Origin of the sequence: Streptomyces sp. CG 926 (assembly GCF_003148825.1) — a bacterium.
Lineage (GTDB): Bacteria > Actinomycetota > Actinomycetes > Streptomycetales > Streptomycetaceae > Streptomyces.
In genome coordinates, this window is record NZ_QGGZ01000005.1 from 110097 (window position 1) to 163645 (window position 53549).

General features: G+C 70.8%; 60 protein-coding genes, 2 pseudogenes and 1 riboswitch (2 of these 63 cut by a window edge). Of the genes and pseudogenes, 24 read left to right on the forward strand and 38 right to left on the reverse strand.

The features are described 5' to 3' along the window. On the reverse strand, positions 1 to 635 hold the 5' portion of the coding sequence (locus tag BCL76_RS15180; protein WP_109780035.1) for an ROK family protein. The gene continues 298 nt to the left of window position 1, outside the view; the window shows 635 of its 933 coding nt (coding positions 1-635); its start codon is at positions 633 to 635; its stop codon lies beyond the left edge, outside the window. A gap of 176 nt (positions 636 to 811) precedes the next feature. Here BCL76_RS15180 and BCL76_RS15185 point away from each other — a divergent pair, with 176 nt between their 5' ends. Genes BCL76_RS15185 through otsB form a run of 3 tightly spaced genes read left to right on the forward strand, consistent with a single transcriptional unit; the run spans position 812 to position 3282 of the window. Then, positions 812 to 2110, forward strand: coding sequence for an extracellular solute-binding protein (locus BCL76_RS15185; RefSeq protein WP_258309701.1), 1299 nt, complete (start codon positions 812 to 814; stop codon positions 2108 to 2110). A gap of 47 nt (positions 2111 to 2157) precedes the next feature. Next, positions 2158 to 2394, forward strand: coding sequence for a DUF3263 domain-containing protein (locus BCL76_RS15190; RefSeq protein ID WP_109780037.1), 237 nt, complete (start codon positions 2158 to 2160; stop codon positions 2392 to 2394). A gap of 39 nt (positions 2395 to 2433) precedes the next feature. Continuing rightward, on the forward strand, positions 2434 to 3282 hold the full coding sequence (otsB, locus tag BCL76_RS15195) for a trehalose-phosphatase (protein WP_109780038.1): 849 nt from the start codon (positions 2434 to 2436) through the stop codon (positions 3280 to 3282). A gap of 112 nt (positions 3283 to 3394) precedes the next feature. Here the strand turns inward: otsB and BCL76_RS15200 are convergent, their stop codons facing one another. Both BCL76_RS15200 and BCL76_RS15205 read right to left on the reverse strand, forming a co-directional pair. Then, complete coding sequence (locus BCL76_RS15200; protein ID WP_109780039.1) at positions 3395 to 4828, reverse strand: alpha,alpha-trehalose-phosphate synthase (UDP-forming); 1434 nt, start codon at positions 4826 to 4828, stop codon at positions 3395 to 3397. A gap of 46 nt (positions 4829 to 4874) precedes the next feature. Further along, positions 4875 to 5825: a glucosyl-3-phosphoglycerate synthase gene (locus BCL76_RS15205; protein ID WP_109780040.1), complete on the reverse strand. Its 951-nt coding sequence runs from the start codon at positions 5823 to 5825 to the stop codon at positions 4875 to 4877. Between the two features lie 184 nt (positions 5826 to 6009). Next, positions 6010 to 6167: riboswitch (SAM riboswitch) on the forward strand. 17 nt (positions 6168 to 6184) lie between these two features. On the opposite strand from BCL76_RS15205, the gene thrC reads away from it, so the two are divergent. The 4 genes from thrC to groL all read left to right on the forward strand — a co-directional run bounded on the left by thrC (position 6185) and on the right by groL (position 10338). Continuing rightward, a complete protein-coding gene (gene thrC, locus BCL76_RS15210) occupies positions 6185 to 7474 on the forward strand; it encodes a threonine synthase (protein WP_109780041.1) in 1290 nt (429 codons plus the stop codon). Between the two features lie 48 nt (positions 7475 to 7522). Next, on the forward strand, positions 7523 to 7801 hold the full coding sequence (locus BCL76_RS15215; protein WP_033223628.1) for a MoaD/ThiS family protein: 279 nt from the start codon (positions 7523 to 7525) through the stop codon (positions 7799 to 7801). A gap of 382 nt (positions 7802 to 8183) precedes the next feature. Beyond that, positions 8184 to 8390 (forward strand): cold-shock protein, encoded by a 207-nt coding sequence (locus BCL76_RS15220; protein ID WP_030009783.1) that lies wholly within the window; start codon positions 8184 to 8186, stop codon positions 8388 to 8390. Positions 8391 to 8715: 325 nt separating this feature from the next. Further along, complete coding sequence (groL, locus tag BCL76_RS15225) at positions 8716 to 10338, forward strand: chaperonin GroEL (protein WP_030766353.1); 1623 nt, start codon at positions 8716 to 8718, stop codon at positions 10336 to 10338. A gap of 156 nt (positions 10339 to 10494) precedes the next feature. Here the strand turns inward: groL and BCL76_RS15230 are convergent, their stop codons facing one another. Continuing rightward, entirely contained in the window at positions 10495 to 10992 is a 498-nt protein-coding gene (locus BCL76_RS15230; RefSeq protein WP_258309703.1) for a Uma2 family endonuclease, read from the reverse strand. A 210-nt stretch (positions 10993 to 11202) separates the two neighbouring features. Between BCL76_RS15230 and BCL76_RS15235 the strand changes: the two genes are divergently transcribed. Further along, positions 11203 to 11811 (forward strand): phosphoribosylanthranilate isomerase, encoded by a 609-nt coding sequence (locus BCL76_RS15235; protein ID WP_109780042.1) that lies wholly within the window; start codon positions 11203 to 11205, stop codon positions 11809 to 11811. 281 nt (positions 11812 to 12092) lie between these two features. Here BCL76_RS15235 and BCL76_RS15240 read toward each other — a convergent pair whose 3' ends face one another. The 10 genes and pseudogenes from BCL76_RS15240 to BCL76_RS15285 all read right to left on the reverse strand — a co-directional run. Then, positions 12093 to 12848 carry a 4'-phosphopantetheinyl transferase family protein gene (locus BCL76_RS15240; RefSeq protein WP_146228379.1) on the reverse strand — a complete coding sequence of 252 codons (756 nt, stop codon included), beginning with the start codon at positions 12846 to 12848 and terminating at the stop codon, positions 12093 to 12095. After that, entirely contained in the window at positions 12845 to 13051 is a 207-nt protein-coding gene (locus BCL76_RS15245; RefSeq protein WP_109780044.1) for a hypothetical protein, read from the reverse strand. Before BCL76_RS15245 ends, BCL76_RS15240 begins: the two co-directional genes overlap by 4 nt. After that, the gene (locus tag BCL76_RS15250; protein ID WP_109780045.1) at positions 13048 to 13947 is read right to left on the reverse strand and encodes an alpha/beta fold hydrolase; all 900 of its coding nucleotides are present in this window, start codon (positions 13945 to 13947) and stop codon (positions 13048 to 13050) included. Before BCL76_RS15250 ends, BCL76_RS15245 begins: the two co-directional genes overlap by 4 nt. After that, entirely contained in the window at positions 13944 to 14897 is a 954-nt protein-coding gene (locus BCL76_RS15255) for an aromatase/cyclase (protein WP_109780046.1), read from the reverse strand. The genes BCL76_RS15250 and BCL76_RS15255 overlap by 4 nt, the downstream gene beginning before the upstream one ends. A 38-nt stretch (positions 14898 to 14935) precedes the next feature. Continuing rightward, positions 14936 to 15721, reverse strand: coding sequence for a 3-oxoacyl-ACP reductase FabG (gene fabG, locus BCL76_RS15260; protein WP_109780047.1), 786 nt, complete (start codon positions 15719 to 15721; stop codon positions 14936 to 14938). A 35-nt stretch (positions 15722 to 15756) separates the two neighbouring features. Further along, positions 15757 to 16023: an acyl carrier protein gene (locus tag BCL76_RS15265; protein WP_109780048.1), complete on the reverse strand. Its 267-nt coding sequence runs from the start codon at positions 16021 to 16023 to the stop codon at positions 15757 to 15759. A 42-nt stretch (positions 16024 to 16065) separates the two neighbouring features. Further along, positions 16066 to 17259: a ketosynthase chain-length factor gene (locus BCL76_RS15270; protein WP_109780049.1), complete on the reverse strand. Its 1194-nt coding sequence runs from the start codon at positions 17257 to 17259 to the stop codon at positions 16066 to 16068. Then, positions 17256 to 18527, reverse strand: coding sequence for a beta-ketoacyl-[acyl-carrier-protein] synthase family protein (locus BCL76_RS15275; protein WP_109780050.1), 1272 nt, complete (start codon positions 18525 to 18527; stop codon positions 17256 to 17258). The genes BCL76_RS15270 and BCL76_RS15275 overlap by 4 nt, the downstream gene beginning before the upstream one ends. After that, positions 18524 to 18856: a TcmI family type II polyketide cyclase gene (locus BCL76_RS15280; protein ID WP_109780310.1), complete on the reverse strand. Its 333-nt coding sequence runs from the start codon at positions 18854 to 18856 to the stop codon at positions 18524 to 18526. Before BCL76_RS15280 ends, BCL76_RS15275 begins: the two co-directional genes overlap by 4 nt. A gap of 42 nt (positions 18857 to 18898) precedes the next feature. After that, positions 18899 to 19168, reverse strand: a pseudogene (locus BCL76_RS15285) (TcmI family type II polyketide cyclase); the annotation flags it as partial. Between the two features lie 263 nt (positions 19169 to 19431). Between BCL76_RS15285 and BCL76_RS15290 the strand changes: the two are divergent. Then, positions 19432 to 19890, forward strand: a complete 459-nt coding sequence (locus BCL76_RS15290) for a nuclear transport factor 2 family protein (protein ID WP_109780051.1) — start codon at positions 19432 to 19434, stop codon at positions 19888 to 19890. Between the two features lie 63 nt (positions 19891 to 19953). Here the strand turns inward: BCL76_RS15290 and BCL76_RS15295 are convergent, their stop codons facing one another. The 6 genes from BCL76_RS15295 to BCL76_RS15320 form a co-directional block, all read right to left on the reverse strand. After that, entirely contained in the window at positions 19954 to 20148 is a 195-nt protein-coding gene (locus tag BCL76_RS15295; protein WP_109780052.1) for a ferredoxin, read from the reverse strand. Positions 20149 to 20159: 11 nt separating this feature from the next. After that, entirely contained in the window at positions 20160 to 21380 is a 1221-nt protein-coding gene (locus BCL76_RS15300; protein ID WP_181382561.1) for a cytochrome P450, read from the reverse strand. Positions 21381 to 21483: 103 nt separating this feature from the next. Beyond that, positions 21484 to 22287, reverse strand: coding sequence for a response regulator transcription factor (locus BCL76_RS15305; RefSeq protein WP_109780053.1), 804 nt, complete (start codon positions 22285 to 22287; stop codon positions 21484 to 21486). Positions 22288 to 22318: 31 nt separating this feature from the next. Beyond that, positions 22319 to 22798, reverse strand: a complete 480-nt coding sequence (locus BCL76_RS15310) for a nuclear transport factor 2 family protein (protein ID WP_258309705.1) — start codon at positions 22796 to 22798, stop codon at positions 22319 to 22321. 552 nt (positions 22799 to 23350) lie between these two features. Beyond that, complete coding sequence (locus BCL76_RS15315) at positions 23351 to 24010, reverse strand: TcmI family type II polyketide cyclase (protein ID WP_109780054.1); 660 nt, start codon at positions 24008 to 24010, stop codon at positions 23351 to 23353. Between the two features lie 31 nt (positions 24011 to 24041). Next, on the reverse strand, positions 24042 to 25556 hold the full coding sequence (locus BCL76_RS15320; protein WP_109780055.1) for a DHA2 family efflux MFS transporter permease subunit: 1515 nt from the start codon (positions 25554 to 25556) through the stop codon (positions 24042 to 24044). A gap of 331 nt (positions 25557 to 25887) precedes the next feature. Between BCL76_RS15320 and BCL76_RS15325 the strand changes: the two genes are divergently transcribed. Next, the gene (locus BCL76_RS15325) at positions 25888 to 26409 is read left to right on the forward strand and encodes a hypothetical protein (protein WP_146228380.1); all 522 of its coding nucleotides are present in this window, start codon (positions 25888 to 25890) and stop codon (positions 26407 to 26409) included. Between the two features lie 184 nt (positions 26410 to 26593). Here the strand turns inward: BCL76_RS15325 and BCL76_RS15330 are convergent, their stop codons facing one another. After that, the gene (locus BCL76_RS15330; RefSeq protein WP_109780057.1) at positions 26594 to 27193 is read right to left on the reverse strand and encodes a TetR family transcriptional regulator; all 600 of its coding nucleotides are present in this window, start codon (positions 27191 to 27193) and stop codon (positions 26594 to 26596) included. Positions 27194 to 27333: 140 nt separating this feature from the next. Between BCL76_RS15330 and BCL76_RS39770 the strand changes: the two genes are divergently transcribed. After that, the gene (locus BCL76_RS39770) at positions 27334 to 27498 is read left to right on the forward strand and encodes an SDR family oxidoreductase (RefSeq protein WP_309136843.1); all 165 of its coding nucleotides are present in this window, start codon (positions 27334 to 27336) and stop codon (positions 27496 to 27498) included. Between the two features lie 44 nt (positions 27499 to 27542). Continuing rightward, entirely contained in the window at positions 27543 to 28970 is a 1428-nt protein-coding gene (locus BCL76_RS15340) for an outer membrane protein assembly factor BamB family protein (protein WP_181382563.1), read from the forward strand. Positions 28971 to 28986: 16 nt separating this feature from the next. Here the strand turns inward: BCL76_RS15340 and BCL76_RS15345 are convergent, their stop codons facing one another. Then, entirely contained in the window at positions 28987 to 29370 is a 384-nt protein-coding gene (locus BCL76_RS15345; protein ID WP_109780059.1) for a hypothetical protein, read from the reverse strand. 87 nt (positions 29371 to 29457) lie between these two features. Then, a complete protein-coding gene (locus tag BCL76_RS15350; protein ID WP_109780060.1) occupies positions 29458 to 29835 on the reverse strand; it encodes a protease inhibitor I9 family protein in 378 nt (125 codons plus the stop codon). A 358-nt stretch (positions 29836 to 30193) separates the two neighbouring features. Here BCL76_RS15350 and BCL76_RS15355 point away from each other — a divergent pair, with 358 nt between their 5' ends. Continuing rightward, the gene (locus BCL76_RS15355) at positions 30194 to 31375 is read left to right on the forward strand and encodes a S8 family peptidase (RefSeq protein WP_109780061.1); all 1182 of its coding nucleotides are present in this window, start codon (positions 30194 to 30196) and stop codon (positions 31373 to 31375) included. A gap of 273 nt (positions 31376 to 31648) precedes the next feature. Further along, the gene (locus BCL76_RS15360) at positions 31649 to 32830 is read left to right on the forward strand and encodes a S8 family peptidase (RefSeq protein ID WP_109780062.1); all 1182 of its coding nucleotides are present in this window, start codon (positions 31649 to 31651) and stop codon (positions 32828 to 32830) included. Between the two features lie 4 nt (positions 32831 to 32834). On the opposite strand, the gene BCL76_RS15365 is transcribed toward BCL76_RS15360, so the two are convergent. Together BCL76_RS15365 and BCL76_RS15370 are read right to left on the reverse strand one after the other, a co-directional pair. Then, positions 32835 to 33059 (reverse strand): DUF397 domain-containing protein, encoded by a 225-nt coding sequence (locus BCL76_RS15365; RefSeq protein ID WP_109780063.1) that lies wholly within the window; start codon positions 33057 to 33059, stop codon positions 32835 to 32837. After that, positions 33043 to 33879 (reverse strand): helix-turn-helix domain-containing protein, encoded by an 837-nt coding sequence (locus tag BCL76_RS15370; RefSeq protein ID WP_109780064.1) that lies wholly within the window; start codon positions 33877 to 33879, stop codon positions 33043 to 33045. The genes BCL76_RS15365 and BCL76_RS15370 overlap by 17 nt, the downstream gene beginning before the upstream one ends. Before the next feature lie 115 nt (positions 33880 to 33994). On the opposite strand from BCL76_RS15370, the gene BCL76_RS15375 reads away from it, so the two are divergent. The 3 genes and pseudogenes from BCL76_RS15375 to BCL76_RS39775 all read left to right on the forward strand — a co-directional run. Continuing rightward, positions 33995 to 34216 (forward strand): hypothetical protein, encoded by a 222-nt coding sequence (locus tag BCL76_RS15375; protein ID WP_030766320.1) that lies wholly within the window; start codon positions 33995 to 33997, stop codon positions 34214 to 34216. Beyond that, entirely contained in the window at positions 34213 to 34728 is a 516-nt protein-coding gene (locus tag BCL76_RS15380) for an amidase (RefSeq protein WP_258309707.1), read from the forward strand. Before BCL76_RS15375 ends, BCL76_RS15380 begins: the two co-directional genes overlap by 4 nt. 97 nt (positions 34729 to 34825) lie before the next feature. Next, positions 34826 to 35126: pseudogene (locus BCL76_RS39775) on the forward strand (RNA-guided endonuclease TnpB family protein); the annotation flags it as partial. A 59-nt stretch (positions 35127 to 35185) separates the two neighbouring features. On the opposite strand, the gene BCL76_RS15390 reads toward BCL76_RS39775, so the two are convergent. The 7 genes from BCL76_RS15390 to BCL76_RS15425 all read right to left on the reverse strand — a co-directional run bounded on the left by BCL76_RS15390 (position 35186) and on the right by BCL76_RS15425 (position 41163). Further along, a complete protein-coding gene (locus BCL76_RS15390) occupies positions 35186 to 35773 on the reverse strand; it encodes a GNAT family N-acetyltransferase (RefSeq protein ID WP_109780065.1) in 588 nt (195 codons plus the stop codon). A 59-nt stretch (positions 35774 to 35832) separates the two neighbouring features. Continuing rightward, positions 35833 to 36279, reverse strand: coding sequence for a hypothetical protein (locus BCL76_RS15395; protein WP_109780066.1), 447 nt, complete (start codon positions 36277 to 36279; stop codon positions 35833 to 35835). 139 nt (positions 36280 to 36418) lie between these two features. Further along, entirely contained in the window at positions 36419 to 36802 is a 384-nt protein-coding gene (locus tag BCL76_RS15400) for a hypothetical protein (protein WP_109780067.1), read from the reverse strand. A gap of 51 nt (positions 36803 to 36853) precedes the next feature. Further along, the gene (locus BCL76_RS15405; RefSeq protein WP_109780068.1) at positions 36854 to 37405 is read right to left on the reverse strand and encodes a hypothetical protein; all 552 of its coding nucleotides are present in this window, start codon (positions 37403 to 37405) and stop codon (positions 36854 to 36856) included. A gap of 70 nt (positions 37406 to 37475) precedes the next feature. Next, the gene (locus BCL76_RS15410; RefSeq protein WP_109780069.1) at positions 37476 to 39050 is read right to left on the reverse strand and encodes a PTS transporter subunit EIIC; all 1575 of its coding nucleotides are present in this window, start codon (positions 39048 to 39050) and stop codon (positions 37476 to 37478) included. Positions 39051 to 39094: 44 nt separating this feature from the next. Further along, positions 39095 to 40030: an N-acetylmuramic acid 6-phosphate etherase gene (murQ, locus tag BCL76_RS15415; RefSeq protein ID WP_109780070.1), complete on the reverse strand. Its 936-nt coding sequence runs from the start codon at positions 40028 to 40030 to the stop codon at positions 39095 to 39097. Between the two features lie 290 nt (positions 40031 to 40320). After that, on the reverse strand, positions 40321 to 41163 hold the full coding sequence (locus BCL76_RS15425) for a MurR/RpiR family transcriptional regulator (RefSeq protein ID WP_258309749.1): 843 nt from the start codon (positions 41161 to 41163) through the stop codon (positions 40321 to 40323). Between the two features lie 253 nt (positions 41164 to 41416). On the opposite strand from BCL76_RS15425, the gene BCL76_RS15430 reads away from it, so the two are divergent. The 4 genes from BCL76_RS15430 (at position 41417) to BCL76_RS15445 (ending at position 44210) form a co-directional block, all read left to right on the forward strand. Beyond that, positions 41417 to 41791 (forward strand): hypothetical protein, encoded by a 375-nt coding sequence (locus BCL76_RS15430; RefSeq protein WP_030727652.1) that lies wholly within the window; start codon positions 41417 to 41419, stop codon positions 41789 to 41791. A gap of 7 nt (positions 41792 to 41798) precedes the next feature. Next, on the forward strand, positions 41799 to 42068 hold the full coding sequence (locus tag BCL76_RS15435) for a DUF4031 domain-containing protein (RefSeq protein ID WP_030766289.1): 270 nt from the start codon (positions 41799 to 41801) through the stop codon (positions 42066 to 42068). Between the two features lie 371 nt (positions 42069 to 42439). Beyond that, positions 42440 to 43357 (forward strand): helix-turn-helix domain-containing protein, encoded by a 918-nt coding sequence (locus tag BCL76_RS15440; protein WP_109780073.1) that lies wholly within the window; start codon positions 42440 to 42442, stop codon positions 43355 to 43357. Then, positions 43338 to 44210: a hypothetical protein gene (locus BCL76_RS15445; RefSeq protein ID WP_109780074.1), complete on the forward strand. Its 873-nt coding sequence runs from the start codon at positions 43338 to 43340 to the stop codon at positions 44208 to 44210. Before BCL76_RS15440 ends, BCL76_RS15445 begins: the two co-directional genes overlap by 20 nt. 24 nt (positions 44211 to 44234) lie before the next feature. Here the strand turns inward: BCL76_RS15445 and BCL76_RS15450 are convergent, their stop codons facing one another. From BCL76_RS15450 to BCL76_RS15460, 3 genes are all read right to left on the reverse strand, one after another. After that, positions 44235 to 45476, reverse strand: a complete 1242-nt coding sequence (locus tag BCL76_RS15450) for a serine hydrolase domain-containing protein (protein ID WP_109780075.1) — start codon at positions 45474 to 45476, stop codon at positions 44235 to 44237. A 150-nt stretch (positions 45477 to 45626) separates the two neighbouring features. Then, positions 45627 to 46838, reverse strand: coding sequence for a Cmx/CmrA family chloramphenicol efflux MFS transporter (locus BCL76_RS15455; protein ID WP_109780076.1), 1212 nt, complete (start codon positions 46836 to 46838; stop codon positions 45627 to 45629). A 54-nt stretch (positions 46839 to 46892) separates the two neighbouring features. After that, a complete protein-coding gene (locus BCL76_RS15460) occupies positions 46893 to 47573 on the reverse strand; it encodes an HD domain-containing protein (protein ID WP_109780077.1) in 681 nt (226 codons plus the stop codon). A 126-nt stretch (positions 47574 to 47699) separates the two neighbouring features. Between BCL76_RS15460 and BCL76_RS15465 the strand changes: the two genes are divergently transcribed. Further along, on the forward strand, positions 47700 to 48386 hold the full coding sequence (locus tag BCL76_RS15465) for a copper homeostasis protein CutC (protein ID WP_109780078.1): 687 nt from the start codon (positions 47700 to 47702) through the stop codon (positions 48384 to 48386). A gap of 212 nt (positions 48387 to 48598) precedes the next feature. Here BCL76_RS15465 and BCL76_RS15470 read toward each other — a convergent pair whose 3' ends face one another. Both BCL76_RS15470 and BCL76_RS15475 read right to left on the reverse strand, forming a co-directional pair. Next, complete coding sequence (locus BCL76_RS15470) at positions 48599 to 50752, reverse strand: HelD family protein (RefSeq protein WP_375137920.1); 2154 nt, start codon at positions 50750 to 50752, stop codon at positions 48599 to 48601. A gap of 173 nt (positions 50753 to 50925) precedes the next feature. Then, on the reverse strand, positions 50926 to 51567 hold the full coding sequence (locus tag BCL76_RS15475) for a hypothetical protein (RefSeq protein ID WP_109780079.1): 642 nt from the start codon (positions 51565 to 51567) through the stop codon (positions 50926 to 50928). Between the two features lie 217 nt (positions 51568 to 51784). Between BCL76_RS15475 and BCL76_RS15480 the strand changes: the two genes are divergently transcribed. Next, the gene (locus BCL76_RS15480) at positions 51785 to 51964 is read left to right on the forward strand and encodes a hypothetical protein (RefSeq protein ID WP_109780080.1); all 180 of its coding nucleotides are present in this window, start codon (positions 51785 to 51787) and stop codon (positions 51962 to 51964) included. Between the two features lie 47 nt (positions 51965 to 52011). Continuing rightward, positions 52012 to 52779, forward strand: a complete 768-nt coding sequence (locus BCL76_RS15485) for a glycosyltransferase 87 family protein (RefSeq protein WP_109780081.1) — start codon at positions 52012 to 52014, stop codon at positions 52777 to 52779. On the opposite strand, the gene BCL76_RS15490 is transcribed toward BCL76_RS15485, so the two are convergent. After that, positions 52737 to 53549, reverse strand: the 3' portion of a protein-coding gene (locus BCL76_RS15490) for a DNA repair helicase XPB (RefSeq protein WP_109780082.1). It continues 831 nt past the right edge of the window; 813 of the gene's 1644 nt are visible here — the last part of the coding sequence; the start codon falls outside the window, past its right edge; the stop codon is at positions 52737 to 52739. The two genes, BCL76_RS15485 and BCL76_RS15490, sit on opposite strands and share 43 nt — an antisense overlap.

Sequence of the window (53549 nt, forward strand, 5' to 3'; positions counted from 1 at the left end):
GCGCAGTCCGCGGCGTCGGCCTCCGGGTCGCCGGAGGCGGCCGCCCAGGCGCGGCTGACGGCCGCGGCCGAGGCGAGGGTCTCCAGGCAGCCGTGCTGGCCGCAGCCGCACGCGGGGCCGCCCGGGCGGACCACGATGTGCCCGATCTCGCCGGCGTAGCCGTGGGCGCCGGCCTCGATGCGGCCGGCGATGCCGATGGCTCCGGCGATGCCGGTGCCGAGCGGGACGAACAGGAAGCGGTCGGCGCCCCGGCCGGCTCCGATGCGGCCTTCGGCGAGTCCGCCGGTGCGCACGTCGTGGCCGAGGGCCACCGGGATGCCGCCGAGTCTGCTGCTGAGCAGGGCGCGCATCGGTACGTCGCGCCAGCCCAGGTTCGCCGCGTAGACGGCGATGCCGTGCTCGGCGTCGACGATGCCCGGGACGGCGACGCCGGCGGCCGAGGCGGGCCGTCCGAAGCGTTCCCGGCCGGTGTCGAGCAGCTCGGCGGCGAAGTCCTGGATCGTCTCGACGACGGCGTCGGGGCCCCGCTCGCGGCCGGTGGCCCGGCGCGCTTCGTGGAGCAGGGTGCCGTCGTCGGCGACGAGGGCGGCCTTCATCCCGGTGCCGCCCACATCGAGGGCGATGACGTGTTTCACGGATTTCACAGAGACAGTCTCGCGTGCTCGGCGGGGAAAGGTCTAGTCCAATGAGGGAGATTGTTGAGCGGCCATACAAATTCGGGACCTCGGTCGGGAGCCCGATGTGGACGAGCCGCCAAAGTGGTGTAGACCTTACGTGGATCGTACGTACAAGAAAGGGTGGATGGAGAACTGTGAAGGGCCGTTACCTGAGCCTGGCCGCTTCCGGCGCCGCGCTGTGCCTGACTGCCGTGACGCTGACGGGCTGCGGAGCCGTCGGCGGACTCACCGGAGACAACGAGGTGACCCTGCGGGTCGTGGCGGCCGACTACGGGGACAATCCGCAGAACTCCTCCGAGGCGTACTGGAAGGACCTCGCCGAGGGCTTCGAGAAGGCCAACCCGGGCACCAAGGTCGAGGTCAGCGTCTACTCCTGGTCCGAGGTCGACGCCAAGGTCGCCGAGATGGTCAAGGCCGGCAAGGCCCCCGACATAGCCCAGATCGGCGCCTACTCCGACTACGCGGCCGCCGGCAAGCTGTACTCGGCGGAAGAGCTGCTCTCCGTGAAGACCGAGGCCGACTTCCTCGGCCCGCTCGCCGACGCCGGCAAGGTCAAGCAGGTCCAGTACGGCATGCCCTTCGTCTCCAGCACCCGGCTGCTCTTCTACAACGAGAAGCTGCTCGCCGACGCCGGCGTGATCGGCAAGGACGCCAAGGGCTGGCAGCCGAAGACCTGGGCGGACCTCGAAGCCGCCGCCAAGAAGCTCAAGGCCGCGAACGTACCCACCCCCTTCGCGGTGCCGCTGGGCCGCGAGGAGGCGCAGGCCGAGACGATGATGTGGATGCTCTCGGGCGGTGGCGGCTACACGGACAACGAGGAGTCCTACGCCATCGACTCCGCCCCCAACGTCAAGGCGCTCGAATTCCTGCGGGACAAGATGGTCGGCCAGGGGCTGACCGGCCCGGTGGATCCCGGCAAGCTGGACCGCCAGGCCGCCTTCGACGGCTTCACCAAGGGCGAGGTCGGCATGCTCAACGGGCACCCGACGCTGCTCAAGCAGGCCGCGGCCAAGGGCGTGAAGTTCGGCATGGTGCCGCTGCCCACCTCCGACGGCAGCGACCAGCCCGCGATGGGCGTCGCGGACTGGGTCATGGCCTTCAAGAACGGCCACCGCCAGCAGTCCGGCAAGTTCCTGGACTTCCTGTACCAGCCGAAGAACGTGACGGCCTTCACCGAGAAATACGACCTGCTGCCCGCCACCACCAGCGGCTACCAGGCCAAGCAGGCCGCCACCGGCGGCTCGTCCGCGCAGCTGAAGCCCTTCCTCACCGCGCTGCCCAGCTCCCGGCTGTACCCGGTCGGCAAGAAGTCCTGGGCCGGCGTCAGCGAGGAGATCAAGCAGAACATCGGCAAGACCGTCCAGCCCGGCGGACAGCCCGCGAAGGTCCTGGAGCAGATCGCCACCGCCGCCCGCGCGTCCGACCCGCGCTGACCGGTGGCGGCGGGCCGACTGTCGGAGCACGGCGTTAATCTGGCGGTATGACGGACGAGGGGCAGCTGACGGCCACGGAGGCCGGGGTGCTCGCGTACGAGGGACGCACCTGGCCGGGGCCCGGAGCGAAGGAACGGGCCATACGGGAAGGGCTGGGGATGACCCCCGTCCGCTACTACCAGCTGCTCAACGCGCTCATGGACGACCCGCGGGCGCTGGCCCACGCCCCGGGCACGGTCAACCGGCTGCGCAGGATCCGCGAGGCTCAGCGAGCCCGGCGATAGCCGTAGCCGTCACCCGGCCGGCCCGTTAGGGTCGTGCGTATGGGGAGCCATCCGCACGACCTGCCGATGCCCGTCACCGCTGCCGGACGCGAGGGCCTCGAAGCCCTCCTCCGCACACCTCGCCGGTCCGTGGTCGCCCTGGACTTCGACGGCACCCTCGCCGACATCGTCCCGGACCCGGACCAGGCCCGAGCCCACCCCGGAGCCGTCCCGGCCCTGTCCGCACTCGCCCCCGAGGTCGACTCGGTGGCCGTGATCACCGGGCGACCGGCGGGCGTCGCCGTCCGCTACGGGGGCTTCGCCGGGGTCCCCGGCCTGCAGCACCTCGTCGTCCTCGGCCACTACGGGGCCGAACGCTGGGACGCCGTCAGCGGCATCGTCCACGCGCCCGCCGAGCACCCCGGGGTGGCGGCGGTCCGGGCGGAGCTGCCGGGGTTCCTGGACTCCATCGGGGCCTGGCGCGGTACCTGGATCGAGGAGAAGGGCCGCGCGCTGGCCGTGCACACCCGGCGCGCCGAGGACCCGGCGGCGGCCTTCGCGGCGCTGCGCGAGCCCCTGACCGACCTGGCCGCCCGGCACGGGCTGATGGTCGAGCCGGGGCGGGCGGTGCTGGAGCTTCGGCCGCCGGGCATGGACAAGGGCGTCGCCCTGACCGAGTTCCTGGCGGAGCGGGACGCGGAGGCGGTGCTGTACGCGGGCGACGACCTGGGTGACCTGGCGGCGTTCGCGGCGGTGGAGAAGGGCCGTACGGACGGCCTGCCGGGGCTGCTGGTGTGCAGCGGCTCCGCGGAGGTCCCCGAGCTCGCCGCGCGGGCCGACCTGGTCCTCCCCGGCCCGGGCCCGGTCGCCGCCTTCCTGGCCGCCTTGGCCGAGGCCATCCGCCGCTGACATCTTCAGCCCCTCCGGCGATTGAGGAGCGGGGTCCGGGGCGGAGCCCCGGCAGCGGCGCCGTCGCCGGGGGCGCCGCCCCCGGACCCCCGCGCCTCGAACGCCGGCGAGGCTAGATTTCAAGGGCCGACAGCTGGGCCTCGAACCAGGCGGACGGCGGGAGGGCCGTCGCGGCAGCGGAGAGGCGCTTCGTGCGTTCCGCCCGCTCACCCACCGGCATCGCCAGCGCAGCGTGCAGCGCCTGCGCCGTCGCCGTCACGTCGTACGGGTTCACCGTCAGCGCGTCCTGGCGGAGCTCCTCGTACGCCCCCGCCCCGGTGGACAGCACCAGCACGCAGCCCGCCTCCGACACCACCGGGATCTCCTTCGCCACCAGGTTCATCCCGTCCCGCACCGGGTTCACCAGCGCCACGTCCGCCAGCCGGTACGCCGCCAAGGAGCGTGCGAAGTCGTCCTTCACCGACACCAGCACCGGCTGCCACTCCTGCGTCCCGAACTCCGCGTTGATCTCCGCCGCCAGCTCCGACACCGCCGCCGTGTAGTCCCGGTACACCTTCAGGTCCTGCCGAGAGGGGTACGCCGAGGCCAGGTGCACCACCCGGCCGCGCCACTCGGGCTGGTCCGTCAGGAGCTCCCGGTAGGCCAGCAGGCCGCGCAGGATGTTCTTCGACAGTTCCGTGCGGTCCACGCGGACGATCGTCTTCAGGCCGTCGACCTCCGCCCGCAGCTCCGCCAGCTTGGCGTCCACCTCCGGCCGGTGCGCCAGCGCCCGCAGTTCGTCCCCGTCCACGCCCAGCGGGTACGCCCGGACCTGGGTGGTGCGGGTGGGCCACACCGAGTAGCGCTGGTGCTCCACCACCGAGCCCTCGCGCACCTCCGACCGCCCCCACGCGTCGTCCAGCCGCGCCGACCCCAGGAACTCGGCCGCCCAGGCCTCGGTGTGGAAGCCGAGCACGTCCGCGCCGAGCATGCCCCACAGCAAGGTCTCGCGGACCACGTCCGGCAGCATGGCGAGATAGCCCGGCGCGGCCCACGGGGTGTGCGTGAAGTGCGCGATCCGCAGGTCGGGACGGAGCACCCGCAAGAGTCCGGGCACCAGCGCCAGGTGGTAGTCCTGCACCAGCACCTGCGCGCCCTGCGCGGCCTCCTCGGCCAGGGCGTCGGCGAAAGCCTGGTTGTAGCGCTCGTACGACTCCCACCGCCGACGGAACTCGGCGTCGAAGACCGGCTCGCGCGGCACGTCGTACAGGTGGTGGTGCGTGAACCACAGCACGGAGTTGGCGATGCCGTTGTACGCGTCGTCGTACATCGTGGGATCGATGTCCAACATCCGGACCCCTGGCTCGGCCACGCCCCGGCGGACCGCCTCCCGGTCCGCGTCCGACAGCGCCGCGCAGATCCACAGGGCCCCCGGCTGCTCGGCCAGGGCGGCGGAGAGTCCGGAGACGAGACCGCCCCCGCCGCGCCGGGCGCTGAGCGCTCCGTCCTGGGCGAGGGAGTAGGAGAGGGGGCCGCGGTTCGCTGCTACGAGTACCTGGGAAGCCATGCGGCCAACCTAGCCCGGCCCGACCCCGCTCAAACCGTACGTTCCCTCACGCCACGCGCCGCAGTGCGTACTCCTCGATGCCCGCCATCGGCGGCCGTTCCTCGGTGTCCACCGGGTACGTCCGCGGTACGAAGCCCTGCGGGCCGCGCTCGAACTGCGTGAGCTCCGGCCGTACGAGGTGCCCGCGCGAGAGCCGTACCTGGGCGGTGCGGTAGATCGCCGCGGCCATCCGGCCCAGCGCCTGCCCGTCCTGGTGACGGTGGAGCCGTACGCCCACGTCCACCTGGGCCAGCGCGTCCAGCCCGACCGTGTGCAGCGCGTCGACCAGCAGGCCCAGCTCGACGCCGTACCCGACGGGGAACGGCAGCCGTTCCAGCAGGGAGCGCCGTACGGCGTACTCGCCGCCCAGCGGCTGGACGAAGCCGGCCAGCTGGGGCCAGTGGAGGTTGAGGAGGGGGCGGGCGACCAGCTCGGTGACCCGGCCGCCCTGGCCGGGGCGCTCGCCCAGCGGCCGGTCGTACATCGCCTTGACGAAGTGCACGTCGGGGTCGGTCAGCAGCGGTCCGACGATCCCCGAGACGAAGGCGGCGGAGAAGTCCCGCAGGTCGGCGTCGACGAAGCAGACGATGTCCCCGTGGGTGGCCAGCAGCGAGCGCCACAGCACCTCGCCCTTGCCGGGCAGCGCCGGGACGCGGGGCAGGATCTCGTCCCGGTGCACCACCCGGGCGCCGGCCTTCGCCGCGACCTCCGCGGTGCGGTCCGCGGAGCCCGAGTCGACCACGACCAGCTCGTCGACCAGGGGCGTCGGCAGCCCCTCGATCAGCTCACGCCGGATGACCTCGACGATCGCGCCGACCGTCGCCTCCTCGTCCAGTGCGGGCAGCACGACGCTGACCGTGGTCCCGGCCGCCCGTTTCCGGTCGAGCAACTGGTCGAGCGGTCGGTCGGCGGCGGCCCAGGAGCGGTCGGCCAGCCAGCGCTCCACCTCTTCCAGCACCCTCAGCACTCCCTGCGTGTCGGCGATATGCGCCCTTATGTGATCCATCTCGCGGTTCGGACGGCTGTCTCAACCGCCCGACCCTTCGGTTACAGTCTTGAACAACGCGAAGGACCACCGCATGCCGGGGGTCCTCGCGACAAACGCACCGGCGCGCCATAGAGCGCGTGTGCCGGTGCCATACCGCTCATCCAGAGGGGCAGAGGGACACGGCCCGTTGAAGCCCCGGCAACCCTCCAGTCGGTTCTCGCGATCGCACATCCAGCGACGTCAGCGAGGTCCCCGGCTAGGGAAGGTGCCAATTCCGTCTCATGGCGAAGTGCGCCATGGGGAAGATGAGGAGAAAGGGCCTCGCCATCATGGCTGCACAGACTGTCGCCACCTCTGCCGACCTCGGTTCCGTCGACCTCGGACCTGCCACCGGCCTTTCCTGTCGCGAGTGCGGTACCCGCTTCGAGCTCGGCCCCATCTTCGCGTGCGTCGAGTGCTTCGGACCGCTGGAAGTCGCCTACGACCTCCCGACCGGGGACCCCGAAGCCCTGCGCGCCGCGATCGAGGCCGGCCCGAACAACATCTGGCGCTACGCGCCGCTGCTGCCCGTCCCCGCGGACGTGGCGTCCAAGCCCAGCCTGAACCCCGGCTTCACCAAGCTCGTGGACGCGGCCAACCTGGCCAAGGAGCTGGGCATCACCGGCAAGCTCTACGTCAAGGACGACTCCGGCAACCCGACGCACTCCTTCAAGGACCGCGTCGTGGCCATCGCCGTCGAGGCCGCCCGCGCCTTCGGCTTCACCACCCTGTCCTGCTCCTCGACCGGCAACCTGGCCGGCGCCGTCGGCGCCGCGGCCGCCCGGGCCGGCTTCCGCTCCTGCGTGTTCATCCCGCACGACCTGGAGCAGGGCAAGGTCGTCATGGCCGGTGTGTACGGCGGCGACCTGGTCGGCATCGAGGGCAACTACGACGACGTCAACCGCTTCTGCTCCGAGCTCATCGGTGACCCGCTGGGCGAGGGCTGGGGCTTCGTCAACGTCAACCTGCGCCCGTACTACGGCGAGGGCTCCAAGACGCTCGCGTACGAGATCTGCGAGCAGCTCGGCTGGCAGCTGCCCGACCAGATCGTCATCCCGATCGCGTCCGGCTCGCAGCTGACGAAGATCGACAAGGGTCTGCAGGAGCTCATCAAGCTCGGCCTCGTCGAGGACAAGCCGTACAAGATCTTCGGCGCCCAGGCCGAGGGTTGCTCCCCGGTGTCCACCGCCTTCAAGGCCGGTCACGACGTGGTCCGCCCGCAGAAGCCGAACACCATCGCCAAGTCGCTGGCCATCGGCAACCCGGCGGACGGCCCGTACGTCCTGGACATCGCCCGGCGCACCGGCGGTTTCGTCGAGGACGTCGACGACGAGCAGGTCGTCGAGGCCATCAAGATCCTCGCGCAGACCGAGGGCATCTTCGCCGAGACCGCGGGCGGCGTGACCGTCGGCGTGACGAAGAAGCTCATCGAGAACGGGCAGCTCGACCCGACGCTGACCACCGTCGTCCTCAACACCGGTGACGGCCTCAAGACCCTGGAGGCGGTGGCCGCGGACAGCGGACAGACCGCCACCATCCGCCCGAGCCTGGACGCGTTCCGCGCCGCCGGCCTGGCCTGACCTGACCTGACCCCTTCTCCTCCGCTCTCCCGGAAAGGCAGTAGCGCCATGAGCGTCAACGTCCGCATCCCCACCATCCTGCGCACCTACACCGGCGGCGTCGCCGAGGTCCCGGCCGAGGGCGCGACCCTCGCCGAGGTCATCGAGTCCCTGGAGAAGAACCACCCGGGCATCGCCGCGCGCGTCCTGGACGACCAGGGCAAGCTGCGCCGCTTCGTGAACGTCTACGTCAACGACGACGACGTGCGTTTCGAGGGCGGGCTGCAGGCGGCGACGCCCGACGGCGCCGGCGTCTCGATCATCCCGGCCGTCGCCGGCGGTTGCTGACACGCGAAAACCGAAATTGCCCCCTCCGCTAAAAGCGGAGGGGGCAATTCTGCTTGATTGGGCACGGTAGGGTTGGGGAAGTCCCCTCCGCTGTTCTTGCCCGCCGCATATGAACGGGCCGCGTGAGGGTCGACATCGGGCCAACATGCAAGTGCGGTATGGGGCTTTGGCGAGATATGTCAGGCCCGAGTTGCCCGGGAGTATGGCAAATTTTCACTCTATTTCAATGTTTCCCGGTGTCCAGAATTCTCATCGGATTGACCTGTTGCAGACAGCATCCGCGCAGATACATTCAGCCTCGGTCGAAGCGTTCCGACGCAAGTTCTGACCCGGGATCGTGAAGTGCGTTCCTGCGCAAGGGCCAGTAATAGGGGAGTTAGGCATGGCTCAGGGCACCGTCAAGTGGTTCAACGCGGAGAAGGGCTACGGCTTCATCGCGGTCGACGGTGGTGCGGATGTGTTCGTCCACTACAGCGCCATCCAGATGGACGGGTACCGCACCCTTGAAGAGGGTCAGCGGGTCGAGTTCGAGATCTCGCAGGGCCAGAAGGGTCCGCAGGCGGACATGGTCAAGCTCGCACTCGGCTAGTCCTGGAGCGATCGACCACCGACGCACGGTCTTCATCGAAGACCTGGAACACCACGAGGGGCCCACATCCTGGACACGGGATGGGGGCCCCTCGTGCGTCGGCCCGGCAGTAGCGGGGTCTTGCCCCAAGCCGCTTGCACTCGGGGGGGTCGAGTGCTAATCATTGGCGTTAGCACTCTCCTGGTGAGAGTGCTACTGAAACGAGGACCGGGTCGGTGAGGCCCGCAGGGTCCGGTGGGAAGGAACCGCCGGGCACGCAGGCCGTCCGTCGCGGGCGCGGGCGCGGTCCGGAGCAATCCACCGCTGTCCGGGAGGACCACTTCAGATGGCCAAGATCATTGCGTTCGACGAGGAGGCCCGCCGTGGCCTCGAGCGTGGGATGAACCAGCTCGCCGACGCCGTCAAGGTCACCCTTGGCCCCAAGGGTCGCAACGTCGTCCTTGAGAAGAAGTGGGGCGCCCCCACGATCACCAACGATGGTGTCTCCATCGCCAAGGAGATCGAGCTCGAGGACCCGTACGAGAAGATCGGCGCCGAGCTGGTCAAGGAAGTCGCCAAGAAGACGGACGACGTCGCCGGCGACGGTACGACCACCGCCACCGTTCTCGCCCAGGCGCTCGTCCGCGAGGGTCTGCGCAACGTGGCCGCGGGTGCGAACCCGATGGCCCTCAAGCGCGGTATCGAGAAGGCCGTCGAGGCCGTCTCCGCCGCCCTGCTGGCGCAGGCCAAGGACGTCGAGACCAAGGAGCAGATCGCTTCGACGGCCTCCATCTCCGCCGCCGACACCCAGATCGGCGAGCTCATCGCCGAGGCCATGGACAAGGTCGGCAAGGAAGGCGTCATCACCGTCGAGGAGTCCCAGACCTTCGGTCTGGAGCTGGAGCTCACCGAGGGTATGCGCTTCGACAAGGGCTACATCTCGGCGTACTTCGCCACCGACATGGAGCGCATGGAGTCGTCCCTCGACGACCCGTACATCCTGATCGTCAACTCCAAGATCGGCTCGGTCAAGGACCTGCTGCCGCTCCTGGAGAAGGTCATGCAGTCCGGCAAGCCGCTGCTGATCATCGCCGAGGACGTCGAGGGCGAGGCGCTCTCCACCCTCGTCGTCAACAAGATCCGTGGCACCTTCAAGTCCGTCGCCGTCAAGGCCCCGGGCTTCGGTGACCGCCGCAAGGCCATGCTCGGTGACATCGCCATCCTCACGGGCGGCACGGTCATCTCCGAGGAGGTCGGCCTCAAGCTGGAGAACGCCGGTCTCGACCTGCTCGGCCGCGCCCGCAAGGTCGTCATCACCAAGGACGAGACCACCATCGTCGACGGTGCCGGTGACAGCGACCAGGTCCAGGGTCGCGTGAACCAGATCCGCGCCGAGATCGAGAACTCCGACTCGGACTACGACCGCGAGAAGCTCCAGGAGCGCCTCGCGAAGCTGGCCGGCGGCGTGGCCGTCATCAAGGCCGGTGCCGCGACCGAGGTCGAGCTCAAGGAGCGCAAGCACCGCATCGAGGACGCCGTTCGCAACGCGAAGGCGGCCGTCGAGGAGGGCATCGTCGCCGGTGGTGGCGTGGCCCTGCTGCAGGCCTCCGCGGTCTTCGAGAAGCTGGAGCTCGAGGGTGACGAGGCGACCGGCGCCAACGCCGTGAAGCTCGCGCTGGAGGCCCCGCTCAAGCAGATCGCCGTCAACGGTGGTCTCGAGGGTGGCGTCGTCGTCGAGAAGGTGCGCAACCTCCCGATCGGTCACGGCCTGAACGCCGCGACCGGCGAGTACGTCGACATGATCGCCGAGGGCATCATCGACCCGGCGAAGGTCACGCGCTCCGCGCTGCAGAACGCCGCGTCGATCGCCGCGCTGTTCCTGACGACCGAGGCCGTCATCGCCGACAAGCCCGAGAAGGCCGGTGCCCCCGCGGGCGGCGGCATGCCGGGTGGTGACATGGACTTCTGATCCACCCCTGGCTCCGGCCACCGGTAGATCGGCTGTTCTCGAACGAGGGCGGCACCCCGCGAGGGGTGCCGCCCTCGGGCGTTTCCGGGCCGCCGCCCTCAGGCGGGGCCGGCACCGCGTCGGCGCCCTGCGTCCGGGATCCGGCGCTTCGGCCGGTCAGAAGCCGGTCGTGTCGATCGTGAAGGCGAACGGCTCCGGGACCTGCAGGGGCTCGCCGAAGGAGACGGTCGTGCGGGAGCGGTACCCGTGCGGAGAGGGGTCCCAGAAGCAGGTGATTTCCGAGTCCTGCATGTCGACGACCAGGTAGACCGGTACAAGGCGTCCGTAGACCTCGAGCTTCTCGGTCCAGTCCGCGTCCTTGGTCGACAGGGAGGTGAACTCGGCGACCAGTGACAAGGCCGCCCCGTCCGCGTGGCGGCCCTCTTCGTCGAAAGAGGCCTCGTCCGCGACGAAGAGGTCGGGGCCGTAGGCGCGTTTCGCCGCCGGGAAGCTGAAGAGGAACGGCGACGTCTCCGCGATGTGCCCCTTGGGCACGTGCGCCTCGATCTGCTTGCGAAGTGCGCGCATGGGGCGCAGGTAGCGCAGCGCGGAGAACGGCGACACGACGATCTTCCCCCGGATGAGCTCGGCCTTGAAGCCGTCTGGCGTGTTCATCTCCTCGACGGTGCGCAGCAGTGTTTCGAACGTTGGCGGCGACAGAGTCTCTATGGGTGTGGCCCGCTCGGTCATGGTCGTCACCGTCGTCCTCCGGGGCGTGCTGTGCCGTGGATGTGTTCCTCGTCCCAGGCTAGCGACGGCGGGGCTGCCGTGCCCGGCCTATGGGACGTGCCACCCGTGGGTGATGCGGTTTGGTTGACTGGTGGCATGACTGATGCGGCGGGAGTGTTCATCAAGATCTGCGGGCTGAAGACCGCCCACGACGTCGACGTGGCCGTGGCCGCCGGGGCCGATGCCGTCGGGTTCGTGTTCGCGCCCGGGAGTCCGCGGACCGTCGATGCCGCCACCGCGCGGGAGCTCGCCGCGCGGGTGCCGGACCGGGTGCTGACCGTCGGGGTGTTCCGGGGGCAGCCGGTGGCGGAGGTGCGCCGGTTCGCCGAGGAGAGCGGGGTGCGCGGGGTGCAGCTGCACGGCGAGGAGGGTCCCGAGGACTTCGCGGCGCTGCGCGTCGGGGGCCGGACCCTGCTGCGGGCCACCGCGGAGCACGTGAAGCGCTGCGGTGAGTACGGCGAGGACCTGCTGCTGCTGGACGCGCCCGATCCGGGCTCCGGCAAGCCGTGGAACTGGGGCGCGGCGGACTTCACCGCGCCCGAGGGGCGGTGGCTGCTGGCCGGCGGGCTGAACCCGGGCAATGTGCGGGCGGCGCTCGCGGCCACCGGGGCGTGGGGCGTGGACGTGTCCAGCGGGGTGGAGCGGGAGCGCGGCGTGAAGTCGCCGGAGTTGATCCGCGCCTTCGTCGAGGCCGCCCGGGGGTAGTGCGCGGACGCCGGGCCGGGGCCGCGGCAGCGGCCCGCCGGTCGGCGGCGCGGAACTTCGTGGGCCCCGACGGCCCGCGCGTGCGTCCCGTCCCGTGCGGCGGACGGCGGTGGTCGGGGGTTGCCACGCATACCGCTGCTACCAGGAGGACTGCCGTCCCGCTCCCTCCGTCGTGGTGGGAAGGGTGCGGCAGATGATCGCTGCGCGAGCCGTCGGGGCGGTGTGGTCAGAGCTGCTGCTCGCTCGCCCTGACCGGTCTCATGGGGCGCCCGTGGCCGTGCTCAGTTGACACTGCGCCAGATGTGGGACTCATCCTCCTGCTCCTCCTGCTCCTCCTCCAGGCCGGCGGCGAGGACCGTCGAAGTCGCGGGCGGTACACCCGCGGAAACTCCCACCGCGCAGACGTACCCGCCGGGGAGACGACTGACGTTGAACTCACCCGCGGTGTAGGGCGTGTGCGCGGAGAAGGGAACCTCCAGCTCTCCCTGGCCGTGGAAGCCGACGCGCTTCATACCCGCGCGCATGCCCTCGCCCGTCAGCTTCATCGCGGCCTCCTTCAGCACCCACAGCGCCGCCCTGTGCTCGGCGTCGGGCCCTGCCGAGGGCAGGGCGGAGATCTCGTCAGGAGTGAGGAAGGCACGGTCAGGCAGCACGGACACGCGCGAGATCTCCTCCACGTCCACACCTACTCGCGCTCCCAGCGACGCGGCGGCCACCGCGTAGCGGCCGCTGTGCGCCATGCTCACGAACAGGCGCGGCTGCGTCTTCACGTACGGGCGCCCGTCGCGGTGACGTCCGAGCTGGAGTCCGGTCCACGGGACGCCGAGGAGCCGGCCTGCGGCCTGGAGGGCCAGCCGGCGGGCCAGCACCGAGCGCGTCCGGTCGGCGGGCCGGTGCAGGCGGGCCACCCGCTCCTGGTCGTGAGGCGAAAGGCGGCACAGCGCCGCACGGGCGGCTGCCCCGGCTCCCGGAGCCTGCAGGTCGCAGGTGAGGAAGAGGCTCCGGGGCGACTGGCCCGGGCGTGCCGTCGCGGTCATGACAGCCCCAGCCGTGCCAGGCGCCGGGCCATCGCGTCGTAGGGAATGAAGCGTGCGTCGTCGTCCGTTTCCCGCTCCGTACTTCCGGAGGCGTTCCCGATACCGGGGGCGAAGATGTTCAGTACCGCGACCAAGGGATGTTCCTCCTCCACGAGGGCGGGAGGGCGCGTGTTCACCGGGGTGGCCATGGGTTCCCCGGTCATGTACGTCGTTCCGTTCCCGGTGACCGCGGGCGCAGGCACTCCTCCGCGAAGCCGAGAGCACGCAGGTGGTAGGCGCGTGCCGCCCAGCCGAGGCTGATGTTGTGTCCTGCACCGGGCTGGTGGTCGATCAGGACGCGGGGTGCCGCGCCCAGTCGGCTCCGCAACCGGGTGAGCGCCTGGTGGTCGCGGCGCCACCATGCCTCGTGCTCGGCGAAGGTGAACCGGACCGGGACGCGTACCCGCTCCGCGAGTGCGGCGAACGCCGTCGGCCACTGGGCGGCGTCCGCCAGTTCACGTTCCGGTGCCGGGGCGACGACGCCGATGCTGGACTGGAACGTCCCCGGGGGGTACAGCCGCAAGGGGCCCCAGTTGAGCTTCCAGCTTCCGGCGCGGGTAGCGGGTGTGGTGGGGGGCACCAGGTATTCGGCGCCGCAGCCGGACAGGTCGAGGCCGATGAGGTCGGGGACCGTGCCGTCCGCCGCCATCTGCAACGCCGGCTTGCTCCCGAAGGAGTGCCCCATCAGGAAGATGCCCGCACCCGTCTCGTACTGCTCCGCCAGCCGGCGCAGCGCCGCGGCCAGGGTATGGGACTGCGCCGCGAACCCTTGACCGTACGGGAGCTGGTCGGCCGACCGGCCGTATCCGGGGCGGTCGATGGCCACCACCGTGAATCCCAGTTCCGCGCCGACCGCCAGGAGCGAGGTCTCGGGGTGCGCCGGTCCGTCGAAGTACCCGGCGCTCATCCCCGCCCCGTGCAGAGCGACGACGGTGGCCCTCGGCGGGACGTGCACCGGCTGGGCGAGCCGGGCGGACAGCATGATGCCGTCCGCGTCCAGTGTGATGTGCCGCTGGTCGATCGTCCGCCCCGGAGGCGGGGCCACGGGTGCCGTGGTCATGAACGGCCTGCCCCGGCGAGTCCTTCCGCGTACTCCTTCGCGATGCCGAGGGTCGCCTTGCTGTTGGTGCTGAGCGCGGTGCGTACGTAGGCGATCGCGTCCTGCACCGTCGCGTCCGCCCCGAGCACCTTGGCGATGTTGTCCGTGTCGACCGTGAAGGTGTGCTGCGACGACGCCGCGACGCCGTTGCCGTTCGGCGTGAAGGTCCAGTGCCCCGTGTGCAGCGTGATCAGCGCGGGCAGTGTGGTCTGCTTGTAGGCGATCCGGTGGGGGGCCAGGCCCACGCGGTGCGACTTGGTGGTGTGGGTGCTGCCGTCCTTGGACAGCGTGTCCATCTCCAGGGTCTGCAAGCCCGGGGTCGGCTCGTCCAGGCGCACGGTGACCACATGGGGCAGCCGCTCGGTCCACAGGTCCGCTTCGTAGATGAAGTCGAACACGTCCTGAGCGGCCCCCTTGATCTGCACCGTGTCCTCGAAGGAGCAGGTCAGTTCGTCAGCGGCCGGGCCCCTCGACTCGGACAGTGCCTTGAGCGAGTCGAGTTCGGAACGGGAGTTGTGGTCCACGACCCCTTCGAGCCAGGTCAGGCTGTCCTCGTCGGCCGCTCGGAAGTCGTGGCTCAGGCGCACCAGGGTCTCCCCGGAAGGGAGGGCCTCCAACTGCCAGCTTCCTCCCATCGCGGCCACGGGATGCGTGCTGACCTCCTGCCGGAAGTCGATGCGGAGCTTGTCCGGGTCCAGGATGCGGCGCGAGGTCCAGTCCTTGACGGTGTCGCCCGCCACCGCCCAGATGCGGATGCGTTCTTCGCGCTCGCCGCGCTCCACGTGGTCGACGTAGATGTTCGGCGGAAACAGCTGGGGCCAGTTCTCCGCTTGCGCCAGCAAGTGGTAGATGTCCTCGGCCGGTCCCGCGATCTTGATTTCGTGCTCGGACGTACGCAGTTCGGACGGCATGGTGCTCCTCGGGTCGGGGCGGGCGCGGTGCGATGCGGTCAGAAGTTGCCGAGGCCACCGCAGACGTTCAGGGCCTGGGACGTGATGGAGGCCGCGGTGTCGGAGGCCAGATAGCCGACGAGGCCGGCCACTTCCTCGGGGGTCGAGTAGCGGCCCAGCGGGATCTTGGCCTGGAACTTCTCCAGGATGGCGCTCTCCGGCGCACCGGAGAGGCGGGAGTAGTTCTGCCGCACGCGCTCGGCCATGGGCGTCTCGACGTAGCCGGGACAGACGGCGTTGACGGTGATACCGGTCGGCGCCAGCTCGTTGCCCAGAGCCTTGGTGAAGCCGACGACGCCGTGCTTGGAGGCGGAGTACGGAGCCCCCAGGACCACGCCCTGCTTGCCGGCGGTGGAGGCGATGTTGATGACGCGGCCCCAGCTCCTGTCGCGCAGGCCGCCCGTCGTGAGGACTTCCCGGGTCAGCCGGAACACGCTGTTGAGGTTGGTGTCGATGATGTCGTTCCACAGGTCGTCGGCGATGTCGGCGGTCACCCCACCGCCGCTGATGCCCGCGTTGTTGACGAGGATGTCGACCCTGCCGAACCGGTCGACGGCGGCTCGGACGTAGGCGCGTATCGAGTCCGTCGAGCGCACGTCGAGGACCGCACCGTCCACATCGAGCTGCTCCTCCTGGAGCTGCTTGACCGTGTTCAGCACCTTGTCCTCGGTGCGCGAACCGATGAACACCCGGTGGCCTTGCTCGGCCAGCAGCCGGGCCACGGCCAGGCCGATCCCGCTGGTGGCGCCGGTGACCAGGGCGACGCGCTGCTCCTGCTGTGTCATTTTTTCCCCTTCTCGGTCTGTGGTGGGTGAGGTGCTCAGGCGGCCGGTGCCGTGAGGTGTCCGGCGACGGCGTCGAGGAAGACGCGAGGCGTCGTGGCCTCGCCCATGACGGACTCGTCCAGCTCGATCCCGTACTCGCGCTCGATCCGGCTCGCGGTTTCGAGCAGCGCGAGCGAGTCGTAGCCGATGTCGGAGAACTCGGTGTCGAGGGAGTCGAGGTCGAGACCGCCGCCCTCGGGGGCGCCGGAGCCTTCGAGGAGAATCCGCTTGAGGTCGTCGAGGGTGAAGGTGGCCTGAGACATGAGGGTCCTGCCTTTCGGGGGAATGGAACGGGATGCGGGGGCTCAGGAACGGACGAGCATCGCCGAGTTGAAGCCGCCGTGGCCGCGTGCGATGACGAGCGCCGTACGTACCTCGGCCGTGCGCGGCTGCGAGACGACCAGGTCGAGGCCGTACCGGTCGGCGGGCTCCGTGTGGGTGGTCGCGGGGATCAGGCCCGCCTCCATCGAGAGGAAGGCGGTGGCGAGGTCAAGGGCGGCCGCGCCCGCGTACAGGCGGCCCGTCATCGTCTTGGGGGCGGTGACCGGGACGCCCCGCTCGCCGAACACCTCGACCAGGGCCTGTGCCTCGATCCGGTCGAGCTCGGGCTCGGCGGCGCCGTCCGCGAAGACCACGTCCACGTCCGAGGGCACCATGCCGGCGTCGGCGAGGGCCAGTTCCACGGCCTTGCGCAGGCCCGGCTCGCGTCCGTCGAACGTGGCGGCGTATCCGGCGATCTCGCCGTACACCTTGGCTCCGCGGGCGCGGGCGGATTCCGCGGATTCCAGAATGAGCAGGGCGCCGCCCTCGCCGGGCACATGGCCGGCAGCCCGGTCGTCGAAGGGGAGGTAGGCGCGCGTGGGTTCCTGCTCGGTGCTCAGCCGACCGCTGGTGTGCAGTCCCACCCAGCCCCAGGAGCACAGCAGCGCGTCCACGGCGCCCGCTACCACGAGGGAGGTGCCCTTGCGGATCTGGCGCCGGGCCTGAGCCACCGCGTCGAGACCGCCGGCCTGGTCGGTGACGACCACGCCGCTGGGGCCCTTCATCCCGTTGCGGATGGATATCTGGCCGGTGTTGACCGCATAGAACCAGGCGAACGACTGGTAAGCGCTCACGTACTCGCCGCCCTTGCTCCACAGGCTCTTGAGCTCGTTCTGGCTGAACTCGAAGCCGCCGGCCGAGCTGGCCGTGATCACACCCATGTCGAAGGCAGGCAGCTCGGCGGGGTTCACACCGGCGTCGGCGAGCGCCCAGTCCGCCGCGACCAGCGAGAGCCGGGTGACCTGGTCGGTCTGCGGCATCAGGCGGCTGGGCAGGTGGTGCTCGGCCACGAAGCCGTCGATCTCCCCGGCGAGCTTCGCAGGGTACGGCGATGCGTCGAAGCGGGTGAGCGGGCCTATGCCGCTCTTGCCGACCCGGGTGGCACTCCAGTAGTCCTTCGCACCGAGCCCGTTGGGGGCGACGACGCCCAGTCCGGTCACCACGACAGATGCCGTCATGCTGCATTCCTTTCGGGTCGGGCCAGCACCATCGCGCTCTGGAATCCCCCGAAGCCACTGCCGACCGTGAGGACGGCGTCGACCAGTTGGTCGCGTGCGGTCAGCGGGACGTAGTCGAGGTCGCACTGGGGGTCGGGGGTGTGCAGGTTCGCCGTCGGCGGCACGACGTTGTGTCGGATCGCCAGGATCGACGCCGCGATCTCGATGGACCCGATCGCGCCCAGCGAGTGCCCCACCATGGACTTGATGGAGCTCACGGGGGTGCGGTACGCGTGATCGCCGAGGCTGTGCTTGAAGGCGGCGGTCTCGTGCCGGTCGTTCTGCTTGGTGCCCGAGCCGTGCGCGTTGATGTAGTCGATCGCGGTGGGGTTCATTCGGGCCTCGTCGAGCGCGACCGTGATCGCCTCGGACATCTCGGCGCCGTCAGGGCGCAGTCCCGTCATGTGATAGGCGTTGCTGCGCGTTGCGTATCCGGCGATCTCTGCGTAGATCCGTGCACCGCGGCGTCGCGCACTCTCCAGTTCCTCGAGGACGAACACCGCTGCGCCTTCTCCGAGGACGAAGCCGTTGCGGGTGGCGTCGAACGGCCGGGAGGCGTGCTCCGGGTCGTCGTGGCGAGGTGTGGTCGCCTTGATCGCGTCGAAGCAGGCCATGGTGATCGGCGAGATCGGCGCGTCGGTGGCGCCGGCGACCATGACGTCCACCGTGCCTTCCCTGATCAGCTCGACGGCGTATCCGACGGAGTCGAGCCCGGACGTGCACCCCGCCGACACCACGCTGCTCGGCCCCTGCGCACCCACGGCACGGGCGACCTCGGCGGCGAAGGAGCTCGGCACGAAGTAGTTGTAGAAGAAGGGATCGGCGTAGGTGTGATCGACCAGATCGAGCCGGCCCCCGTCACTGACGACGCGGTAGTCCTCGTCGAGGCTCATCGTGGAACCCACCGCGCTGCCGATGGTGACGCCGACGCGGTAGGGGTCCAAGGCATCCGTCTCGAGGCCGCTGTCCGCGACGGCACCACGCGCCGCGACCACGGCGAACTGGGCGGCCCGATCCATGCGCCGCACCTCGCGCGGGGTCAGCCCGTGCGCGTACGGATCGAAGTCGATCTCCGCTGCCACGCGGGACCGGAACTGGCTGGGGTCGAAGAAGGTGATCCCCCGGGTAGCCGTACGGCCTTCACTCAGCAGGGACCAGAAGTCGTCCCGGCCCACACCACCGGGGGCCAGCACCTCCATCCCGGTGACGACCACGCGTCGCTTGCTCATGCCGTGACCTGCCAGGTGTAGAAGCGCGAGGCCATGGCGTCGGAGGGAGAGCGCCATGTCTCCGGATCGAAGACGGAGATGTAGGGCAGCAGATCCTGCTGGATCTGGACGAAGCGCGGATCGGACTTCGTCCGCTCGATCAGCTCACCGCCGTTGTCGGACTCGAAATCCTGGATGTGGAAGTAGAGCCCGTCGTGGGCGAACAGCTGCCGGCGCCGGGTGCCCATCGTGTGTGGCAGCTCGGTGCCGGTGTCGAAGTCCGAGAACAGCTTGGCGACGGTATCGATGTCGGCGGGGTCGAGCCGGGCCACGATCACGGTGCTGTACATCCGGTGCCCCTCGCTCACCGGCTGTCCGTGCCACTCGTAGAACCGGGTCGCGACCTGGTCCGTGGGGCGGGTGGCCGGGGAGTAGGCGTCCAGGAACGGGGTGAACGCCTCGTCGGCGCCGTGTTCCACGACCTCGGTCAGGTTCTCCTGGGTGTGGTCCTGGAGGTGGATGTACACGCCCTTGTACTCGAAGAGCTGCCGGCGCAGGAGATTGCGGGTGCCGGACGGCTCGCCGTCCCGCTCCGCGAAGACGCCCGCGATCTCTTCGGTGGATCCAGGTTTGATCCTGCCCACGATGACACTGCTGTGCATACTTCCTTCTCCATATTTCGAGCGGGCTGAATCCCGAATGGGCCGGGACCTCGAGTGATTGCCTTCCGAACTGATCGAGTTGGTGACGAGAACGAGTCTTCCGGTGCCCGGTACAGGTTTCAATACGGGCAACTTCAGGACTCTGCAGGGTTTCGACTGCGGAGACTCAACGATTCGCGCAGAGGAAAGGCCTACGTCAGAACTTCGTCAGAAGATCTTGAAGTCGAGGCGTCGCAGGCACGTTGACGTGCAGCATCACAGGTATGACCAATCTGGATACGATCACTGCGATCGCACGTATGGAAGACCTCTTCGCATTGCAGGCTCTGGTAGCGCGATTCGCGCACGCGGTCGACACCCGCGACTCCGAGGGGCTGTCCACCGTATTCGTTCCGGACGTGACGATGGAGGTGGCACCGGATATCCGGATCGACGGCCGTGAGAAATTGGCCGGCATGCTGCGTGACGACCTCACCTGGGCGACCACCATGCACTTCGTCAGCAATGTGATCGCCGAACCGGAGGGCGACAGCGCGACCATTCGCGCGAACATCACGGCGGTGCACGTGAGCCGGGACGGGGTGGGCAGGCATTTCGACCTGGGCGCCCGCTACACCTTCACCGCCGTGCGGACCGCCGACGGTTCGTGGCTTCTGTCCCGGATCGGGATCGAGCCCGTCTGGACCACCGGCGACGATCAGGGCATGCACGACGACCGATGACGGGTGAAGCCGCGCCGGGGCTCTTCCTCCGTGAGGAAGGCCCCGGCGCGGCTCCGTATCGGATCACTCATCCACGAGGGACAGGGCCTTCGCCGGGCAGATGTAGACCGCTTTGCGGGCGGCGGCCTCGTCGGCGCCCTGCGGCCGCTCGACCAGGATGCTCACCAAACCCTCGTCGTCCTGATCGAAGATTCTCGGCTCGGTCCGCACACACTGACCCGCGCCGATGCAGCGGTCGTGGTCCTTCTTGAGTTTCATCGTCGCCTCCTTCACCAGGTCACGGGCAGTTCGTAGAGGCCGTAGACCAACGCGTCGCTCTTGAACGACAGCTCCTCTTCCGGCACGGCCAGGCGCAGATCCGGCAGCCTCCGCAGAAGCGTGTCGAACACGATCTGAAGCTCCAGGCGGCCGAGGTTCTGACCCAGGCACTGGTGCGGCCCGTAGCCGAAGGCCACGTGGTGCCGTGCGTCCCTGCCGAAGTCGAGCTCCTCCGGATCGTCGAACACTGCGGGATCGCGGTTCGCCGCGAAGGTGGAGGCGATGACGGCCTCGCCCTTGCGGATGAGGAAGCCGCCGATTTCGACATCGTCCAGCGCCAGCCGGTGCGCGCCGAAGTCCGGAATCGTATAGAACCGCAGCAGCTCGTCGACGGCCTTCGGGGTCTTCGAGGGATCCGCCTTGAGCTCCGCGAGCAGTTCCGGCTTCGTCAGCATCGAGAACACACCGAGGTTGATCATGTTCGCCGTGGTCTCGTGCCCTGCCAGCAGCACCAGCAGGCACAAACTGGCGAGCTGGGGCCGGTCTATACCGCCCTGCTGCCGCTGCAGTTCGATCTGCCGGCTCAGCAGGTCGTCGCCCGGATTCTTGATCTTCTCTTCGACCAACTTGTCCATGTACTGGCGGAGTTTGACCGAGACGGCGATCCGGCCCTGTTCGTCGGTGGTGCGGCGCAGCAGGATTTCGGCCAGTTCCATGAAGTACTCGTGGCCCTCGTAGGGCATGCCGAGGATCTCGGAGACCACCAGTGACGGAACCGGCAAGGAGAAGACCTGATTCAGGTCGACGGGCTTCGGCATCTTCAGCATGTCGTCGATGAACCCGTCGACGATCTCCTGAATCCGGGGCTTCATCGCCGCGACCCGCCGCACCGAGAATTCACTGATGACGGGCCGCCGCGCCTCCGAGTGCTCCGCGCCATCGAGGATGATCATGAAAGGGGCGTGCTTGGCCAATGCGGCGTTCTGGCCGGGCACCACGACCGGGAAATCCGGCGCGCGACGGTCCGAGCTGAGCTTGGGGTGTGCCATCACGGCCCGTACGTCGTCGTACTTGGTGACGAGCCAGGCCTTTCCGCCGTCCGGGAGGACCACCTGACTGATCGGTGATTCCTCCCGGAACTTGGTGTAGACCGGCGGAATGGCGAAAGGGCATGTGCGCTGAATCGGGAAGGTGACGAGTTCGTTGGTTTCGTCGGTATCGGCGTTCGCCATGAGACCCCCTGGTCGGAGTTTGCGATTCCTGCGAACTCACGCTAACCCGGGGATCTACACGGTCAGGTTCAGCCAATGTCAATTCGACGCACATGAATGGTCATCACAAGCTACGGAGTTTGAAGCCCACTCCACGAACGGTGACGATCCAGTCAGGCCCGCCCAGCTTGCTCCGGAGGCTGCTGACGTGTGTGTCGACGGTGCGGCGTGACCAGGATTCGCCCCAGACCCGATGCATGATGGATTCCCGTGAGATCACCCGTCCCGGTGTGGTGGCCAGCAAGGCGAGCAGATCGAACTCCTTGCGCGTCACCGGAACCGGTCGGCCGTACATCTCGACCTCGCGCGAGTCGCTGTCGATCCGGAGCGGGCCGTGCTCCAGCACGGCCGCGCCGTCGGCGCCGGCGTCGGTGTGCGGGGTCTGGCGTGAGCGCCGCATCACCGCGTTCACCCGGGCCATGAGTTCCCGGAGCCCGTAGGGCTTGATGACGTAGTCGTCCGCTCCGGCCTGCAACGCGAGGACACAGTCGAGTTCGGACCCTTGCGAGGTGACGGCGATGACCGGGATGTCGCGGGCGGCCCGGATCTCGCGGCACACTTCGAGGCCGTCGAGATCCGGGAGGTCGAGGTCCAGGAGCACGAGGTCCGCGGTCCCGAACGACGCCAGTGCGTCTCCACCCGAGTTGACGGCGGCGACCTCGTGGCCGTGGCGCGTGAGAGCTTCGGTAAGAGTGGCGCGGTCGCTCTGGTTGCTCTCGGCGACGAGGACCCGCCATGTGTCCGAGACGTTCCGAGGCGGCGGCGGAGGTGCCGCGGGGCCGCGCTGGCTGCCGAAGATCGATCGGACCGTCGCGCGGTACTCTCCGTTGTAGGTGTCGAGTAATTCTTTTTGTGCAGTCGCTTTCATTGTGCTGTTATCCCCCGTCTCAGTTCCCCGCTCAGGTCGGCGGGTTACCGGTCTTCCATATCAGCTCGAACGAAAGGCGTGAAAGGCGCCAGCCCTGCTCGGTATGCACCGCGTCGCCCGTGACGTAGGTACCGGACACGTAGTGCGGCAGCGTCTCGCCATCCCGCTGGTGGTGCACGTGCACGGACGTCATATTGGCGCGAAGCGTCGCGCGGTCCGCAGCGATGCTCACAATCGACGGCGTATTCACATGGTGGGTTCGAGCCCACATCGCCAGTGCCTTCTGGTGGTATTCGACGAGGCCGTCGATTCCCACGTGCCGACTGACGGGAAACTCGATGAGCACATCCTCCGAGAAGAGGCTGGACGCCCACTCGTCGTCAAGTTTGTCGTAGTCGAGGCCGAGAGCGTAGCGGTCGAAAAGCGAACTTATCTCGGCGCCTAAGTGACTTATTTTCATTGCTTGATCATGTATCCTCTCCAGTAGCTGCGCAACCATGACGGGATGCATGTGATGGGTGTCACCGCAGCCGGTCGAGTGGTTTCCTCCAGCCGAATTACCTGCTGCTGGACGAATTGGCAACGGTTACCCTCGGACTGCTGACGTTTTTGATGAACGTTTTAATGTTTTTGATCAACGTTTTAATCAGCGCCTGGTCGGCGGGAGTGCGCGAAGCCCGCGCCGCGACGGCATTCCGGCCGCGCACCGGTCGGCCGCCGTGGCCGGCGGCGCTGACGGCCGGTGTCCTGCACGCCGGGCGGTGCCGGGGGGTGCGTTCCGTGTCCGATTCCTGTCGCGGTCGAGCGTACATGAATCGGAGTCGCAACGGAATCATAGTTGCTAGGTAATTCTTCTCGCACCGTGTTTTGGTCGAACCGTTGCCAGTGGTGCCCGCGTGGTGACTTTCTGTAGGTGAACGCTGTGTGCGGCCTTCGATGTGGAGCACGCCGGGCAGGCGTGAAGCCTCTGGTACGGACCTGGTCTCGATGGACCGGTTCCCGTACCAGAGGCTTCGCGTCTGTCGGTATCGCCGTGATCCGCTGCTGTCGGCGACTCAGCGCGTCATGACGCCTCCCAGCCGTAGAAGCGGCTCGCGTGGCCGTTCGTCGCGGGCTCCGCGGGTGCGAGTTCGGGCAGGTCCCGGACCACCCTGCCGAACCAGATGTCCGACGCGGCCTTCCGTGCGGCAGCCGCACCCTCGCTGCCGGCGTAGTCCTGAATGTGGATGCACAGATCCTTGAAGGCGAACAGTTGGCGTCGACGGATTCCCGCCGGCCGGGAGGATCCGGTGGATTCGAACTCCCGGAAGATGCTCGTGACGGCGGGAATCGCTGCCTGGTCCATCCGGGTGATGGTGACGGCGGTGTCCGTCCGTCCGAGATTCTCGGCCGGGTCGCCCTCCCAGTCGTAGAAGCAGAAAGCGGCGGAATCTGCCGGAGAATTCCATGTGGTGGGCTCGTACGGCGCGACGAACGGATTCAGATCGATCGCCAGTCGGCCCATGCGCGGATCGGTCTTGACTTTCTCCAGCGCGACCTGGTCGGACTTTTCGGTGAAATCGTACAGGTGGATCTGGATGCCGTCGTGGATGAATAACTGGCGGCGACCCAGGCCGATCATCCCCGGGATCTCCGTGCTGTCGAATTCGGCGAACAGATTCGAAACCTCGGGAATGGACTTCTGGTCCATCTTCGAGATGGTAACCATGCTGCGCATGTTCATCACTTCCTGGTGGGAGAGTATCGGGCTTCGGTTACGCGATCGGCGCGGCTTCTGCCTCGGGCAGGGTCGCCCCGGCTTCGGCGGTGCGGTTCTTGGTGGTGAGCGCTGCGAGGACCAGGCCGACGACCGCGATTCCCGCGCAGACGCTCAGGAGCAGGTTCATGCCGCTCATGAAGGCCGTCTGGACGCTGTGGAGCATCGTCGCGTCGCCGAGTGAATCGGCGACGGCCACACCGGATCCGATGCCGTCGGAGATCGGCTCGTGGTTGAGCGGGCCGAGCTCGGAGTGGTACCGGGTGGACAGCACCGTGCCGAGCACCGCCACACCGGTGGTGCCGGCCGCCTGGCGCAGGGCCGACAGCAGGGCCGATCCGGCGCCCGCCCGCTCGGGTGTGAGCGCGCCGACGGCCAGTGCCATGGAGGTGGGCAGGACCAGGCCGATGCCGAGGCCGACGATGGCCATCCAGGTGGCGACGAACCCGTACGAGGTGCCGATGTCGGTCAACGAGCCGAGGCCCATCCCGACCGCGAGGACGCCGAAGCCGATCATCAGGGTCGCCTTGAGACCGATCTTGTCGCGCAGGCCCTCCAGGAAGTTCGAGGCCACCAGCAGGCCCCCGATCATCGGGAGCATGCGCAGGCCACTGCCGAGCGAATCGACGCCGAGGATCGACTGGAAGTACAGCGGGATGGTGAAGAACAGACCGAACATCGCGAAGGCGTTGATCAGCTGGTAGATGGTGCCCATGCTGAATCCGCGATCCCCGAACAGGCTGAGGTCCGCCAGGGCGTGTTCCCGGGTCCGTTCCCAGGCGACGAAGCCCGCGATCAGGGCGAGGCCCGCCACGAAGGTTCCCCAGGCCGTGCCGTCACCCCAGCCTTCGTCACCGAACCGGATCAGACCGTAGGTGAGACCGACCAGTCCGGCGGCCGAGAGCGCCACGCTGACCGGGTCGATGGGGCGGCGGATCCGGCTGCGGGATTCCGGCATCCACAGGCCCACCGCGATCGCGCCGATGACGACGGTCGGGATGTTCACCAGGAACACCGAGCCCCACCAGAAGTGGTTGAGCAGCAGGCCGCCGACGATGGGGCCCAGCGGCATTCCGAGTGTGACCGCCGTGATCCACACGGTGGTGGCCCGGCCGCGTTCCGCCGGGTCGGGGAACAGCACCGGGATCATTCCCATCGACAGGGACATCAGCGCTGCCGCTGCGACACCGAGAAGTACGCGGGCCGAGATCAGCTCGCCGGACGACGAAGCGAACGCGCACCAGACCGAGGCCGCGCCGAACAGCGTCAGGGCGCCGAACACGACCTTCTTGCGCCCCAACCGGTCGCCGAGCGCACCGGCGGGCAGCATCGCGCCCGCCAGCGTCAGGGTGTAGGCGGTGCTGAACCACTGCAGGGCCGCGGTGCCGGCGTGCATGTCGCGGGCGAGTGTCGGAAGGGCGATGTTCAGCACCGTCATGTCGAGGCCGACGGTCAGCATCGCAAGAGCGAGCGCACCGAGGGCCAGCCACCGGCGCGTAGCCGTCACTTTCATGAGTCCTCCTCAGATTGGCGAAGTCACTACGAGTTCAGAGTAGATCGGAATTCGAAGTGTGTGTCAATAACGATCCACTTGCCTTCTGGGCTCGGTCCGGGGCAGGGTGGGGCTCCCCGGGTTCGGTCCGGACCGGGATGCTCGGCGAGGAGGGGCCGATGGACGTACCGCTCGAGCCGCTGACGGCCTTGAAGTACTACGGGGAGTCGACGCGGTGAGACTCACGCCGTTCGAGCAGCGGGTGGTCACCGCGTACCGGGCCGTCCGAGGGTGGGGTCGCCGAGCTGCCGCGGAGGTTTGCGTGGGGCAACTGCATCTGGATCACCACGTGTTGGCGGTGCTGATCGAGTACGCGGCGGATGTCGGGTCGCTGGGCGACGGAACCTTGGGTCTGCGCGCGGCCGCGACCGGGCCGTGCTGTCTTCATCTGGACGCCGACCCGGCCCTGCTCGGGTACCTCGTCCACCGGCTCTCCGCCGCCGCCTTGGGGCCCGAAGGGCGATGTGCCGGCTTGGCCGGCCGGCCGGATCGCCTCGAACTGCGGGCCCCGGACGGGCATGGGCGGATCGTCTTCCACGTGGACGCCGCCGGAATGCGGGCCCTGAGTGAATGGGAGCGGGATCTCGCCCTCGTCCATGAGGGCGACCGAAACGCCTGCGGCGCGGAGCCGCCCTGCCCCGGCGCCACCCGCCACGCCGATGGCCTCGCGGCCGATGTGCTGGCGAGCAGGGAGTTGCGGCGCGTGGTGCGCCGCCTGCCTGCTGTCCCTCATGCGCATGAGGTGCCGGTGCCGGTGCCGGTGCCGGTGTCGGTGCGGATCGAGGCCGACTCCGTACGTGATTCCCGTAGGTGAACCCCGCGCTCGAACGCCGGACGGGACCGCTCGGTCCCTGACTCCGTCAGGGGTGGGGGGTGGGGGGAACCGCGGTTCTTCCGTCGTGATCGTCACGCCCTCGCCCCGCGGCGCGAGGGCGTACCCCCCCCGGGCGATGGCCCGTGGAGCGGGGGCGACGGCCTCGCCCGAGCGGGGTGGGCGACTACTGCGCGGTGTCGGGCTCGGGGGCGGCCGCGGCACCGAAATCCGCCCAGCCGTACCGCAGCCGCTCGAACACGGACTTCAGGTCCTCCGGCCGGTGATCGCCGTACGTGACGAGGAAGATGGCGTCCAGCATGAAGCGGGCGAGGGCCGTGGCGAGCAGGTCGCCTTCCGCGACCCCGGCCTCCTGCGCGAGGGTGGCGGCGAGGCTGGCCTCCCAGCGGTGCCGCACCCGGCCGGCGTAATCCAGCAGCGCCGGCGTGGATTTGACGAGTTCGACGAAGTCTTCGCCGGACGGGCCGCCCGGCGCCGGCTGCGCCACCGGCACCAGGTGCGCCTCGAGCGCGTCCAGGATCGAGACGCCGGCGGCGCGGTCGCGGACCGCGGCCGTCAATGCGCGGTCGTACTCGTCTTCGGCATCGAAGACCAGCGCTTCCTTGCAGGGGAAATAGGCGAACAGCGTGCTGACGGCCACTTCCGCCGCATCGGAAATCTCCGCGACGGTCACATTGTCGAACCCGCGCTCGCGGAACAGGGTGAATGCGGCGTCCGCCAGGCGCTTTCGCGTCTGTGCCTTCTTCCGTTCTCGCAGTCCCGCCATTCCGGCAACCCCTTGCACTTGGGACGTCTTGCATCACTGTCTGTCGCCCCTGTGAGGCCCTGCCGCTTGAGCGGTATTAGGCGAATTGCCGCCCTGGCGGCAGGAAAGTGCCGCAGGGTTGCAAGGATGCGAGTGCAGAGATTGTATCCGGGTGTCGAAATCGGGTCACCTTTCCGGAGCGATCTTACCGGGCGGAGCTCGGCCGCCCCGAGGACATCGCGGACGTCGTCGGCTTCCTCGCCTCCGACGCCGCCCGCTGGGTGACCGGGCGTGTGGTCGACGCCACCGGAGGCTCGGCGCTCTGAGCCCGGGGCCCCCGGTTAGGCTGCGGTCCGGGGGGATCATGGACATGGAACGACCGCGGCCGGCACGGCTTTTGGGGTACCTCGCGTTCATCGCGGCCGCCGCCCTCGCGGCGGTGGTGGCGCTGTATCTGGTCCTCCTGGCGAAGCTGGTCACCGACGGCCCCGGCCCCGGCCGCGTGTGCGGGATCGACAGCTGCCCGCGCGGCACGGGCACCCTGGCGCTCCTCGTCCCGCTGTGCGCCGCCGCCGCGTGGCTGCTGTGGCGTACGCCGAGGAAGCGCGGGCACGGCCGCGTCCCGGCGCACGTCCGGGTGATCGCCGTCTGCGTGGCACTGGCCGCGTCGGCCCCCGCCTGGTGGGGCTTCGCGTACGCGCGCGGCCCGCAGATGGACCTGTCCGGTCGGCAGGAGCCCGTGCATCCGGCGGCTGCTCCGGTCGGCGTCTGGGCGCCCCGGCCCGGCATGGTCGTACGGGCCCGCACCGACGGCCTCGTCGCCTACGACGGGGAGGGCCGCAAGGGCTGGCGGCTGCCGGCCCCGGAGCGTACGCCGCTCTGCGCGATCAGCCGCACGGCCCCGTCGGGCATCGGCCTGCTCACCTACGGGGAGAGCCCGGGGGCGTGCGGCTCGCAGGTCGTCGCCGTGGACCTGGCCGACGGCCGCACCGCGTGGACCCGGGACGCCGGCCGGGCGCTGGTGGCCGTGGCCGGCGCGAGCGCCGTCGTGGCGGACCGGGACACGGTGACCGGCCTGGACCTGCGCGGCGGCCAGGAGCGCTGGCGGGTCCCGATACCCGCCGACTGCACCGTGAAGGCCGTCGACGGCTCGGAGCAACACGCCCTGTACGTGGAGGAGTGCGGCGACACCGCCCGGATCACGGCCGTCGACGCCCGTACCGGAACCCGCACCTGGCAGACCGCGCTGCCCACGGGGAGCCGACTGCGCGAGGTACGGGTGCTGTCCGCCGTCCCGCCGGTCCTCCGCGTCACGGAGACCTCCGAACGCGGCATGGACGCGGTGCTGCTGTTCGGCGCCGAGGGCCGGCTGCGGGGGTTCGTACCGGCTTCGGGTCCGGCCGGGGACCTGCTGTCCGAGCCGTCCCCGGTGCTGACCGGCGACCTGCTGATCACCCCGGTGAAGCAGGGGGAGAAGAACGGCGTGTCCGCCTACTCCCTCACCGACGGCCGGCGCGTCTGGCACGCCGGCTTCGGCGACGAGGTCGTGCGCGGGCTGGCCCCGATCGGCCCGGGCGAGGTCGGCGTGGTGACCTCCGGCCGCTGGTGGACGTACCTCTCCCACCACGGCCTGGCCGACGGCCTGCGCCGGGCGGAGCCCACGGTCCTGCGCGATCTGCCGCTCGGCGAGCGCTTCACCTTCCACCCCGGCCCGCCCGGCCGGTACGTCTTCGTCAACCTGGACCGCCAGGGACTGCTGCCGCCGACCTTCGACATCGACCCGGTCTTCGGCTGGTGACGCGCGCCGGCCGGGGTCAGGTCCCGGCCGCGCGGAAGCGGGCGAGGAGCTCTTGGGAGGGCGGCGCGTCCACGTCGAAGAACTGCTTGGCCAGGTCCGGCGGGACCGCCGGCCCGTGCATGCGGACCTCGTGGCAGCTGAAGCAGAACGCCGCCTCGAACAGGACGATTTCGAGGGCCTTCGCGTAGCCGCGGATACTCCATCCGGGTGAGAAACCGCACCGGTGTTGCCCGCTGCCGGGCAGGGTCCCCAGGAGAGCCAGGGTGTCGGTCACTTCGCCCCCGACCCAGTGGGCGACGGCCCCGCCGGGCCACGGGTCGCCCTCCTTCCCCGGTGGGGCGGAGATCCGTACGACCTCGATCAGCGCGGTGTCGGCCAGGACTTCGGCGGGAAGCTGCATCAGCGCAGTCTCCCCGCCGCCCGGACGGCGGGCCGGCACCTTTCGACCGCCCTGCCCTCCGGTACCGGTACCGGTACCGACTCCCGTTCACCCGACTCCGGACCCCCACCCCCCGAACTCGCCGTCGCCGGGGGCGTTGTCGCCGCTCGCCGTGCTGTCCGCCTCGACGGACTCGACATCCGGCATCGCGCGCAGGGCCGTGACCTGCCGGGGGCTCAGGTGGGCCGCGAATCCGTGCAGGACGGTGCGGTAGACGTGCAGCGGGGTGGCACCGACGCGCTCCGCCACCTCGGCCGGGTCGCTGTCCTCGCCCACGGTCACGATGTACGTGGCGTGATCGGCGGCGGGTGCGGTGCGGGGCACGGGTTCCCGCACGGCCGCGGTGGCCGCGCACGCGGGCAGGGCGGCGACGGCGGCCAGTACGGCCACGGCCACGGGCAGGGCTCGGCTCAGACGTTTGCGCATGGGGCGAGGCCATCACGGGCCGCGGCGGGGTTCAACGAGGTCCCGGGGTGAGGCGGGGTCACGGACGGCGCACCGGCCGTGCGCTCCCCGGGGTGGGGGCGGGCCGTACGGGTGATCCCGCCGGACCGGGCGGACCGGGACGGTCGGGGCGCGGCCTCGGGGGGACAAGGGCGAATCGCCCGGGGCGGGTGCGGCGGACCGAGCCGGGCACACACGGGTCGGACCGGCGGCCGGGTGAAGGAGGGTTGTGCGACCCGTCCCGGCGTGGCAGCGATGTGAGTGAGGGCCACACCTGCCGGAGCGATCGGCGCCGCGGGGGCGGCCCGTTCGCGTCCTCACCGGCCAGGGAGTTCCTGTCATGCGCCTGCTCGCCCGTCTGGCCGTCGCGGCCCTGCTCGCCGTCACCCCGGTCGGGGTCGACACGGCCGCCGCCGCGGCTCCGGAGCCGCCTCCCGCTCCGCTGGTCACGTCCAGGGACGCCGTTCCCGGCCGCTACCTCGTGACCCTGGAGGAGGGCCACGATCCGGCGGAGGTCGCCGAGGCACTCGGCCTGCGGCCGTCCTTCGTCTACACCTCCGCGTTGAACGGCTTCGCCGTGCCGCTGACCCCGCTCCAGCTGACGGCCGTCCGCAGCAGCCCGGAGGTGAAGTCGGTCGAGGAGGACGCCAAGGTGCGGTCCGTACCGACGCCGAGCAGGGCGGGAGCGATCCGTGAGCCGGCGGGTACGTGGGGCCTGGATCGGATCGACCAGCGGGATCTGCCGCTGGACGGCGCTTTCACCACCACGGGCACCGGAGCCGGGGTGACCGCGTACATCCTCGACACCGGCATCGACTACGCGCACGAGGAGTTCGGTGGGCGCGCCCGCTCCGGCTTCGACTCCGTCGGCGACGGCCGTGACGGGGCGGACTGCCTGGGGCACGGTACGCATGTGGCGGGGACGGTCGGCGGTCGGACGTACGGCGTGGCCAAGGGGGTGAGCCTGGTGAGTGTCCGCGTCCTCGGATGCGACGGTACCGGCACGTGGTCGGCGGTCGTCGCGGGCCTGGACTGGGTGGCGGACCACGCCGAGCAGCCGGCCGTGCTGAACGTGTCCCTGGGTGGCGAGGCGTCCGACACGGTCAACAGGGCCGCGACCGAAGTCGCCGACCGGGGTGTGCTGCCGGTCGTCGCGGCGGGCAACTCGGCGAAGGACGCGTGTACGGTCTCGCCGGCCTCCGCAGACCGGGTGTTCGCGGTCGGCGCCTCGAACGACAAGGACGAGCGGACCTCCTTCTCCAACTTCGGACCGTGCGTGTCCCTCTACGCGCCGGGCCAGGGTGTCGTCTCCGCCCTGCTCGACGGTGGCAGTGTGGCCCACGACGGCACGTCCATGGCCACCCCGCACGTCACCGGGGTGGCCGCGCTCTACAAGGCGGCGCACCGTGAGGCCGGCCCGGCGGAGCTGAGCGGCTTCCTGACCGACGCGTCCACGCAGGGCGTGGTGAAGGGCCTCGACGCGAACGGCCCGAACCGGCTGCTGTTCACAGGTGGTCTCTGACACCTGTCCGTCACGTCGCCCGTAAGAATGAATCTCCCGGGGGAGTGGCTGTGGGCCGCGACCCCGGGAGGCTGCTGGGAATGACCCTTTCTGCACAGGGTGTACGGAGCACCGGCGAGGCCTCCCGGCCTATGGGCCAGGCGGAGGCGCCCGGCTCAAGCCCGCGCCGCGCCGCACCCGATGAACGGGAGGGCCGCGCTCCGGGAGGCCTTCGCCTGTGAGGAGCGCGGCCGACCCACGCCACCGCACCACGCACTCCAGGGAGCTCCCTTCATGCGTCAGCTCGCAGCCCTGACCGCCGCCGCCCTCCTCGCGATGACCCCCGTCGTGGCCGGCGCGGCTTCAGCCGACACCCCCGAGCCGACCCCGGCCCCGCTGCACACCTCCGTGGACGCCATCCCGGGCAGCTACATCGTCACCCTCGACCAGCAGGTCGCCCCGGAGGCGTTCGCGAAGCGGCTGGGTCTGAAGGCGAAGTTCACCTACACCAAGACGATCAACGGGTTCGCGGCGTCGCTCACGGCGGAGCAGCTGAGGTCCGTCCGTGGGGCGCACGGCGTGAAGTCCGTGACGGAGGACGCGACGGTGACCGCGCCGCCGACCCCCGCCAAGGGGGTCGGGACGAAGTCGCCCGCCAACTCCTGGGGCCTGGACCGCATCGACCAGCGGTTCCTGCCGCTGAACAACGACTTCAGCGCCAACCGCAGCGGCCAGGGCGTGACGGCATTCATCGTCGACAGCGGCATCGACTTCACCCACCCCGAGTTCGGCGGCCGCGTACTGCGGGGCTTCGACGCGATCGGGGACGGCCGCAACGGCGCGGACTGCAACGGCCACGGCACGCACGTCGCGGGCACGGTCGGCGGAACGACCTTCGGTGTGGCGCGGAAGGTGACATTGGTCAGCGTTCGGGTCCTCGGCTGTGACAACCGGGGCGCCTGGTCGGGCATCATCGCGGGCTTCGACTGGGTGGCCAACAACGCCCGTCAGCCCGCCGTCCTGAACGCCTCGCTGGGCGGCGGCCGGCTCGCCGCGGTCAACGATGCCGTGACCGCCGTGTCGGACCGGGGCGTGCTGCCGATCGTCGCGGCGGGCAACGACAACCGCGATGCCTGCCAGGTCTCGCCCGCGTCCGCCGCACGCGTGGTGACGGTCGGCGCGACGGACCGCTTCGACCAGGAGACCGACTTCTCGAACTGGGGCGAGTGCCTGGACCTGTACGCCCCGGGCAAGGACATCATCTCGGCACGTCTGGGCGGCGGCAGCGTGGCCCTGGACGGTACGTCCATGGCCGCGCCGCACGTCACCGGTGTGGCGGCGCTCTACAAGTCGGAGCACCCGAACGCGCTGCCGGCGGAGATCTACAACTTCCTGGCCGGCAAGTCCACGAAGGACATCGTCCAGAACCTCAGCGACAACAGCCCGAACCGGCTGCTGTTCACCGACGGCCTCTGACCACTCAGAGCGCCGCGACGAACCGGGCCCAGGCCTGCGCGTGAAACACCACGTGCGGGCCTTCGGGCTGCTTGGAGTCCCTGACGGGGACCATGTCGCCGCCGCGGGCTCGGCTGTGGGTGGACCTCGGCCAGGTGGCCATCTCCAGGCAGTTGCCCCCGCTGCCGTCGCTGTAGCTGGATTTGTGCCAGGTGGCGGCCGACAGGTCGTACTCAGGCATGCTCGTCATGCGCGTAATCCTCCGCTACAGACTCGATCAAGGCCAGCGACTCACGTCGCGACAGCGCGTCGGCCGTAAGCAGATCGTAGGTGAGCGCATGACGGGTGACCGTGGCCGGATCATCGAACAGCAAACCCGTTCCACTGCCCTCTACGTAGGCGAGTGGAGGCGCATCCTCGAAGGCCATGAGCTTGATGGAGCCGCCCGTGGAGGCATGGGCGCCCGCCCGGAACGGGAGTACCTGCACGACGATCCGGTGCGATCTGATGAGGGCGGTGATGTGGTGCAGGGCCTCAGCCATCACAGCTGAGTCACCCACCGCACGGCGCAGCACCGCTTCATCAAGCACGCACCACAACAGTGGGGTTGTTGGGTCCTGGAGAAGTGCGGCGCGAGCTAGACGGTTCGTGACCAGCTCTTCGATGGCATCTTCGGTGGCCGTCGGTTGATACGCGCGGAAGACTGCCCGCGCGTACGCCTCGGTCTGGAGCAGCCCCGGGATGATCAGAGGCGCGTACTCGCGGATAGCGGTCGCCAGAGCCTCCGCTTCGGCCGCTGCCGCGAAGTGGTCCGGGTACTTGGACTTCGCTGCCGCCCCGCAGTTGCGGACGAAGAAGCCGCCCGTGTCGAGGATCTCGTCGATCTGGCGGGCGAAGTCGAGGTGCATGCGGCGCGTGCCGGTTTCGAGCTGGCCGATGAACGCGCCACTCACGAAGAGCCGTTCGCCGAGCTCGGCCTGGCTCAGGCCCGCGCGTTCGCGCGCTACGCGCAGCTCCGCGCCCAGGAGGGCGCGGGGGGAGGAGGAGGGATCGAGGTTCTTTTGTGGCATGGCAACTCCCTGAGCAACATGAGCGGTTGTTGAGGGGCCTCACTTGAAAGGCTAGTGAGCGCGTCGCCACTCTGTGTGAAGAAGTTGGATACTCAGAGTAGAAAGGTGACATGTCATGGTGCTCTCCCCACAGGAGCGCATGCAGGCGGCCGAGGAGGCCGTCCGGCAGTTGCGGGAATCGCTCGCCGGGGTCGGGGTGCTGTTCCCCTCGCTGGACGTGGAGCGGGTCTCGGCAGCCGGTACCTACGGCCTGCCGCTGGTCGACCTCGGCCGCTGCAACCTCGACACCGCGCTCCGGCTGGCAGCCGTTCTGCACGAGCGGGCGGGGGGCTCGTGAGCGAGGCCGTGGAGGCGGTGAACTTCGCCTTCGAACTGGGCTGGAAGCTGCGCGGCCTGGAGACGGCCCTCGCCCCGCGCGGGGTGTGCGGGCCCGAGGCCGGGGATCCGAAGCCGCCCCCGCCGGCCGGGTGGCAGCGGTTCACGCTGGTGCACTGCCCGCTGGAGGGCTATCCGGGGTTCGACGATCCGCGCTACGAGGGGCTCAGGGCAGCCCCGCCGCAAGGGTGCGCGGTGGAGGACCTCGGCGGGTGTCTCGGGCTGCGGTGCGAGCGCCCGGGCGGGCGGCTCCTCGACGCGGTCGCGGAGCTGTGCGCGGAGATCCGTACCCGGTACGGGCTGCTCATGACCGGCCTCGGCATCGACAAGCTGTGGGAGTGGTCCGAGGACGGTACGGACGGCTGGGGCGCCGAGATCGTGGGGCAACTCCTGCTGATGGCGGCCGAGCGCGGTCCGAGGCTCGGCTACGGAGTCGACGACCTGACGCGATTCTTGGGGACCGCGGCCTGCTGAATCCCATCTCTCGGTGATGAGTTCACCGTCGTGTACGCCGCCGTTGCAGGTCCACCGACCGGTGGTCGAAGCCAGACCGAAAGGGGGGTGGGCCGGGTTGATCCGCGCATGCAAGTTTCTCCTGCGGCCCACCGCGGGCCAGGCGATCGCGCTCGGTGAGATGCTGCGTGTTCACTGCTCGCTCTGCAACGGGGCGCTCCAGGAACGCCGCGACGCCCGTTCTCCTCGCAGCAGGCCACCTTGCGTCGTCTCCGACGGCTGCCGGTGGAACAGCACGCCGCACGACCCCGTCACCCGTGTCCGCCTCCAGGGCGTAGGACACGTAGCGCGAACCGCTGCCCGCCACCGGGTCCGTGGCCGGCATCGACATGGGCACAGCCCAGTTCCTTGCCGACTCCTACCCCGCCCCCGCCCCCGCCCCCGCCCTCGCCCCCGCCTCCGGCCCTGTGACCGCTTCTCACCCCGGGGTGTCGGTGCGCAGGCGGGCGTGGAGGTGTTCGTCGTGCCAGCCGTCCGCGTGCAGGAGGGCGCCGCGCATGGTGCCCTCCAGAGGGAATCCGGCCTTCGTCGCGACGGCGCAGGAGGCCGGGTTCGCCACGGAGTGGGTGATGCGGACGCGCTGCAGGCCGAGGTCCTCGAAGGCCCAGCGCCCGACGCGTTCCGTGGCGGGCACCATGACCCCGCGGCCGCGCCCGGCGGGCAGCAGCCAGTAGAGGATCTCGCCGCTGCCGCCCGCGAGGTCGAGGTCGGAGATGCCGATGAGTCCGACGGCCGGGCCTCCGGCGGGGGCGATGGCCCAGATCGCGGCCTCCTCGTCCTGCCAGCGGGCGTGCCAGCGGGCGATCCGCTCCTCGGCCTCGGCCGGGGAGAGGAGGTCCGGCCGGTTCCAGTGCCGGATGTCCGGGTCGCGGCAGGCTTCGACGAGCTCGGGGACGTCCTGGGCCGCCCAGGGGCGCAGCAGCATGCCGCCCGGTAGTTCGAAATCCGGCTGCGGAAGGGCGCGCATCCGACCGGCGGGGACCACGGGGGGTATGGAGTTGATCATTCGCCCATGATTCCCGACCGGTCTCGCCTTCCGAGCCGAAATATCGGCTCGGTCGGTGGTTACGGCAGCTTCAGCCAGGGGCTCTTGTTGGCGAGGGTGGCGGTCTTGTCGCTGGTCCAGTAGATGGTGGTGTAGTTCCCGTAGGCCCGGCCGTTCCTGCCGGTGAAGTCGGGCGAGGTGAGGTGCAGGTTCGTGACGGCTCCCGCAGGGCAGTCGTAGATCTTCTGCGACATGATCCTCGAACCGCCGGTCTCCAGCGTCTGGAGCATGATCTTGCAGGCGGGGTGCCCCGCGCGCAGGGTGACGTAGGCATCGGGCCGCCCGACGCCCGCCCTCGGGGAGCTGATGCAGGACTTCCAGTCGACGTACTTGGCGCCGAAGCCTTCGGAGTACTCCCAGCAGCCGCCGCCGCTCGCCGCGTGCGCGGCGGGGGCGAGGACCAGTGACGAGGCGAGGATCGCGGCCGCGCCGAAGACGCCTGCGGCGGCCCGGGTGGATTTCGACATGCTCGTTCCCCCTTGCCGGCTCCGTCGGCTGACGGAGGGTCAAGATCCACGCTAGAGGCCTGCCCAGGGGCTGTCCATCGACCGGGCCGCGTCCCGAGGTGGATCGGAGCAGGATCCGCCTCCGCGCCCGGCGGCCCCGTCAGGGGCCCGCCGCGCGCATGCGCATGCGCAGGAACAGTGCGTACGGGGAGTCCGAGTCGAAGGTCTGGCGGTGGAGCGGCTCCGGGACACAGGGGCCCCAGAGCCAGGCCATGTCGCAGCCGTAGCAGAACGCGGCCTCGTACAGGGGCGGCCCGGCCGGGTCGGCGTACGCGCGGATGCCCCAGCCGGGGGCGAAGCCGCACAGGGTGAGGTCGGCGGTGGGCAGCTTCCGTACGACGCCCAGCATCTGGGTGACGGCGGCGCCCTCCCAGTGCCCCACGACGGGCCCGGTCATCGGGTCGCCGTGTCGCGCGGGACCGGCGGTGACGCGTACGACGTCGATGCGGGTCGTGGCGGCGACGGCGTCGGCGGGGAGCAGCATCCGCACAGCATCGCGGGCCGGGGCGGGCACGTCGGCATCGGGGTGCTCGGCTCAGAGCAGGTGGTGGATCAGACGGCAGCGGGGCCCGAGGTGGGCCTGGAGCGCGTGGAGGAAGGCGTCGTCGAGCGGCGGCCAGTTGGTGAACCGTACGGCGAGGTCGGAGACGAGGACCGCCCAGTGGCCGCTCCAGTCGCCCAGGAGCGCGGCGGCCCCGCAGTGCGCGCAGGTCACGAGGGGCTCGTCCCCGTCGAGCCAGGGCAGGATCAGCGCGGTGTGGGTGTCCGCGTCGAGCGGGACGGCGCAGCGCGGGCAGCCCGGCGGGGTGTAGTTCCCGCCGGGGTCGTGGATCTGGCGCCGGTCGATGATGTCGATGCCGTCGCCGATGGCGCCGTCGACGGTGCGGTCGGCGGTGCGGCGGTCGGCGAGGGCCGTCGAGGCGGCGGGGCCGGGGTCGTAGCGGCTCGGCCGCCAGAGCGGGTCGGGCCGCTCGTTGGGCCGGATGACGCCCTGTGCGAGGAGCCAGGCCGCGGTGGCGGCCGCTCGGGCGGGGGCTTCCCGAGCGGGGACGCTCAGCTCCGCGACGATGATCGCGCTGTCGCTCATGGCCGCGATCGTAGTGCCGGGGTGTCGGGCGGTGCCGGGCGGTGTCGGGGCCGGGGGCCGGCCGTCCCGGTCAGTGGGTGAGTACGGAAGGATCCGCGGGCTCGGAGCCGGCCGCCGGTGCCGGGGCGGGGGCGGGGTCGGGGCCGGGTGATCGGCCGGGCCGGTCCGCCGAGGTCGCCGCAGGCTCGTCCTCGCTCCGGTCGAGCGCCGCGAGTTGGGCGCGGCTCAGGCCGAAGAAGTAGGTGGCGGTGAAGCCCACCAGATAGCCGACCAGCAGGCCGCCCGCGTAGATGGCGAGGGTGACGCCCGCGCCGGCCCGGCCGTCGAGCAGCGGGAACAGGGCCCAGCCAGACGGGCCGATGGCGGTGGAACCGAAGGACATGCCCAGTTGACCGAAGAGGCCGACGAAGGCGCCGCCGGCTGCGCCGCCGACGCAGGCGGTGACGAAGGGGCGACCCAGCGGCAGGGAGACGCCGTAGATCAGCGGTTCGCCGACGCCCAGGAAGCCCGCCGGGAGCGCCGACTTGATGGTGGCGCGGAGCGAGCCGTTGTGCGGGAGGCGGTAGTAGACGGCGATGGCCGCGCCGACCTGGCCCGCGCCCGCCATGGCGAGGATGGGGAGCAGGACGGTGTAGCCGTCCTGCTCGATGAGGGTGGTGTGGATCGGGATGAGGGCCTGGTGCAGGCCCAGCATCACGAGGGGGAGGAAGAGGCCGCCCAGCACCAGGCCCGCGAAGGCGCCGCCATGGGCGAGGAGCCAGTTCGCGCAGCTGCCGATGGCGGCGGAGGCCTCACCGGCGAGGTACATGAGGCCGAAGAGGGTGACGAGGCCCGAGATCAGCACGGTGAGGGTGGGCGTGACGAGGACGTCCAGGGTCTCCGGTACCCACCTGCGGCACCACTTCTCCACGTACACGGCGAGGACGGCGGCGGCGAGCGCGCCGAGTACGCCGCCCTGGCCGGGCTTGAGTTCCAGGCCGAAGGCGTCGATCTTCGCGACCCCCGGGAAGACGATGATCGCGGCGACCGCGCCGCCCAGGATCGGGGTACCGCCGAACTCCTTGGCCGTGTTGTATCCGACGAAGACCGCGATCAGGGACATGAAGCCGGACGCGATGGCGGCGAGGGCGGGGACCACGGCGGGTACCCAGCCGAGATTGGTCAGCAGGCCGTTCAGTCCGGCGATGATGCCGCAGCCGATCAGGGCCGGGATCAGGGGGACGAAGATGTTCGCGATCCGGCGCAGGAACAGCTTGAAGGGCGTGGCGTTCCGGGCCTTCTGAGCTTCCTTCAGCGCCGCCCCTTGGGCGGCGAGGTCGTCCGCGGTGATCGTGGGGCCGGCAGGGGCAGAGGGGGTGGCGGGGGCCGTGGTGGTGGCCGCGCGGGTCTCCTCCACGAGGGCCTCGAACTCCGGGGTCACGCGGGCGACCGCGCCCGGGCCCAGCACGATCTGGTAGCTCGTCCCGTCCTCGACCACGCCGAGGACGACGGGGAGGGCGCGCAGGGCCTCGTCCTGGACCAGCGTGCGATCGCGCAGCGAGATGCGTAGGCGGGTCATGCAGTGCGCGATGGAGGTGATGTTGTCCGGGCCGCCGACCAGCGGAAGGATCGCGGCGGCGGTGGCGCGGTTCTTGTCAGTGGTCATGTGGGATCGCCTTGGGTCGGGTGTCGGGTGTCGGGTGTCGGGGGTCAGTGGGTTTGGGTGGGGGCGAGGGCGAGGGCGGCGCGCAGGTGACCCTGGGAGGCGGCGAGCAGTTCGGCGGCCGTGGGTCCGTCGACTCTTCCGAGGACGACGAGGACGGCGTTCTTGACCTCGCCGCCGGTGGCGGCGAGAGCGGCCTCGATCTCCTCGTCGGGCGCGCCGGTGGCCAGTGCCACGATGCGGCGGGCGCGGGCGCGCAGCTTGTCGTTCGTGGAGCGCATGTCGACCATCAGGTTCCCGTAGGTCTTCCCGAGGCGGATCATCGTGATGGTCGAGATGAGGTTGAGGACGAGCTTCTGCGCGGTGCCGGCCTTCAGGCGGGTGGATCCGGTGAGGAGTTCGGGTCCGACGACGACCTCGATGCCGTGGTCGGCGGCCGCGGCGAGGGCGGAGCCTGCGTTGCAGGAGAGCCCGACGGTGAGCGCGCCGCGGGTACGGGCGAACTCGACGGCGCCGATCGCGTACGGGGTGCGGCCGGAGGCGGAGATCCCGACGACCGTGTCGTGCGGCCCGATCTCCAGCGCGGTCAGGTCCTCGGCGGCCAGCTCCTTCGAGTCCTCGGCGCCCTCGACTGCCTTCACCATGGCGGACGGGCCGCCCGCGATCAGGCCGACCACGTCGGCGGGATCGGTGTTGAAGGTGGGCGGGCACTCGCTGGCGTCCAGGACGCCCATCCGGCCGGCCGTGCCGGCGCCCGCGTATACCAGCCGGCCGCCACGGGCCATCCGTTCGGCGATCGCGTCGACGGCGGCGGCGATGTGGGGGAGCTGCGCGGCGACGGCTGCCGGGACGGTGGCGTCCTCGGCGTTCATGGTGCGGGCGATGTCGAGGGTGGGGAGGCGGTCGATCTCGGCGAGTTCCTCGCGGAAGGCCTCGGTGGTGAGGGTGTCCAGCTGGGCTCGGAGGTCTGCGTGGGCGGTCATGGGTGGCGGTCTCCTTGGGGGCGGCGGCCGGGGGCCGGCGGCTCGTGTCCGGGCTGGGCTTCACGATCGGGGCTCCGCCCCGGACCCCGCGCCTCGAACGCCGGCGGGGCTGGAGGTGGCGGGGCTGGAGGTGCGGGGCTCCGCCTCCGGTCCCGCGCTTCGAACGCCGGCGGGGCTGGAGGTGGCGGGGCTGGAGGTGTGGGGCCGGGATGGCGTCGCCAGGGGGTGGCGGGCCTGGAAACGAGGGGGCTGGAAATGACGAGGGAGGGGGGCTGGGTCGGTCGGAGGTGTCAGCGGGCGGTGTGGCGGTGGGTGAGGGCCTCGTACGAGGCGGCGAGGGCGGGCGCGGCGGTTTCGTAGGTCTGCTGCGCGACGCCGACGAAGAGGCAGTCGACGACGAGCAGCTGGCTGGTCCGGCTGGACATGGCGGCCGGGCGCAGCTGGGTCTCGCGGGCGGCCGAGGTGGCCAGGACGAGGTCGGCGTAGCGGGTGACGGGGCTGCCGGGGCGGCCGGTGAGGGCGAGGGTGGTGGCGCCGCGCTCGAACGCGGTGCGCAGCGGTTCGATCACGTCGCCGGTGGTGCCGGAGTGGGTGATGGCGACGGCGACGTCGCCGGGGCGGAGCTGGACGGCGTTGGTGACGGCCAGGTGGGGGTCGTTGTGGGCGTGGGCGACGAGGCCGATGCGCTGCAGCTTCTGGGCGAGGTCCTGGCCGACGAGGGCGGAGGCCCCGACCCCGTAGACGTCGATGCGGCGGGCGGTGGCGAGCGCGGTGACGGCGGCGGCGAGCTGGGTGAGGTCGAGGGCTGCGGCGGTGTCGGTGAGGGTCTGCGCCTCCTCGTGAGCCAGCTTCGCTACGACGTCCGCGAGCGGGTCGTCGACGGCTATGTCGACGGTGACGGCGGGGGCGGCGCCGGACTCCTCCTGGGCGGCGAGGGCGGCGAGCGCGAGGCGCAGGTCGCGGTAGCCGGGGTAGCCGAGGAGGCGGGCGGTACGGACGACCGTGGCCTCGCTGGTGCCGGTGTGCCGGCCGAGGGCGGAGACGGTGAGCCGGGCGCAGGTGGCCGGGTCGGCGGCCACGGCGTCGGCGACGGCCTGCACGGAACGGGGCAGGGAGGGGCCGAGGCTGCGGATCCGGGCCCGGAGGGCGTAAGGCGGGGGAGCCGTGTCCGGGGCCGGGGCCGGGCCTGCCGTGGGGCTCTGACCAGCACTTCGGTGGGTGCCGCGGCCATCTGTCGCACCGGTGGTCGTCGGGCTTTCGGCAGTTTCTTTTGTGTTCTGGCTCACTCCTGAAATTTATTTTCATGGTGGGGTCCGGTCAATACGCCATTGGGCCTCTGCGAAGAGGGCCTTCATCGTCGGGCCCTCGCGGGTCCACAATGGGCGCATGGACCACGCGACCCCCCTGGAACAGGCGCTGCACGTCGCCCGTGCCCTCGTTCTCGCCGATCTCGCCGCCGGTGAGGTCGCCGATGCCGATGTCGTCTCCCTCGTCGAGGACTCGGTCACGCACCGCCGGTGGTGGGTGGAGCAGTGGCCGGAGGGTGTCGACTACCTTGCCGGACTCGTCGCCCAGGACGTGAAGGACGCGCTGTTGGAGAAGTACGGACGATGGCCGCTGTGCCCGGTGTGCAACCACGGTGAGCCGCACGCGTTGGACGTGGAACCGGAGCTGGGACCCGACCCGCACTGGGTGTGCTCGGAAGCGGGCGTGAAGGTGGCCGCGATCGGCGGCCTGGGCCCGGTCTTCGGCCTCCGGTGAGCCGCCGGTGACCGTCTACATCGACCCGCCGACCTGGCCGGGTCATGGCCGCATGTGGTCGCACCTGGTCAGCGATGTCTCGTACGAGGAGCTGCACGCCTTCGCGGCGGCCATCGGCTGTCCGCCGCGCGCTTTCGAGCGGGACCACTACGACGTGCCCTCGTACCGGTACGCGGACGCGGTCGGCGCCGGCGCCGTGGAGATCGGCAGCAAGGAGCTCGTCCGCCGCCTCACCGCGGCGGGCCTGCGCCGCCCGAAGGGCCGGCCGGCGGCGTAGGTCCCGCCCGCTGTCCCGTCCCCGTCTTCCCCTGGAGGAACGTGCGGTCCGAACCACCCTCGACCTGTCATGCCCCTGACCTGGGCAGATCGCTCGCGCACCGGAGCCCGTGCGGTGGGACTCCGGTGGCGGGGACGACCCCGGTACTCAAGACACGAGAGTGAAAGCACCGCACCAAGCCCCACCCCCTCCCGCCCATGGCGGGACGCTCACTCGCTTGAGTGAAAAACACCAACTTGGCTGGCTTCGGGGCGGGTTGCCTGATCTACGCTCAGCGCGACAGACCACATGACCGCTGACATACGTCGGCCCTCGCCGGGACTGCAATCCCGATGCGAGGGCCTGACCACCGAGGAAGTCGGACCTTCCCGATGGATACCCGAAACAGTAGCGTGCGCCCGCACGCCCGGCCCCGTAACGACGGGGAAAACCACCCGTCGGGGCGCGCCCCTGCACACACGCGCGCCGGCGGTGTCATCCACGACAACGCCCGCCACACCGCGCGCTTCACGGTGATCGGCAACCACCTCGCCCAGCACGCCGAGTTGTCGCTGCTGGCCATCGGCCTGGCCGTCCACATCCAGTCCCTTCCCAGCGGCGCGCTCATCGACATCAGGACCCTCGCCGCCCGGTTCCCCGAGGGGAAGACCCGGATCGCCGCCGCCCTGCGCGAACTGGAGACCCACGGCTATCTGCGCCGCACCTGCGAACGCACCAGCGGTGGCCGCGTCATCACCCGCACGGTCTCCTGCAACCAGCCGGGCCGGTCCGGCGCCACGGACGAGCCGAAGCCGCAGCGGCCGCCCCGGCGTCCCGCCCGCCGGGAGGACGAGCCGCCGCGCCGGGCCCTGCCAGCCGTACCGCAGCCCGGCTACCCGGCCCCCGACCTGCTGCGCTCAGCGGTCGACGTCCTTGCCGGCCTCCGCCGTGGGGATCCGCGCCTCCTGCTCTCCGTCGCGGATGTCGAGCACCTCACCCCCGGAGTCGCGGCCTGGCTGGAGCGCGAACTCCCCCCGAGCGCCGTGCACCACGCCCTGACCACCGCCCTGCCGTCGGAACCCCTGCACCGCCCGGCCGCCCTCCTGGCCCACCGCCTCGCCGCCCAGCTCCCGCCGATGCCGCCGTTCCGCGCCCCGGAGCCACCCCCGACCGTGAGACGCCCGCTCCACAACTGCGAGAAATGTGACCGCGCCTTCCGCGGCCCGTCCCCGGGCACCTGCACCGGCTGCCGCCCCAGGCCCGCCATACCTCCGAACACCGAGGAACCTCATGGTCAGCTCACCCCATGAAGCGATGCACCGCATCTTCCAGCACGACCCCGGTCTCTTCAGCCGCCTGTCGGGCCTGCTGGGCTTCTCCCTCCCCACTCCCGTCGACGTCACCATCCTGCCCACCGACCTCACCGAGGCAAGCCCCGTCGAACGCCGGGTGGACACCCTCCTACGGCTCGACAGCGCGGAAGACGGTTCCCTCCTCCTCGCCATCGAGGCCCAGGGAAAGAAGGACCCGGCGAAGCCGGCGAGCTGGGCGTACTACACGGCGTACTTGTGGACCAAGTACCGGCTGCCCACCGCCCTGCTCGTCGTGTGCCAGGACCGCGCCACCGCCGAATGGGCCGGACGGCCTGTGACCAGCGGGCCGCCCCCGATGCCCACGCTCACCCTGCGGCCCGTCGTCGTGGGCCCCCACAACATGCCTGTGATCACCGACCCTGCCGAGGCCCGCGCCGACCTCGCACTTGCCACCCTGTCGGCCATCACCCACGCGGGTGATCCGGACATCGGTGCCATACTGAAGGCCCTGTCGAGCGCGCTGCGGGGCGTTCCGGAGAACGTCGCCGACCCGATGATCGAATTCACCGCACAGGGGCTGGGCAACCGCCCGGCCAACGAGCTCTGGAGGACCCTGGTGGCCGTGGACCTCTCCTTCTACAAGTCGTACATCTCCGAGGAGATCCGGGACGAAGGCCGAGCCCAAGGCCGAGCCGAGGACCTGCTGATCGTCCTGGAGCAGCGCGGCCTCGACGTGCCCGACGACGTCCGCGAACGGATCGCCGGCTGCGACGACCCCGACACCCTGCGCCGCTGGCTCACCCGCGCCGTCACCGCCCCTGCTGCCGAGGACATCTTCGACGGCGAGTGATCGGTGGACGGGCCGGGCGGCGGGCTAGGAGCTCGGCTTCGGGGACGGGGCCGGGGTCGACGAGGCGGACGGTTCCGGGACGGCGTTGGGCTGGGCCGCCGACGGGAGGCCCCAGACGTGTCGCGGGGTCACGATCTTGGTGACCGTGTTGGCGATGAGGGAGCTCAGGTTGCCGAACTTCCCGTCGACGTCGGTGTTCACCACGATCACCAGGGTGGCGCGGTCCTGCGGGAGCCGGACGGCGATGGTCTCGTAGCCGGGCAGCTCGCCGTTGTGGCCGATCCAGCCGTCGATGTCGGCGATGCCCAGCCCGTAGCCCACGCCCGGGTGCCCGGTCGGCAGCATGCGCAGCCGCTGCGCCTGGGTGCCCGGCTCCAGCAGTCGGTCGCCTCCGGGCAGCTTCCCGGTGACCAGGGTCGGCACCCAGGAGTGCAGGTCGTCCATCGTGGAGATCATCGCGCCGGCCGACCAGGCCCAGGACGGGTTCCAGGTGGAGGCGTCGACGGTCGCGCCGTCCGGGGTGAAGTTCGTGTAGCCGTGCACGAACGGGGACGCGATCTCCGCGCCGGTCGGCAGCGAGGTCGAGTCCAGGTCGGCCGGTGCGAGGACGTGCTGCTGCAGGTAGGTGTGCAGGGGCTGACCGCTGACCTTCTCCACGAGCAGACCGAGCAGCACGGTGTTGGTGTTGGAGTACTCCCAGCGCGCGTCCGGCGGGAAGTTGGCCGGGTGCCGGAAGGCGATGTCCAGCAGCTCCTGGGGGGTCCATTCGCGTTGCGGGTCGGCCTGGTACGCCGCCAGCAGGCGCGGGTCCTGGGTGTAGTCGTACAGACCGCTGCGCATCTCGGCGAGCTGCCGGACGGTGATCTTGTCGCCGCCGGGTACGCCGTCGAGGTAGGTCGAGATCGGCGCGTCGAGCCGTACCTTCCCGTCGTCGACCAGCTGGAGGACGCCGGTGATGGTGAAGGTCTTGGTGACGCTGCCGATGCGGGTGTGCATGTCGGTCTTGATGGGGACGCCGGTGGCCTTGTCGGAGGTGCCGAAGGCGCGGACGTAGGGGTCCTCGCCGTCGATCCACAGGCCGACGCCCACACCGGGGATGTCCGCCTTGCGCATCGCGGCGGTGATCGCGTCGTCGAGCTGCTCGGCGATCACGGGGTCGATGTCGATCCGGCCCGGCGGTGCGGCGGCGGGGGCCTGGCCCGCGCACAGCGCGGTCAGCAGCAGCGAGGCGGCTGCCAGGACGGTGGGCGTGCGGTACCGACCCATGGAGGATCACCCCTGACGCTCGTCCCCGAGCGGTCCCCGACTCCCCGAGCGGACCATCTCATCGTAGGAACCCGGCTCCGCGGCGGCGACCGGGCACGGGAGGCCCGCACCCCTCGGAGCCCGGCGCGCCCAAGGCTCGGCGCCCAGGGCTCAGACCTTCTCGGCCACGCTCGCGAAGGCCGGTGTCGAGGAGGCCACGACGCGGGTGGGGGCGGTCCGGCGGCGGTCCAGGCGCAGCGCGAGCACGGTGAGGGCGATCGCGGTGACGGTCATGGCTGCGCCCGCCCAGGCGGTGGCGGCGAAACCCAGGCCGGCGTCGATGACGGTGCCGCCGAGCCAGGGGCCGCCGGTGTTGCCGAGGTTGAAGGCGGCCGTGGTGGTGGCGCCTGCCAGGGTCGGGGCGGCGCCGGCCACGTTGAACATGCGGGCGTTGAGCGCCGGGGCGGTGAAGAAGGCCGAGAAGCCGAGCAGGAAGGCGAGGGCGATCGCCGCGGCGGCGGCGCCGGCCAGCAGGGCGAGCGCGGTGAGGAAGACGGTGGAGGCGGTGATGCCCCAGATCATCACGCCGAACAGGTGCGCGTCGGCGATCCGGCCGCCGACGGTGGTGCCGACCAGCGCGCCGATGCCGAAGAGGCCGAGGATCCACGGGACCCACTGCGAGTCCAGCCCGGCCACGTCCGTGAGCAGCGGTGACAGATAGCTGAAGGCGCAGAAGACGCCGCCCGCGGCCAGCGCCGTGATGCCGATGGACAGCCACACCTGCCGGTCGCGGTAGATGCGCAGCTCGCGCCCGAGCGACGGCTTCTCGGCGGGCAGCGGGATCTTCGGGATCAGCGCCAGGATGCCGACGAGGGCGATCGCGGAGGCGGCGGCGACCGACCAGAAGGCGGAGCGCCAGCCCAGGTGCTCGCCGAGGAAGGCGCCGGCGGGGACGCCGAGGACGTTCGCGATGGACAGGCCGCCGATCATGACGGCCATCGCGCGGGCCCGCTGGTCCTTGTCGACCATGGCGATGGCGACGGCCGCGCCCACCGCCCAGAAGCCGGCGCAGGCGAACGCGGAGACCACGCGGGAGGCGAAGAGGAGCTCGTACGAGGGGGCCAGCGCGCCCGCGACCTGCCCGAGGCCGAAGAGGCTGATGAGGGAGACGAGGGTGGTGCGGCGGGGGAGTCGCAGGGTGGCCACGGCCAGCAGCGGTGCGCCCACGACCATGCCGATCGCGAACGCGGATATGAGCAGGCCCGCCTGCGGGATGGTGACGCCCATGTCCTCGGCGATGGGTGGCAGCAGCCCGGAGAGCATGAATTCGCTGGTGCCGAGCGCGAACACGGACAGTCCGAGGACGTAGACGGCGACGGGCATGCGGGGGCGTGCGGCTGCTGCGGGCATGACTGTCACCAACCAGTGCGAACGCGATCAAATTCCCTGAGGGGCGAGTGTGGCGAGCTCGGCGGCGAGGTTCGCGCGGGCCGGGGCCTCCCAGTGCGCGGCCCCGTACGGCGTGCGGAAGAGCCGCGGCAGGTCGAGCAGCTGGCGCAGCACGGCGGCGCGGCCGGTGCGGAAGGCGTCGTCCGGGACGAAGCCGTACTCGGCGCGGACGGCGGCGACGTAGGCGGCGTAGGCGTCGGGAGCCCCGGCCAGGACGGCCAGGTCCGCGTCGCAGAGCGCCTCGCCGTCGGTGTCTTCGGGGGCGGGGTCGTGGGTGACGGTGAGCCGGACGAGGCGAGCCACCTCGGCGGTGCGGGCCGGGTCGATGCCGAGCTCGGGGAGGGCGCGCTCGGCGAGGGCGGCGCTGCGCTCCTCGTTCTCGGACCGGTCGGGGCGGTAGACGGCGTCGTGGAACCAGGCGGCGAGCTGCACGGCGGCCGGATCGGCGGCGTGCGGGGCGAGTACGTCGATCCGCGCGAGTACGTCGGCCAGGTGCGCGGTGGTGTGGTACCGGCGCTGCGGCTCCGCCCAGGCGGCCAGGAGGCGGTCGGCGTAGGGCGCGGGATCACGGTCGGCGGGGGCGCCGGCGGCGGTGACGGTCGCCTGCCAGCGGGCCCGCAGATCGGCCGTGTCCGGGTGGGTGTCGCTGCTCTGGGTGCCTGTGTCCATGGGCACATTGTGGGGTGGCGTGATTGTGCTGGTGAAGGGCGGGTGGAGGCCCGTATTCTGAATATTGGACTAGACCTCTCCTTTGGTAGGGGGGTTCCCGAGCTTGCCGAAGAAGGATGGGATCGAATGAGCAACCGTGCGCTCCTGGAGGTGATCGCCCTCGACGTGGAGGACGCGGTCGCGGCCCAGGCCGGTGGGGCGGACCGACTCGAACTGGTCACCGACATGGCCGCCGACGGGCTCACCCCGCCGCGCGAGACCTTCGCGGCGATCAGGGCGGCGGTCGACATCCCGCTGCGCGTGATGCTCCGCAGGACGGACGGGTTCGCGGCCGGCGACGTGTCCGAACTGGTCCGGGTGGCTCGGGAGCTGCGGGCGGAGGGCGCGCGGGAGTTCGTCCTCGGCTTCCTGGACGCCGACGGCGCCCCGGACCTGGCCGCGGTCGAGGCGGTCGTCGCGGAGCTGGACGGCTGCCGGTGGACCTTCCACCGGGCGATCGACCGCGCGGCGGACCGGGACCAGCTGCGCAAGGCGCTGGCCGATCTGCCGGGGCTCGACACGTACCTCACGGCGGGCTCGGCGGCGGGTGTGGCGGCCGGGCTGCCGGTGCTGCTCGCGGAGGCGGCGCGGGGTGGTGAGCCGGGGTACGGGGCGCGGATCCTGGTGGGCGGCGGGCTGACGCTCGCGCACCTGCCGGTGCTGCGCGCGGGCGGGATCGACGCCTTCCACATCGGCGGCGCGGCGCGTCCCTCCGGGTGGGACGGCCCGGTCTCGGCGGCGGCCGTCGCCGCCTGGCGCACCGCCCTGGCCTGACCTGCGGGTCGGCTCCCGGGGCTCCGCCCCGGACCCCGCGCCTCAAACGCCGGCGAGGCTGGAGGTCGGGCTTCGCCGCCGGCTCGCGGATCGGGGGGCTGGCGAGGCTGGAAGTCGGGCTTCGCCGCCGGCTCGCGGATCGGGGGCCGGCGAGGCTGGTTCTTCAGCCTCGCCGGCGTTTGAGGCGCGGAGGTCCGGGGGCGGAGCCCCCGTCAGGGCAGCAGCGCCGCCGGCAGGGCGGCCGTGTGCAGCACGGACAGGCCCGAGACGGCGCGGGTCAGGCAGACGTACAGGCGGCGCAGGCCCGTGCGTTCGTCCGGCTCGCCGTCCACGATCGCCGCGGGCTCGTCCAGGACCACGTAGTCGTACTCCAGGCCCTTCGCCAGCGACGCCGGGACCAGCGTCAGGCGGGATTCCGCGGTCGTCTCCTCGCCGGGGGACAGGTACGGCAGGCCCGCCGCCGCCAGCGCCTCGGCCAGCGCCGGGATCCGCGCGTCCGCCGCGATCAGGCCGATCGAGCCCTCGTGGGTCAGGGACTCCCGGCAGGCGGCCAGTACCGCCGCGGTGAGGTCCGCGGCCTCCGCGATCCGCAGCGAGCCCGGCGTCTCACGGACGGAGGAGACCGGAGCCAGGCCCGGGGAGATCGACGGCAGCAGCCGAGAGGCGTAGGCGATCACCTCGCGCGGCACACGGAAGCCCGCCGTCAGCTCCTCCAGCACCGCCTGCGGCTTGCCCAGGTGCGTCAGGGCCTCGTCCCAGCTGCGCGTGGCCCACGGCGTGGTGCCCTGCGCGAGGTCACCGAGGACCGTCGCCGAGCCCGTGGTGCAGCGCCGTCCCACCGCCCGGTACTGCATCGGCGACAGGTCCTGCGCCTCGTCGAGGACCACATGGCCCAGCGAATGCGTCCGTTCCACCAGGTCGGTCGCCTCGTCGATCAGGACCAGGTCCGCCGCCGACCACTTGGCCGACTTCACGCTCCGGAACGGCTTCGGCCACAGCAGGAGCTTCTGCTCGTCCTCGCTGAGCAGGTCCGCCGCGTGCAGCGCGAGGAACTCCGGGTCGGACAGCAGGCGCAGGACCAGCTTCGCCGGTTCGACGGCCGGCCAGACCTCCTTGACCACCGCCTTCACCGCCGCGTTGCGGGCCACCGCGTCCTGTACCCGGTCGTCCGGGGCCTCGCCCGCCTGCTCCATCCGTACGAGCACCGCGTGCGCGATGCGCTGCGGCAGGGCCTCGCGGGCCGCGCCGTAGCGGATGTCGCGCTTCTGCAGTTCCTCGACCATCTCCTCCAGCTCGTACGCGGGCACCCGCCAGCGGCGCGAGCCGCGGACCACCATCAGCGGCTCGGTGGGGCGGGTGACGTGCGAGCGGACGGCACGGCTCAGCACCTGCGCCATGCGGGCGTCGCCCTTGACCACGGCGGTCTCGGCGGCGTCCGTGCCGAGTACCTCCAGTCCGGGGCGGGCGACCAGGTCGTCGACGGTGGCCTGCTTGACCTCCAGCTCGCCCAGGGCCGGCAGGACCTGCTCGATGTAGTGCAGGAAGGAACGGTTCGGCCCGATGACGAGCGTGCCCGTGCGAGCGAGGCGGTCGCGGTGCGCGTAGAGCAGGTACGCGACCCGGTGCAGGCCGACGGCGGTCTTGCCGGTGCCGGGGCCGCCCTGCACGCAGACGGAGCCGGACAGGCCGGAGCGGACGATCTCGTCCTGCTCGGGCTGGATCGTCGCGACGATGTCCCGCATCGGGCCGACGCGCGGGCGCTCGATCTCCTGTTGGAGGAGCTTGCTGACCGCGGCCGCCTCGGCCGGGTCGGAGAGGTGCTCGTCCTCGTACGCGGTCAGCTCGCCGCCGGTGTATCCGAAGCGCCGGCGCAGGGAGATGTCCTGGGGGTCGGTCTTGGAGGCCCGGTAGAACGGCTGGGAGACGGGCGCGCGCCAGTCGATGACCATGGGGTCGCCGTCGGCGTCGTGGACGTGCCGGCGGCCGATGTAGAACTGCTCGCCCTCCGCGCCCTCGGCGAGCTCCGCGCCGGGCGCGTGCAGGTAGTCGAGGCGGCCGAAGAAGAGCGGGGTGTGGGCGAGGTCGGCGAGGGCTTTGATGCGGTCGTCGATCTGGGCCTGGAGGACGATCGCGTTGACCCAGTTCGCGGTGACGTCGCGGATGTCGAGGGACTCGACGTCCTCGCGCATGGCGCGCAGGGCGGAACGCGAGGCGGCGAGGTGCGACCGTTCCCGGCCCAGCGGGTCGGTCGCCGCGGTCGGCGCGGTCGGGTCCGCGCTCGGGGTCGGGTCCGCGCTCGGGTTCGTGTTCGGGCTCGGTTTCGCGGCGGGGTCGTCGTGCGTGGTCTCGGGGGCGTGCGCGGGCACGGAACTGCCTCCAGCTGCTGGATGCGGAACAGATGGCCCGCCGGTTTCCGGCCGGAGGGCGGCTCTCCCCGATGAGGCGGCGGGAGGCGGCAAGAGCGGAGATTCTAGCCACCGGGGCGGTGCGGCGCGAACGAATAACGGGCGGCGGGGGCCGGCGGATCAGGGGACGGAGATCACGGGATCCGGAGGGAGTCGAGGAGCTGCTGGTGCATGGTGTCCAGGGCCTTCTCGTTCTCCTCGCCGCCGTAGGTCACGGCCATGACGAGGTGGTCGTCGTCGGAGATGAAGCGGATGGAGCCGACCATCGACTCGGCGCCGTCCTTGCCGGTGAGGGTCGCGTCCAGGGCCGGGTGGCCGTCCACGGTCGTCCTACGGACGTTCGAGCTGGTCAGGTTCCCGCCGCCCATCAGGCTGTACGCGTCGACGAAGCCCTTGAGGGCGTCCTCCAGCGGAATGCGGTCGCCCGGCATGTCGTAGACGGCGAAGCCGGTGGCTCCGTCCGGGGTGTCCACCCCGTACACGCGGGCGTCGATCGAATCGCCCTCCATCGGGACGGCGCCCGTGCGCACCTTGGCCTTTCCGGGGAGCTCGGCCGTGATGCCGGTGGGGGGATCGGTGGTCTTCACCGACTGCGCGGGGGACTCCGAGGGCGCCGGCGTGGGCGTGGGGGCGGCTGCGACCGCGACGGCAGCCGCGACCGCGGCGCGGTGCGGTGGCGCGGCGAACGCGGTGGTGGACGGCAGCAGCCCGGCTGTGACCAGGGCTGTCGACGCGGAGAGCAGCGCGAGGCGCTGGGTCCGGGAACGGTGGTTCATGCGGATCACTCCCAAGGCGTGGTCGCCGGCACCGCGGACCTTCCCAGGGTCCGTCGCGGTCGGTATCGGTGCATCCGGACGGGTGTCGTACTCGGGAGTGTCAGACCTCGGTATCCACCCCTAGGGGTACGCATGCGACGGGAGGAGGACTCGGGGGGCCGTGAGGTTCCCTCCCGGGAGCGATGTGCGGGACGGCGCGAAAACGCACCATGGACACATGAGCCCCGCACCCTTCACCTCGTTCCAGGGCAGCCGTCCTAGCGGCGCCGAATCCGACTCCCTTCCGAGCAACGGCCTCGGCGGCATGCTGCGCGCCGTCAAGATCTTCGCGGCGACCGCCGTGAGCGTCGTCGTGCTCGGTGAATACGGCGAGGACGCGGGCGTCATACGTCACTGACCTCGGGCCCCGCGCAGCACGTCCACTGATCCACTAGGGTCTCGCGGGTGACCCGGAGTTCCGTTGCCAGCCGCTCGCCGTCATCTCTCGTCGGTGTGCTGCTGACCGGTTCGCTGCTGCTGCTCGGCGTGCTCTGCATCGCCCTGCGCATTCCGGTGGCCGACGCCCTCGTCCAGGGTTTCTCCGCCGCCGAGTGGGGGCCGCCCACCACGTATCCGCCGTTCGCCGCCATCTTGTTCACGCCCGCCGCGTGGCTGCCGAGCGGCGCGCTGAAGGCCGTCCTCGTCCTCGGTGACGCCGGTCTGCTCGCCCTGCTGATCACCCTGTCCTGCCGCCTCGCGGGACTGCGGTCCCGGCCCGGGCCGGTACTGGCCGCCACCATCGCCGGGTTGTGGCTGCAGCCGCTGTTCCAGGCACCGCCGGCCGCCTTGATCAACCTGGCACTGGCCTGCCTGGTGCTGTGGGATCTGGGCCGGCCCCGGTCGGCGCTCGGCAAGGGCTTCGCGCTGGGCGTCGCCGCCGGGATCACCCTCGCCCCGGCGGCCATCGCCGCGTACCTCCTGTTGACCCGCCGCGTCCGCGCGGGGCTCACGGCGCTGGCGGCCTCCGTCGGGACCGCCCTGCTGGGGCTGTTGGTCCTGCCGGAGGCCTCCGCCGAGTTCTGGACCCGGCACCTGGCCGACGCGGCCCGGGCCCTGGTGCTGGACTGGCCGCCGCTGTGGGTCTGGTGCGCGCCCCTACTGGCGGCCCTGACCGCCCGCGCGTGCCGGGGTCAGTCGCTCGCCAGCAGCTCGTCGGCGTCCATGATCCGGTAGGCGTACCCCTGTTCGGCGAGGAACCGCTGGCGGTGCGCCGCGAAGTCCTGGTCGATCGTGTCGCGCGCGACGACTGAGTAGAACCGCGCCTCGTGGCCGTCCGCCTTCGGCCGCAGCACGCGGCCCAGACGCTGGGCCTCCTCCTGGCGGGAGCCGAAGGTGCCCGAGACCTGGATGGCGACGGTGGCCTCCGGCAGGTCGATGGAGAAGTTGGCGACCTTCGAGACGACCAGCACGCTGATCTCGCCCTCGCGGAAGGCGTTGAAGAGTTTCTCGCGCTGCGCGTTGGAGGTCTCGCCCTTGATGACGGGAGCGTCCAGGTGCTCGCCCAACTCGTCGAGCTGGTCGATGTACTGGCCGATGACGAGGGTCTGCTCACCGCGGTGCTTGGCCACCAGCGCCTCGGTGACCTTGCGCTTCGTCGCCGTCGTCGCGCAGAAGCGGTACTTCTCCTCCGTCTCGGCGGTCGCGTACGCGAGCCGCTCCGACTCCGTCAGATTGACGCGGACCTCCACGCAGTCGGCGGGCGCGATGTAGCCCTGCGCCTCGATCTCCTTCCACGGGGCGTCGAACCGCTTCGGTCCGATGAGGGAGAAGACGTCCGACTCCCGGCCGTCCTCGCGCACCAGCGTCGCGGTCAGGCCGAGTCGGCGCCGCGCCTGCAGGTCGGCAGTGAACTTGAAGACCGGCGCGGGCAGCAGGTGCACCTCGTCGTAGACGATCAAACCCCAGTCCCGGGAGTCGAAGAGCTCCAGGTGCGGGTAGACACC

Excerpts from the sequence above, each read along its gene's own strand:
- murQ (WP_109780070.1), bottom strand. The coding sequence starts at position 40,030 with ATGACCGCCCACGCAGACCTCCGAGCCCAGCTGGACACCCTCACCACC.
- BCL76_RS15280 (WP_109780310.1), bottom strand. The coding sequence starts at position 18,856 with ATGTACAGCACCGTGATCGTGGCCCGGCTCGACCCCGCCGACATCGAT.
- BCL76_RS15235 (WP_109780042.1), top strand. The coding sequence starts at position 11,203 with ATGACTGATGCGGCGGGAGTGTTCATCAAGATCTGCGGGCTGAAGACC.
- BCL76_RS15320 (WP_109780055.1), bottom strand. The coding sequence starts at position 25,556 with ATGAAAGTGACGGCTACGCGCCGGTGGCTGGCCCTCGGTGCGCTCGCT.
- groL (WP_030766353.1), top strand. The coding sequence starts at position 8,716 with ATGGCCAAGATCATTGCGTTCGACGAGGAGGCCCGCCGTGGCCTCGAG.
- BCL76_RS15395 (WP_109780066.1), bottom strand. The coding sequence starts at position 36,279 with ATGTCGAAATCCACCCGGGCCGCCGCAGGCGTCTTCGGCGCGGCCGCG.
- BCL76_RS15275 (WP_109780050.1), bottom strand. The coding sequence starts at position 18,527 with ATGAGCAAGCGACGCGTGGTCGTCACCGGGATGGAGGTGCTGGCCCCC.
- BCL76_RS15295 (WP_109780052.1), bottom strand. The coding sequence starts at position 20,148 with ATGAAACTCAAGAAGGACCACGACCGCTGCATCGGCGCGGGTCAGTGT.
- BCL76_RS15240 (WP_146228379.1), bottom strand. The coding sequence starts at position 12,848 with ATGACCGCGACGGCACGCCCGGGCCAGTCGCCCCGGAGCCTCTTCCTC.
- BCL76_RS15345 (WP_109780059.1), bottom strand. The coding sequence starts at position 29,370 with ATGCAGCTTCCCGCCGAAGTCCTGGCCGACACCGCGCTGATCGAGGTC.
- BCL76_RS15370 (WP_109780064.1), bottom strand. The coding sequence starts at position 33,879 with ATGCCACAAAAGAACCTCGATCCCTCCTCCTCCCCCCGCGCCCTCCTG.
- BCL76_RS15430 (WP_030727652.1), top strand. The coding sequence starts at position 41,417 with ATGGACCACGCGACCCCCCTGGAACAGGCGCTGCACGTCGCCCGTGCC.
- BCL76_RS15305 (WP_109780053.1), bottom strand. The coding sequence starts at position 22,287 with ATGAAAGCGACTGCACAAAAAGAATTACTCGACACCTACAACGGAGAG.
- BCL76_RS15410 (WP_109780069.1), bottom strand. The coding sequence starts at position 39,050 with ATGACCACTGACAAGAACCGCGCCACCGCCGCCGCGATCCTTCCGCTG.
- BCL76_RS15265 (WP_109780048.1), bottom strand. The coding sequence starts at position 16,023 with ATGTCTCAGGCCACCTTCACCCTCGACGACCTCAAGCGGATTCTCCTC.
- thrC (WP_109780041.1), top strand. The coding sequence starts at position 6,185 with ATGGCTGCACAGACTGTCGCCACCTCTGCCGACCTCGGTTCCGTCGAC.
- fabG (WP_109780047.1), bottom strand. The coding sequence starts at position 15,721 with ATGACACAGCAGGAGCAGCGCGTCGCCCTGGTCACCGGCGCCACCAGC.
- BCL76_RS15475 (WP_109780079.1), bottom strand. The coding sequence starts at position 51,567 with ATGAACCACCGTTCCCGGACCCAGCGCCTCGCGCTGCTCTCCGCGTCG.
- BCL76_RS15465 (WP_109780078.1), top strand. The coding sequence starts at position 47,700 with ATGAGCAACCGTGCGCTCCTGGAGGTGATCGCCCTCGACGTGGAGGAC.
- BCL76_RS15350 (WP_109780060.1), bottom strand. The coding sequence starts at position 29,835 with ATGCGCAAACGTCTGAGCCGAGCCCTGCCCGTGGCCGTGGCCGTACTG.
- BCL76_RS15200 (WP_109780039.1), bottom strand. The coding sequence starts at position 4,828 with ATGGCTTCCCAGGTACTCGTAGCAGCGAACCGCGGCCCCCTCTCCTAC.
- otsB (WP_109780038.1), top strand. The coding sequence starts at position 2,434 with ATGGGGAGCCATCCGCACGACCTGCCGATGCCCGTCACCGCTGCCGGA.
- BCL76_RS15360 (WP_109780062.1), top strand. The coding sequence starts at position 31,649 with ATGCGTCAGCTCGCAGCCCTGACCGCCGCCGCCCTCCTCGCGATGACC.
- BCL76_RS15390 (WP_109780065.1), bottom strand. The coding sequence starts at position 35,773 with ATGATCAACTCCATACCCCCCGTGGTCCCCGCCGGTCGGATGCGCGCC.
- BCL76_RS15245 (WP_109780044.1), bottom strand. The coding sequence starts at position 13,051 with ATGACCGGGGAACCCATGGCCACCCCGGTGAACACGCGCCCTCCCGCC.
- BCL76_RS15270 (WP_109780049.1), bottom strand. The coding sequence starts at position 17,259 with ATGACGGCATCTGTCGTGGTGACCGGACTGGGCGTCGTCGCCCCCAAC.
- BCL76_RS15355 (WP_109780061.1), top strand. The coding sequence starts at position 30,194 with ATGCGCCTGCTCGCCCGTCTGGCCGTCGCGGCCCTGCTCGCCGTCACC.
- BCL76_RS15455 (WP_109780076.1), bottom strand. The coding sequence starts at position 46,838 with ATGCCCGTCGCCGTCTACGTCCTCGGACTGTCCGTGTTCGCGCTCGGC.
- BCL76_RS15230 (WP_258309703.1), bottom strand. The coding sequence starts at position 10,992 with ATGAACACGCCAGACGGCTTCAAGGCCGAGCTCATCCGGGGGAAGATC.
- BCL76_RS15480 (WP_109780080.1), top strand. The coding sequence starts at position 51,785 with ATGAGCCCCGCACCCTTCACCTCGTTCCAGGGCAGCCGTCCTAGCGGC.
- BCL76_RS15460 (WP_109780077.1), bottom strand. The coding sequence starts at position 47,573 with ATGGACACAGGCACCCAGAGCAGCGACACCCACCCGGACACGGCCGAT.
- BCL76_RS15375 (WP_030766320.1), top strand. The coding sequence starts at position 33,995 with ATGGTGCTCTCCCCACAGGAGCGCATGCAGGCGGCCGAGGAGGCCGTC.
- BCL76_RS15190 (WP_109780037.1), top strand. The coding sequence starts at position 2,158 with ATGACGGACGAGGGGCAGCTGACGGCCACGGAGGCCGGGGTGCTCGCG.
- BCL76_RS15310 (WP_258309705.1), bottom strand. The coding sequence starts at position 22,798 with ATGCATCCCGTCATGGTTGCGCAGCTACTGGAGAGGATACATGATCAA.
- BCL76_RS15365 (WP_109780063.1), bottom strand. The coding sequence starts at position 33,059 with ATGACGAGCATGCCTGAGTACGACCTGTCGGCCGCCACCTGGCACAAA.
- BCL76_RS15340 (WP_181382563.1), top strand. The coding sequence starts at position 27,543 with ATGGAACGACCGCGGCCGGCACGGCTTTTGGGGTACCTCGCGTTCATC.
- BCL76_RS15405 (WP_109780068.1), bottom strand. The coding sequence starts at position 37,405 with ATGAGCGACAGCGCGATCATCGTCGCGGAGCTGAGCGTCCCCGCTCGG.
- BCL76_RS15300 (WP_181382561.1), bottom strand. The coding sequence starts at position 21,380 with ATGGCGAACGCCGATACCGACGAAACCAACGAACTCGTCACCTTCCCG.
- BCL76_RS15450 (WP_109780075.1), bottom strand. The coding sequence starts at position 45,476 with ATGGGTCGGTACCGCACGCCCACCGTCCTGGCAGCCGCCTCGCTGCTG.
- BCL76_RS15400 (WP_109780067.1), bottom strand. The coding sequence starts at position 36,802 with ATGCTGCTCCCCGCCGACGCCGTCGCCGCCACGACCCGCATCGACGTC.
- BCL76_RS15220 (WP_030009783.1), top strand. The coding sequence starts at position 8,184 with ATGGCTCAGGGCACCGTCAAGTGGTTCAACGCGGAGAAGGGCTACGGC.
- BCL76_RS15250 (WP_109780045.1), bottom strand. The coding sequence starts at position 13,947 with ATGACCACGGCACCCGTGGCCCCGCCTCCGGGGCGGACGATCGACCAG.
- BCL76_RS15330 (WP_109780057.1), bottom strand. The coding sequence starts at position 27,193 with ATGGCGGGACTGCGAGAACGGAAGAAGGCACAGACGCGAAAGCGCCTG.
- BCL76_RS15215 (WP_033223628.1), top strand. The coding sequence starts at position 7,523 with ATGAGCGTCAACGTCCGCATCCCCACCATCCTGCGCACCTACACCGGC.
- BCL76_RS15315 (WP_109780054.1), bottom strand. The coding sequence starts at position 24,010 with ATGAACATGCGCAGCATGGTTACCATCTCGAAGATGGACCAGAAGTCC.
- BCL76_RS15440 (WP_109780073.1), top strand. The coding sequence starts at position 42,440 with ATGGATACCCGAAACAGTAGCGTGCGCCCGCACGCCCGGCCCCGTAAC.
- BCL76_RS15255 (WP_109780046.1), bottom strand. The coding sequence starts at position 14,897 with ATGCCGTCCGAACTGCGTACGTCCGAGCACGAAATCAAGATCGCGGGA.
- BCL76_RS15445 (WP_109780074.1), top strand. The coding sequence starts at position 43,338 with ATGGTCAGCTCACCCCATGAAGCGATGCACCGCATCTTCCAGCACGAC.
- BCL76_RS15290 (WP_109780051.1), top strand. The coding sequence starts at position 19,432 with ATGACCAATCTGGATACGATCACTGCGATCGCACGTATGGAAGACCTC.